Source organism: Streptomyces hyderabadensis, from assembly GCF_020404845.1.
GTDB lineage: Bacteria > Actinomycetota > Actinomycetes > Streptomycetales > Streptomycetaceae > Streptomyces > Streptomyces hyderabadensis.
Genome location: NZ_JAIOJZ010000001.1, coordinates 57,121 through 112,600 on the forward strand (window position 1 = coordinate 57,121; position 55,480 = coordinate 112,600).

General features: G+C 72.3%; 52 protein-coding genes, 1 tRNA gene and 1 pseudogene (2 of these 54 running past the window's edge). 22 read left to right on the forward strand and 32 right to left on the reverse strand.

Features of this window, described 5'->3' with window-relative positions; all coding sequences use genetic code 11:
• A protein-coding gene (locus tag K7854_RS00265) for an ABC transporter ATP-binding protein (protein WP_226024280.1) crosses the window boundary here: on the forward strand, positions 1-417 show its 3' portion. The gene continues 300 nt to the left of window position 1, outside the view; the window shows 417 of its 717 coding nt (coding positions 301-717); its start codon lies off the left edge, out of view; its stop codon occupies positions 415-417.
• A gap of 91 nt (positions 418-508) precedes the next feature.
• On the opposite strand, the gene K7854_RS00270 is transcribed toward K7854_RS00265, so the two are convergent.
• Positions 509-1,165 carry an ANTAR domain-containing response regulator gene (locus tag K7854_RS00270; protein ID WP_226024281.1) on the reverse strand — a complete coding sequence of 219 codons (657 nt, stop codon included), beginning with the start codon at positions 1,163-1,165 and terminating at the stop codon, positions 509-511.
• 106 nt (positions 1,166-1,271) lie between these two features.
• On the opposite strand from K7854_RS00270, the gene K7854_RS00275 reads away from it, so the two are divergent.
• A tRNA-Leu gene (locus tag K7854_RS00275) sits at positions 1,272-1,344 on the forward strand.
• Between the two features lie 106 nt (positions 1,345-1,450).
• Entirely contained in the window at positions 1,451-2,230 is a 780-nt protein-coding gene (locus K7854_RS00280; protein ID WP_226024282.1) for a helix-turn-helix domain-containing protein, read from the forward strand.
• Here the strand turns inward: K7854_RS00280 and pyk are convergent, their stop codons facing one another.
• The gene (gene pyk / locus K7854_RS00285) at positions 2,231-3,667 is read right to left on the reverse strand and encodes a pyruvate kinase (protein WP_226024283.1); all 1,437 of its coding nucleotides are present in this window, start codon (positions 3,665-3,667) and stop codon (positions 2,231-2,233) included.
• A gap of 229 nt (positions 3,668-3,896) precedes the next feature.
• Here pyk and K7854_RS00290 point away from each other — a divergent pair, with 229 nt between their 5' ends.
• Complete coding sequence (locus tag K7854_RS00290) at positions 3,897-5,705, forward strand: bifunctional metallophosphatase/5'-nucleotidase (RefSeq protein ID WP_226024284.1); 1,809 nt, start codon at positions 3,897-3,899, stop codon at positions 5,703-5,705.
• Positions 5,706-5,726: 21 nt separating this feature from the next.
• On the opposite strand, the gene K7854_RS00295 is transcribed toward K7854_RS00290, so the two are convergent.
• From K7854_RS00295 to K7854_RS00310, 4 genes are all read right to left on the reverse strand, one after another.
• Positions 5,727-7,139, reverse strand: a complete 1,413-nt coding sequence (locus K7854_RS00295) for a lysine N(6)-hydroxylase/L-ornithine N(5)-oxygenase family protein (protein WP_226024285.1) — start codon at positions 7,137-7,139, stop codon at positions 5,727-5,729.
• A complete protein-coding gene (locus K7854_RS00300) occupies positions 7,136-8,494 on the reverse strand; it encodes a pyridoxal phosphate-dependent decarboxylase family protein (RefSeq protein WP_226024286.1) in 1,359 nt (452 codons plus the stop codon). Before K7854_RS00300 ends, K7854_RS00295 begins: the two co-directional genes overlap by 4 nt.
• 167 nt (positions 8,495-8,661) lie before the next feature.
• A complete protein-coding gene (pepN, locus tag K7854_RS00305) occupies positions 8,662-11,160 on the reverse strand; it encodes an aminopeptidase N (RefSeq protein WP_226024287.1) in 2,499 nt (832 codons plus the stop codon).
• A gap of 129 nt (positions 11,161-11,289) precedes the next feature.
• A complete protein-coding gene (locus tag K7854_RS00310; protein ID WP_226024288.1) occupies positions 11,290-11,640 on the reverse strand; it encodes a chorismate mutase in 351 nt (116 codons plus the stop codon).
• Positions 11,641-11,793: 153 nt separating this feature from the next.
• Here K7854_RS00310 and K7854_RS00315 point away from each other — a divergent pair, with 153 nt between their 5' ends.
• Both K7854_RS00315 and K7854_RS00320 read left to right on the forward strand, forming a co-directional pair.
• Entirely contained in the window at positions 11,794-12,690 is an 897-nt protein-coding gene (locus K7854_RS00315) for a hypothetical protein (protein WP_226024289.1), read from the forward strand.
• Positions 12,691-12,730: 40 nt separating this feature from the next.
• Positions 12,731-13,360, forward strand: coding sequence for an SIMPL domain-containing protein (locus K7854_RS00320; protein WP_226024290.1), 630 nt, complete (start codon positions 12,731-12,733; stop codon positions 13,358-13,360).
• Between the two features lie 9 nt (positions 13,361-13,369).
• Here the strand turns inward: K7854_RS00320 and K7854_RS00325 are convergent, their stop codons facing one another.
• Complete coding sequence (locus K7854_RS00325; RefSeq protein ID WP_226024291.1) at positions 13,370-14,095, reverse strand: vWA domain-containing protein; 726 nt, start codon at positions 14,093-14,095, stop codon at positions 13,370-13,372.
• A gap of 155 nt (positions 14,096-14,250) precedes the next feature.
• On the opposite strand from K7854_RS00325, the gene K7854_RS00330 reads away from it, so the two are divergent.
• Complete coding sequence (locus K7854_RS00330) at positions 14,251-15,186, forward strand: rhomboid family intramembrane serine protease (RefSeq protein WP_226024292.1); 936 nt, start codon at positions 14,251-14,253, stop codon at positions 15,184-15,186.
• A 13-nt stretch (positions 15,187-15,199) separates the two neighbouring features.
• A complete protein-coding gene (locus K7854_RS00335) occupies positions 15,200-16,123 on the forward strand; it encodes a chitosanase (protein WP_226024293.1) in 924 nt (307 codons plus the stop codon).
• 141 nt (positions 16,124-16,264) lie between these two features.
• Here K7854_RS00335 and K7854_RS00340 read toward each other — a convergent pair whose 3' ends face one another.
• The 3 genes from K7854_RS00340 to K7854_RS00350 form a co-directional block, all read right to left on the reverse strand.
• On the reverse strand, positions 16,265-17,728 hold the full coding sequence (locus K7854_RS00340; protein WP_226024294.1) for a glutamate synthase subunit beta: 1,464 nt from the start codon (positions 17,726-17,728) through the stop codon (positions 16,265-16,267).
• Entirely contained in the window at positions 17,721-22,259 is a 4,539-nt protein-coding gene (gene gltB / locus K7854_RS00345; protein ID WP_226024625.1) for a glutamate synthase large subunit, read from the reverse strand. The genes K7854_RS00340 and gltB overlap by 8 nt, the downstream gene beginning before the upstream one ends.
• 428 nt (positions 22,260-22,687) lie before the next feature.
• Positions 22,688-23,419, reverse strand: coding sequence for a VIT1/CCC1 transporter family protein (locus tag K7854_RS00350; protein ID WP_226024295.1), 732 nt, complete (start codon positions 23,417-23,419; stop codon positions 22,688-22,690).
• Positions 23,420-23,654: 235 nt separating this feature from the next.
• On the opposite strand from K7854_RS00350, the gene K7854_RS00355 reads away from it, so the two are divergent.
• Genes K7854_RS00355 through K7854_RS00380 form a run of 6 tightly spaced genes read left to right on the forward strand, consistent with a single transcriptional unit; the run spans position 23,655 to position 30,627 of the window.
• The gene (locus K7854_RS00355; RefSeq protein ID WP_226024296.1) at positions 23,655-24,764 is read left to right on the forward strand and encodes an ADP-ribosylglycohydrolase family protein; all 1,110 of its coding nucleotides are present in this window, start codon (positions 23,655-23,657) and stop codon (positions 24,762-24,764) included.
• Positions 24,761-26,032 (forward strand): ADP-ribosylglycohydrolase family protein, encoded by a 1,272-nt coding sequence (locus tag K7854_RS00360; RefSeq protein ID WP_226024297.1) that lies wholly within the window; start codon positions 24,761-24,763, stop codon positions 26,030-26,032. The genes K7854_RS00355 and K7854_RS00360 overlap by 4 nt, the downstream gene beginning before the upstream one ends.
• Positions 26,029-27,222, forward strand: a complete 1,194-nt coding sequence (locus K7854_RS00365; RefSeq protein WP_226024298.1) for an ADP-ribosylglycohydrolase family protein — start codon at positions 26,029-26,031, stop codon at positions 27,220-27,222. Before K7854_RS00360 ends, K7854_RS00365 begins: the two co-directional genes overlap by 4 nt.
• Positions 27,210-28,610, forward strand: a complete 1,401-nt coding sequence (locus K7854_RS00370) for an ADP-ribosylglycohydrolase family protein (RefSeq protein ID WP_226024299.1) — start codon at positions 27,210-27,212, stop codon at positions 28,608-28,610. The genes K7854_RS00365 and K7854_RS00370 overlap by 13 nt, the downstream gene beginning before the upstream one ends.
• Complete coding sequence (locus tag K7854_RS00375; RefSeq protein ID WP_226024300.1) at positions 28,568-29,782, forward strand: CaiB/BaiF CoA transferase family protein; 1,215 nt, start codon at positions 28,568-28,570, stop codon at positions 29,780-29,782. Before K7854_RS00370 ends, K7854_RS00375 begins: the two co-directional genes overlap by 43 nt.
• 20 nt (positions 29,783-29,802) lie before the next feature.
• Positions 29,803-30,627, forward strand: a complete 825-nt coding sequence (locus K7854_RS00380; protein ID WP_226024626.1) for an HpcH/HpaI aldolase/citrate lyase family protein — start codon at positions 29,803-29,805, stop codon at positions 30,625-30,627.
• A gap of 85 nt (positions 30,628-30,712) precedes the next feature.
• Here the strand turns inward: K7854_RS00380 and lgt are convergent, their stop codons facing one another.
• The 11 genes from lgt to hisI all read right to left on the reverse strand — a co-directional run bounded on the left by lgt (position 30,713) and on the right by hisI (position 39,700).
• On the reverse strand, positions 30,713-31,765 hold the full coding sequence (gene lgt / locus K7854_RS00385) for a prolipoprotein diacylglyceryl transferase (protein WP_226024301.1): 1,053 nt from the start codon (positions 31,763-31,765) through the stop codon (positions 30,713-30,715).
• Positions 31,766-31,841: 76 nt separating this feature from the next.
• Positions 31,842-32,615, reverse strand: coding sequence for a DsbA family protein (locus tag K7854_RS00390; protein WP_226024302.1), 774 nt, complete (start codon positions 32,613-32,615; stop codon positions 31,842-31,844).
• 101 nt (positions 32,616-32,716) lie between these two features.
• Positions 32,717-33,532 carry a tryptophan synthase subunit alpha gene (trpA, locus tag K7854_RS00395; RefSeq protein WP_226024303.1) on the reverse strand — a complete coding sequence of 272 codons (816 nt, stop codon included), beginning with the start codon at positions 33,530-33,532 and terminating at the stop codon, positions 32,717-32,719.
• Entirely contained in the window at positions 33,529-34,812 is a 1,284-nt protein-coding gene (gene trpB, locus K7854_RS00400) for a tryptophan synthase subunit beta (protein ID WP_226024304.1), read from the reverse strand. Before trpB ends, trpA begins: the two co-directional genes overlap by 4 nt.
• Positions 34,813-34,943: 131 nt before the next feature.
• Positions 34,944-35,120, reverse strand: a complete 177-nt coding sequence (gene trpM, locus K7854_RS37760; RefSeq protein WP_372480974.1) for a tryptophan biosynthesis modulator TrpM — start codon at positions 35,118-35,120, stop codon at positions 34,944-34,946.
• A gap of 21 nt (positions 35,121-35,141) precedes the next feature.
• A complete protein-coding gene (gene trpC, locus K7854_RS00405) occupies positions 35,142-35,951 on the reverse strand; it encodes an indole-3-glycerol phosphate synthase TrpC (protein ID WP_226024305.1) in 810 nt (269 codons plus the stop codon).
• Between the two features lie 117 nt (positions 35,952-36,068).
• Positions 36,069-36,515: a DUF2752 domain-containing protein gene (locus K7854_RS00410; RefSeq protein ID WP_226024306.1), complete on the reverse strand. Its 447-nt coding sequence runs from the start codon at positions 36,513-36,515 to the stop codon at positions 36,069-36,071.
• A gap of 102 nt (positions 36,516-36,617) precedes the next feature.
• Positions 36,618-36,869, reverse strand: coding sequence for an HGxxPAAW family protein (locus K7854_RS00415; protein ID WP_226024627.1), 252 nt, complete (start codon positions 36,867-36,869; stop codon positions 36,618-36,620).
• Positions 36,870-37,013: 144 nt separating this feature from the next.
• On the reverse strand, positions 37,014-37,649 hold the full coding sequence (locus K7854_RS00420; protein WP_226024307.1) for a TIGR02234 family membrane protein: 636 nt from the start codon (positions 37,647-37,649) through the stop codon (positions 37,014-37,016).
• Between the two features lie 84 nt (positions 37,650-37,733).
• Positions 37,734-39,242 carry an anthranilate synthase component I gene (locus K7854_RS00425; protein ID WP_264086729.1) on the reverse strand — a complete coding sequence of 503 codons (1,509 nt, stop codon included), beginning with the start codon at positions 39,240-39,242 and terminating at the stop codon, positions 37,734-37,736.
• A gap of 11 nt (positions 39,243-39,253) precedes the next feature.
• Entirely contained in the window at positions 39,254-39,700 is a 447-nt protein-coding gene (gene hisI / locus K7854_RS00430) for a phosphoribosyl-AMP cyclohydrolase (protein WP_226024308.1), read from the reverse strand.
• Positions 39,701-39,781: 81 nt separating this feature from the next.
• On the opposite strand from hisI, the gene K7854_RS00435 reads away from it, so the two are divergent.
• Complete coding sequence (locus K7854_RS00435) at positions 39,782-40,417, forward strand: TIGR03085 family metal-binding protein (protein ID WP_226024309.1); 636 nt, start codon at positions 39,782-39,784, stop codon at positions 40,415-40,417.
• A 12-nt stretch (positions 40,418-40,429) separates the two neighbouring features.
• Here the strand turns inward: K7854_RS00435 and K7854_RS00440 are convergent, their stop codons facing one another.
• Together K7854_RS00440 and K7854_RS00445 are read right to left on the reverse strand one after the other, a co-directional pair.
• Positions 40,430-41,683 (reverse strand): MFS transporter, encoded by a 1,254-nt coding sequence (locus tag K7854_RS00440; RefSeq protein WP_226024310.1) that lies wholly within the window; start codon positions 41,681-41,683, stop codon positions 40,430-40,432.
• Between the two features lie 13 nt (positions 41,684-41,696).
• Entirely contained in the window at positions 41,697-42,284 is a 588-nt protein-coding gene (locus tag K7854_RS00445; RefSeq protein ID WP_226024311.1) for an ArsR/SmtB family transcription factor, read from the reverse strand.
• Positions 42,285-42,426: 142 nt separating this feature from the next.
• On the opposite strand from K7854_RS00445, the gene K7854_RS00450 reads away from it, so the two are divergent.
• The gene (locus tag K7854_RS00450; RefSeq protein ID WP_226024629.1) at positions 42,427-43,293 is read left to right on the forward strand and encodes a phenylalanine 4-monooxygenase; all 867 of its coding nucleotides are present in this window, start codon (positions 42,427-42,429) and stop codon (positions 43,291-43,293) included.
• Positions 43,294-43,380: 87 nt separating this feature from the next.
• Positions 43,381-43,758, forward strand: coding sequence for a nuclear transport factor 2 family protein (locus K7854_RS00455; protein ID WP_226024312.1), 378 nt, complete (start codon positions 43,381-43,383; stop codon positions 43,756-43,758).
• Positions 43,759-43,771: 13 nt separating this feature from the next.
• Here the strand turns inward: K7854_RS00455 and K7854_RS00460 are convergent, their stop codons facing one another.
• Positions 43,772-44,770, reverse strand: coding sequence for an aldo/keto reductase family protein (locus K7854_RS00460; protein WP_226024313.1), 999 nt, complete (start codon positions 44,768-44,770; stop codon positions 43,772-43,774).
• A 1,024-nt stretch (positions 44,771-45,794) separates the two neighbouring features.
• Between K7854_RS00460 and K7854_RS37400 the strand changes: the two genes are divergently transcribed.
• Positions 45,795-45,926: a hypothetical protein gene (locus K7854_RS37400; RefSeq protein ID WP_264086730.1), complete on the forward strand. Its 132-nt coding sequence runs from the start codon at positions 45,795-45,797 to the stop codon at positions 45,924-45,926.
• Complete coding sequence (locus K7854_RS00465) at positions 45,923-46,399, forward strand: GNAT family N-acetyltransferase (protein WP_226024314.1); 477 nt, start codon at positions 45,923-45,925, stop codon at positions 46,397-46,399. The genes K7854_RS37400 and K7854_RS00465 overlap by 4 nt, the downstream gene beginning before the upstream one ends.
• 89 nt (positions 46,400-46,488) lie before the next feature.
• Here K7854_RS00465 and K7854_RS00470 read toward each other — a convergent pair whose 3' ends face one another.
• Positions 46,489-47,277 carry an SDR family NAD(P)-dependent oxidoreductase gene (locus tag K7854_RS00470; RefSeq protein ID WP_226024315.1) on the reverse strand — a complete coding sequence of 263 codons (789 nt, stop codon included), beginning with the start codon at positions 47,275-47,277 and terminating at the stop codon, positions 46,489-46,491.
• 122 nt (positions 47,278-47,399) lie between these two features.
• Between K7854_RS00470 and K7854_RS00475 the strand changes: the two genes are divergently transcribed.
• Positions 47,400-48,056 carry a TetR/AcrR family transcriptional regulator gene (locus K7854_RS00475; RefSeq protein WP_226024316.1) on the forward strand — a complete coding sequence of 219 codons (657 nt, stop codon included), beginning with the start codon at positions 47,400-47,402 and terminating at the stop codon, positions 48,054-48,056.
• Positions 48,057-48,257: 201 nt separating this feature from the next.
• Here the strand turns inward: K7854_RS00475 and K7854_RS00480 are convergent, their stop codons facing one another.
• Positions 48,258-48,968, reverse strand: coding sequence for a DUF3710 domain-containing protein (locus K7854_RS00480; RefSeq protein WP_226024630.1), 711 nt, complete (start codon positions 48,966-48,968; stop codon positions 48,258-48,260).
• Between the two features lie 45 nt (positions 48,969-49,013).
• Positions 49,014-50,861 (reverse strand): annotated as a pseudogene (locus K7854_RS00485) (peptidoglycan DD-metalloendopeptidase family protein); the annotation flags it as partial.
• Between the two features lie 206 nt (positions 50,862-51,067).
• On the opposite strand from K7854_RS00485, the gene K7854_RS00490 reads away from it, so the two are divergent.
• A complete protein-coding gene (locus K7854_RS00490) occupies positions 51,068-51,340 on the forward strand; it encodes a hypothetical protein (protein ID WP_226024317.1) in 273 nt (90 codons plus the stop codon).
• A gap of 51 nt (positions 51,341-51,391) precedes the next feature.
• On the opposite strand, the gene K7854_RS00495 is transcribed toward K7854_RS00490, so the two are convergent.
• Complete coding sequence (locus tag K7854_RS00495; protein WP_226024318.1) at positions 51,392-52,210, reverse strand: APH(3'') family aminoglycoside O-phosphotransferase; 819 nt, start codon at positions 52,208-52,210, stop codon at positions 51,392-51,394.
• Positions 52,211-52,319: 109 nt separating this feature from the next.
• Positions 52,320-52,892 carry a TetR/AcrR family transcriptional regulator gene (locus K7854_RS00500; RefSeq protein ID WP_226024319.1) on the reverse strand — a complete coding sequence of 191 codons (573 nt, stop codon included), beginning with the start codon at positions 52,890-52,892 and terminating at the stop codon, positions 52,320-52,322.
• An 83-nt stretch (positions 52,893-52,975) separates the two neighbouring features.
• Here K7854_RS00500 and K7854_RS00505 point away from each other — a divergent pair, with 83 nt between their 5' ends.
• Complete coding sequence (locus tag K7854_RS00505) at positions 52,976-53,926, forward strand: NADP-dependent oxidoreductase (protein ID WP_226024320.1); 951 nt, start codon at positions 52,976-52,978, stop codon at positions 53,924-53,926.
• 239 nt (positions 53,927-54,165) lie between these two features.
• Here K7854_RS00505 and K7854_RS00510 read toward each other — a convergent pair whose 3' ends face one another.
• From K7854_RS00510 to K7854_RS00520, 3 genes are all read right to left on the reverse strand, one after another.
• Positions 54,166-54,420 carry a DUF6332 family protein gene (locus K7854_RS00510; protein ID WP_226024321.1) on the reverse strand — a complete coding sequence of 85 codons (255 nt, stop codon included), beginning with the start codon at positions 54,418-54,420 and terminating at the stop codon, positions 54,166-54,168.
• A gap of 130 nt (positions 54,421-54,550) precedes the next feature.
• Positions 54,551-55,306, reverse strand: a complete 756-nt coding sequence (gene hisF, locus K7854_RS00515) for an imidazole glycerol phosphate synthase subunit HisF (RefSeq protein ID WP_226024322.1) — start codon at positions 55,304-55,306, stop codon at positions 54,551-54,553.
• Positions 55,303-55,480: the 3' end of a RidA family protein gene (locus tag K7854_RS00520; protein ID WP_226024323.1), read on the reverse strand. Its footprint extends 227 nt past the window's final position; only the last 178 of its 405 coding nucleotides appear in the window; its start codon lies off the right edge, out of view; it ends in the stop codon at positions 55,303-55,305. The genes hisF and K7854_RS00520 overlap by 4 nt, the downstream gene beginning before the upstream one ends.

Genomic DNA, 55,480 nt, shown 5'->3' on the forward strand with positions numbered 1-55,480 from the left:
CGCCTCGGCGCCTTCCTGCGCAGCGACCGGCCCGGCATCGAGAAGGACATCCAGCGCGCCTACGACCTCTTCCCCATCCTCGGCGAGCGCCGCAAACAGGCCGCGGGCACCCTGTCCGGCGGCGAGCAGCAGATGCTCGCCATGGGCCGCGCCCTGATGTCCCAGCCCAAGCTGCTCATGCTCGACGAACCCTCCATGGGCCTCTCACCGATCATGATGCAGAAGATCATGGCGACGATCGCCGAACTGAAGTCCCAGGGCACCACCATCCTGCTCGTCGAGCAGAACGCCCAGGCCGCCCTGTCCCTGGCCGACCACGGCCACGTCATGGAGGTCGGCAACATCGTCCTGTCCGGCAGCGGCCAGGACCTCCTCCACGACGAATCGGTCCGCAAGGCCTACCTCGGCGAGGACTGACGCCCCCGGCCCGCCGTACGGCTGAGGCCCGCGCCCCACCCGGGGACGCGGGCCTCACTCGTACGCCGAGGACATCGAGGACATCGAGGGCTCAGCCCTTGGACGCCTTCTTCTCCTCGGCATCCTGGATGACCGCCTCGGCCACCTGCTGCATCGACATCCGCCGGTCCATCGAAGTCTTCTGGATCCACCGGAAGGCGGCCGGCTCGGTCAGCCCGTACTCCGTCTGAAGAACCGACTTGGCCCGGTCCACCAGCTTGCGGGTCTCCAGCCGCTGGCTGAGGTCCGCGACCTCCTTCTCCAGCGCCTTCAGCTCCGTGAACCGCGACACCGCCATCTCGATCGCCGGCACGACGTCGCTCTTGCTGAACGGCTTCACCAGGTACGCCATCGCCCCGGCGTCCCGGGCCCGCTCCACCAGATCCCGCTGCGAGAACGCGGTCAGCATCAGCACCGGCGCGATGGACTCCTCCGCGATCTTCTCGGCCGCGGAGATGCCGTCGAGCTTGGGCATCTTGACGTCCAGGATCACCAGGTCGGGCCGGTGCTCGCGGGCCAGCTCCACGGCCTGCTCGCCGTCACCGGCCTCACCGACGACGGAGTACCCCTCTTCCTCCAGCATCTCTTTGAGGTCCAGCCGGATGAGCGCCTCGTCCTCGGCGATGACGACACGGGTCGTCAGCGGAGGAACGTGCGACTGGTCGTCGTCGGTCACGTCAGCGGGCTGGGGCGACTCGGGGGCGGTCACGTGGGCGCTCCTTGTTCCGGGGCAGGCGGTACTGCTGACAAGAGCGTACCTAGCTGCGATATGGTGGGGGCACGGCGGGTGACCGTCAACCTCTGTTTTACAGGAAGCCCCGGTAGTCCAGCGGTAGAGACACGGTGCTCAAACCACCGACAGCGTGGGTTCGAATCCCACCCGGGGCACTTTTCCTTCACTTTGAAGGTAGGGCTATGTAAGTGGAGGATCACGTTCGCGTGGTCCCAGCACTTTCTTCGCGTGAAGCCGCGACGAACAAGCCACTGTGGCCACATGGAACAGCACAGTCTTTCGATCCGCGCACACGCTGTGGCACTCATGAACCAGGGAATTCCCAACCGCGTAGTTGCCACCCAGCTCAATGTCCCGCGCGGGACCGTGGGCTGGTGGCGCAGCGAGGACCGCAAAGCCCGCGGTGTCGCGTATGAACAACCGACCGACTGCCCCCGATGCACGAGCCGCCAGTTCGACGAGGTTGCGTACGCCTATCTGCTCGGTCTCTACCTCGGCGACGGACACATCGTCTCTAAGCCCGGCCAGCACCATCTGTCCATCTTCTGCAACGCCACACAGATCGGCCTGATCGCTGAGGCCGAAAGGGCCATGCGACGGGTTATGCCGTTGCCCAGTGTCAGCCGGCGGCACAAACTCGGATGCGTCGAGGTGAAGTCCTACACCAAGCACTGGTGCTGCATGTTTCCTCAACACGGGCCCGGCATGAAGCACCAGCGCAAGATCGCGTTGGAACCCTGGCAACAGACGATCACCGACGCTCACCCCTGGGAGTTCGTCCGGGGTCTTATCCACTCCGACGGCTGCCGGGTCACCAACTGGACCACGCGGCTCGTCGGCGGCGAACGCAAGCGCTACGAGTATCCCCGGTACTTCTTCACCAACGTCTCGGCCGACATCCGCCGCCTGTTCACGGACACCCTCGACAAGCTCGGCGTCGAGTGGACGCACTGCACGCGTCACGGAAACCCGTACAACATCTCCGTGGCCCGCAGAGCCTCCGTGGCCCTCATGGATGCCCACGTCGGGCCCAAGTACTGACTACCTGGGGCTGTCGTCCTCGCCGATGTGGTGGACGCGCACCAGGTTCGTCGTGCCGGAGACGCCCGGCGGGGAGCCGGCCGTGATGACCACGACGTCGCCCTTCTCGCAGCGCCCGTACCGGGTGAGCAGTTCGTCCACCTGGTCGACCATCGCGTCGGTGGAGTCCACGTGGGGGCCGAGGAAGGTCTCCACGCCCCAGGTCAGGCTGAGCTGGGAGCGGGTCGCCGGTTCCGGGGTGAAGGCGAGCAGCGGGATGGGCGAGCGGTAGCGGGACAGGCGGCGGACGGTGTCGCCGGACTGGGTGAAGGCGACGAGGAACTTGGCGCCGAGGAAGTCGCCGATCTCGGCGGCCGCGCGGGCGACTGCGCCGCCCTGGGTGCGGGGCTTGTTGCGTTCGGTCAGCGGGGGCAGGCCCTTGGCGAGGATGTCCTCTTCGGCGGCTTCGACGATCCGGGCCATGGTGCGGACCGTGTCGGTGGCGTGCTTGCCGACGCTGGTCTCGCCGGAGAGCATCACGGCGTCGGTGCCGTCGATGACCGCGTTGGCGACGTCGGAGGCCTCCGCGCGGGTGGGGCGGGCGTTGTCGATCATCGAGTCGAGCATCTGGGTGGCGACGATGACCGGTTTGGCGTTGCGCTTGGCCAGTTTGATGGCGCGCTTCTGGACGATCGGCACTTGTTCCAGGGGCATCTCGACGCCGAGGTCGCCGCGGGCGACCATGATGCCGTCGAAGGCGGCGACGATGTCTTCGATGTTCTCGACGGCCTGTGGTTTTTCGACCTTGGCGATGACGGGGAGGCGGCGGCCTTCCTCGTCCATGATGCGGTGGACGTCGAGGACGTCTCGTCCGCTGCGTACGAAGGAGAGTGCGACGACGTCGAAGCCGTTGCGCAGTGCCCAGCGCAGGTCGTCCTCGTCTTTTTTCGACAGGGCGGGCACGGAGACGGCGACGCCGGGGAGGTTGAGGCCCTTGTGGTCGGAGACCATGCCGCCTTCGATGACCCGGGTGTGCACGCGGGGTCCGTCGACGCCGGTGACTTCCAGGCAGACCTTGCCGTCGTCGACGAGGACGCGTTCGCCGGGGGTGACGTCCTCGGCGAGGCCGGCGTAGGTGGTGCCGCAGGTGTGGCGGTCGCCTTCGATGCCTTCTTCGACGGTGATGGTGAAGGTGTCGCCGCGTTCAAGGAGTACGGGGCCTTCGCCGAAGTGGCCGAGGCGGATCTTCGGGCCCTGAAGGTCGGCGAGGGTGCCGACGCTGCGGCCGGTCTCGTCGGACGCCTTGCGGACCCGCCGGTAGCGCTCTTCGTGTTCGGCGTGGGTGCCGTGGCTGAAGTTGAAGCGGGCGATGTCCATACCGGCGTCGACCAGCTCTTTGATCTGGTCGTACGAGTCGGTGGCGGGCCCAAGAGTACAGACGATCTTTGCTCGGCGCATGGGTCGAGCCTAGGGCTTACTGCCGGGTAGCGAATTGGCCACGCATGACCACTCAACAACCTTTGAGTAAAGGGATATTGACAAGTGTTGAATTGTGCGCGCCGCCGCTCCGATGAGCATTCGGTCGGTTCGCCACCCCTTGACAGAAGGCATGTTCAGGACAGAATCTACGCGCGTTGCCACTGTCTGCCCGCCTGCATATCTGCACGGTCACCGAGGAGAGTCAGTCATGCCGTTGAACCGCCGTACGTTTCTGAGCAGGTCCGCCGTGACGGGGGCGGGGGTCGCCCTGGCCGGTGCGGCGGCTGCTCCGGCGGCCGAGGCCGCGGCCCCCGCACACCGGGGCGGCCGCGGGTCCAAGCGGTACGCGCTGACCGTGCTCGGCACCACCGATCTGCACGGGCACGTCTTCAACTGGGACTACTTCAAGGACGCCGAGTACACCGACGCGGCGGGCAACGCCCAGGGTCTCGGCCGGATCTCCACCCTGGTGAACCAGGTGCGCGAGGAGAAGGGCCGCGGCAACACGCTGCTGCTGGACGCGGGCGACACCATCCAGGGCACGCCGCTGACGTACTACTACGCGAAGGTGGACCCGATCACCGCCGAGGGCGGTCCGGTGCACCCGATGGCGCAGGCGATGAACGCCATCGGCTACGACGCGGTGGCGCTCGGCAACCACGAGTTCAACTACGGCATCGAGACGCTGCGCCGGTTCGAGGAGCAGTGCGACTTCCCGCTGCTCGGGGCGAACGCGGTGGACGCGAAGACGCTGAAGCCGGCCTTTCCGCCGTATTTCATGAAGACCTTCCGGGTGAAGGGCGCGCCGCCGGTGAAGGTGGCGGTGCTGGGGCTGACCAATCCGGGCATCGCGATCTGGGACAAGGCGTACGTGCAGGGGAAGCTGGCTTTCCCGGGTCTTGAGGAGCAGGCGGCCAAGTGGGTGCCGAAGCTGCGTTCGATGGGCGCGGACGTGGTGGTGGTCTCGGCGCACTCGGGTTCGTCGGGCACGTCCTCGTACGGTGACCAGGTCCCCTACGTCGAGAACGCGGCGGCGAACGTGGCGCGGCAGGTGCCGGGCATCGACGCGATCCTGGTGGGGCACGCGCACGAGGAGATCGCGGAGCTGAAGGTCGTCAACGAGGAGACCGGGAAGACGGTCGTGCTGTCGGAGCCGCTGTGCTATGCCGAGCGGCTGACCCTGTTCGACTTCGAGCTGGTCTTCGAGCGGGGTCGCTGGCACGTCGAGTCGGTGAGGGCGTCGCTGCGCAACTCGAACGCGGTCGAGGACGACCCGCGGATCACGAAGCTGCTGGCGGACGAGCACGCGAAGGTGGTGGCGTATGTCAACCAGGTGGTCGGCACCGCCACCGAGACGCTGACGACGGTCGAGGCGCGGTACAAGGACGCGCCGATCATCGACCTGATCACCAAGGTGCAGGAGGACGTGGTCAAGGAGGCGCTGGCGGGCACGGAGTACGCCACGCTGCCGGTCCTGGCGCAGGCGTCGCCGTTCTCGCGGACTTCGGAGATCCCGGCCGGCGATGTGACGATCCGGGATCTGTCGAGCCTGTACGTGTACGACAACACGCTGGTGGCGAAGCTGCTGACGGGCGCGCAGGTGCGGGCGTACCTGGAGTACTCGGCGGAGTACTACGTGCGGACGGCGGCCGGTGCGCCGGTGGACGTGGAGAAGCTGACCAACGCGAACGGCCGTCCGGACTACAACTACGACTACGTGTCGGGGCTGACGTACGAGATCGACATCGCGCAGCCGGCCGGTTCGCGGATCAGGAACCTCGCCTTCGGCGGTGCCCCGCTGGACGACGCGCAGCAGTTCGTGCTGGCGGTGAACAACTACCGGGCCAACGGCGGCGGCGCGTTCCCGCACGTGGCGTCGGCCAGGGAGCTGTGGTCGGAGTCGACGGAGATCCGTACCCGGATCGCGGAGTGGGCGACGGCGAAGGGCGTGCTGGATCCGAAGGACTTCGCGTCCGTGGACTGGGCGCTGACCCGCGACGGCGAGCCGGTGTTCTGATCGGGGGCATCGGGGGCGGCCTCAGATTCCGTCCGCCAGGGGGGTGAGTTCCCGGTGGTGGCGCGCTGACGGGATCTGGGGCCGGCCGCCTTCCAGGCCGAAGGTGGTGAAGGCGGTGCGGGCGGGCAGCGGGTAGGGCTCGCGTCCGGTGAGGTCGTTGAGGATGGTGGCGCTGCGCCAGGCGGCGAGGCCGAGGTCGGGTGTGCCGACGCCGTGGGTGTGCGTCTCGGCGTTCTGGACGTAGACGGCGCCGGTGACGGACGGGTCGAGGACGAGGCGGTGGCGGTCGTCGACGCGGGGGCGTTCGCGGCTGTCGCGCCGCATGTAGGGGTCGAGACCGGCGAGGAGGCGGCCGAGGGGGCGTTCGCGGTGGCCGGTGGCGAGGACGACGGCGTCGGTGGTGAGGCGGGAGCGGGTCTTCTGCTGTTCGTGTTCCAGGTGGAGTTCGACCTGGGTGGCGGCGATGCGTCCGGCGGTGCGGACGTGGACGCCGGGGGTGAGGGTGGTGTCGGGCCAGCCGCCGTCGAGGGTGCGCCGGTACAGCTCGTCGTGGATGGCGGCGGTGGTGTCGGCGTCGATGCCTTTGTGGAGTTGCCACTGGGCGGCGACGAGGCGGTCGCGGACCGGTTCGGCCAGGCCGTGGAAGTAGCGGGTGTAGTCGGGGGTGAAGTGCTCCAGGCCGAGCTTGGAGTACTCCATGGGTGCGAGGGCTTGGGTGCGGCCGAGCCAGTGCAGCCGTTCGCGGCCTGCGGGGCGGTGGCGGAGCAGGTCCAGGAAGATTTCCGCGCCGGACTGTCCGGTGCCGATGACGGTGATGTGTCCGGCGGCCAGGAGTGTGTCGCGGTGGCGGAGGTAGTCGGCGGCGTGGACGACGGGGACGGTGGGGTCCTCGGCGAGGGGTCTGAGCGGGTCGGGGACGTGCGGTTGGGTGCCGATGCCGAGGACGACGTTCCTGGTGTAGGTCCGGCCGAGCGCTTCGGCCTCTCCGTCGGTGTCCAGCTGGGTGTAGTCGACCTCGAAGAGGTCGCGTTCGGGGTTCCAGCGCACGGCGTCGACCTGGTGGTGGAAGCGGAGCGCGGGCAGGTTCTCGGCGACCCAGCGGCAGTAGGCGTCGTATTCGGCGCGTTCGATGTGGAAGCGTTCGGCGAAGTAGAAGGGGAAGAGGCGTTCTCTGGCCCTGAGGTGGTTGAGGAAGGTCCAGGGGCTGGCGGGGTCGACGAGGGTGACGAGGTCGGCGAGGAAGGGCACCTGGACGCGTGCGCCGTCGATGAGCAGGCCGGGGTGCCAGCGGAAGTCGGGGCGCTGTTCGTAGAAGACGGCGTCGAGGCCGGTGAGGGGGTCGGCGAGGGCGGCCAGGGAGAGGTTGAAGGGGCCGATGCCGACGCCGACGAGGTCGCGGGGGGTGTCGGGGGTGTGGTGTGCCGGGGTGTTCATCGCGGGACGTGTCCTTCCACGAGGGTCAGGAGTGCGGCGAGGTCGTCGGGGCGGGTGTGGGGGTTGAGGAGGGTCGCCTTGAGCCAGAGCCGGCCGTCGGCGCGGGCCCGGCCGAGGACGGCGCGGCCGGTGCTGAGCAGCGTCCGGCGGGCGGCGGCGACGTGGTCGTCCGTCGCGCGCGCGGGCCGGAACAGGACCGTGCTGATGGTGGGCGGGGCGTGCAGTTCGAAGCCGGGGTGGGTCTCGACCAGGTCGGCGAACTCTGCGGCGAGGGTGCAGACGGCGTCGGCGAGGGCGCCCAGTCCGGTGCGGCCCAGGGTCTTGAGGGTGACGGCGGTCTTCAGGATGTCGGGGCGGCGGCTGGTGCGCGGGGAGCGTCCGAGGAGGTCGGGGAGTCCGGCGTCGGTGTCGTCGTCGGCGTTGAGGTAGTCGGCGCGGTGGTGCAGGGCGGTCAGGTCGTCGGTGTCGGTGACGGTGAGGAGCCCGGCGGGGATCGGCTGCCAGCCGAGCTTGTGCAGGTCCAGGGCGACGGTGTCGGCGGCTTCCAGTCCCGCCAGCCGGGCCCGGTGCCGTTCGCTGAACAGGAGGCCCGCTCCGTAGGCGGCGTCGATGTGGAGGCGGGCGCCGTGGGCGGCGCAGCGGTCGGCGATCTCGGGCAGCGGGTCGATGAGCCCGGCGTCGGTGGTGCCCGCGGTGGCGGCGACCAGGTGCGGTCCGGGGATCTGGGTGAGGGCTTCGTCGAGGGCGGCGGGGTCGAGGGTGCCGGCGGGGGCGGGGACGACGACGGGTTCGGGCAGGCCGAGCAGCCAGGCGGCGCGGGGCAGCGAGTGGTGGGCGCCCGCGCCGTGGACCAGTCTGAGGCCGGCGCCGTGTGTCTCGCGGGCGAGCAGGACGGCGAGCTGGTTGGATTCGGTGCCGCCGGTGGTGACGACGGCGTCGGTGGCGCCGGTCTCGCGGGCGAGGGTGCGGGTGACGAGGGCTTCCAGGGCGGAGGCGGCGGGTGCCTGGTCCCAGGAGTCGAGGGAGGGGTTGAGGACGCTCGCGGCGAGGTCGGCGGCGGCCGCGACGGCGAGCGGCGGGGTGTGCAGGTGGGCGGCGCACAGGGGGTGGGCGGGGTCGGCGGCGCCTTCGGCGAGCGCGGTGACCAGGACGCGCAGCGCCTCGGGGTCGCCGCGCTCGGGCAGGAGGTCGCCGGCCGCTTCGGCCATCCGGGCGGCGACGGCACCGGGGCCGCCGGCGGGCAGCGGGCCGCCGCGTCGGGCGGTGCCGGCGTGCAGGGCGTCGAGCACGGTGTCGAGCAGGGGCCGCAGGGCGTCGGTGCCGTGCGGGCCCGAGGCGAGGGGCGGCATGCCCATGAGCTGTCCTTGGGGCACGGGGGCTGGGGTTCCAGCTTCCACGCGCAGGGGCGGGTTCGCCCGGACAGCTCAGTGATCACAACCCGAAAGGGGGATCCCGGCGGCCGTCGGCCGGGGAACGCGGCCGGTCTTCCCGCCTCGGGGGCGGACCGGCCGCGTCGGGTGGGTCAGGCCGTGCCCGCCTCCCGTACCCGCAGGGCGCGTGCCAGGTCGTCGAGCTGGTCGGTGAGCTTGCGGCGCAGGGCGGGGATCGGGTCGGCGTCGGTGAGGCACTCCTGGCCGAGCCGGAGGGTGTCGGCGTCGACGGCGTGGGCGGGGAAGGCCCAGCGTCCGGCGGCGTCGGCGATGGCGGGGCCGCGGCGGGCGGCGAGCGCGACGGCCTCGGTGTAGTAGCGCGGGACGTACTCGCGTACGAGGTCGGCCTGTTCGGGCTGCCAGAAGCCCTGGGCGGTGGCGGTGAACAGGTAGTTGGAGAGGTCGTCGGTGGCGAACATGGTGTCCCAGGCGCGGGACTTGGCCGCGGCGTCGGGCAGTGCGGCGCGGCAGCGGGCGGCGCCCTCCTGGCCGGTGGCGCTGGGGTCGTTCGCCAGTTCGGCGGCGATGGCGTCCTCGTCGGTGGCGCCGAGCACGGCGAGCCGGTTGAGGATGCGCCAGCGCAGCTCGGGGTCGAGTTCGGGGCCGCCGGGCACGGTGCCGTCGGCGAGCCAGGCGGCGATGGTGTCGGGGTGGGCGGCCGTCGCGATGCGGTGGCGTACGGCGATCAGGCGCAGCCCGGGGTGGTCGCCGTCCTCGGTGCGGCGGATGAGGTCGCGGCACAGCTCGGCGAGGGTGCTCAGCGCGGCGGGCCGCTGCTGGGGGGTGACGTAGCGGTCGGCGACCTGTCCGGAGGCGAAGGCGAGGACGCCGTCGACGAGCGCGAGGTCGGTCTCGTGGGGGAGGTGGGCGCGGGCGATGTCGAGGTAGGTGGTGGCGGGGAGGTCGCCGTCGCGGACGGCGTCGCGCAGGGCGTTCCAGACGACGGCCCGGGTGAGCGGGTCGGGCAGGCCGGACAGGCTCGTGCGCAGGGTGCGGAAGGAGTCGTCGTCGAAGCGGATCTTGGCGTAGCTCAGGTCGCCGTCGTTGAGCACGACGAGGGCGGGGAGCTTGCCGATGGGCCGGGGTTCGGCCTGGGGGACGTCGATGTCGAGGCGTTCGCGGGGGGTGAGGCGGCCTTCCTCGCCCGGGTCCTGGTCGTAGAGGCCGACGGCGATGCGGTGGGGGCGCTCGCCGGTGCGGTGGACGGTGAGGGCGCGGCTGCCGTTGTCGCCGGTGACGCTCGCGGTGAGGGTGTCGACGCCGGTGGTGCGCAGCCAGGCGTCGGCCCAGGCGTGGACGTCGCGGTCGGTGGCGGCGGCCAGGGAGTCGATGAAGTCGGCGAGGGAGGCGTTGGCGAACTTGTGCCGCTCGAAGTGGATGTTGATGCCGGCCAGGAAGTCCTTCTCGCCGAGCCAGGCGACGAGCTGGCGCAGGGCGGAGGCGCCCTTGGCGTAGGAGATGCCGTCGAAGTTGAGGAGGGCGGAGGCGGTGTCGCGGACGTCCTCGGGGGCGACGGGGTGGGTGGAGGGGCGCTGGTCGGCGTCGTAGCCCCAGGCCTTGCGGGTGACGCCGAAGTCGGTCCAGGTGTCGGTGAAGCGGGTGGCTTCGGCGGTGGTCTGGTAGCCCATGTACTCGGCGAAGGACTCGTTCAGCCAGATGTCGTCCCACCAGCGCAGGGTGACGAGGTCGCCGAACCACATGTGGGCCATCTCGTGGGCGATGACCATGGCGCGGGTCTGCCGCTGGGTGTCGGTGACGGCGGACCGGAAGACGAATTCGTCGCGGAAGGTGACCAGGCCGGGGTTCTCCATGGCGCCGGCGTTGAACTCGGGGACGAAGGCCTGGTCGTAGGAGTCGAAGGGGTAGGGCTCGTCGAACTTCTCGTGGTAGCGGTCGAAGCAGGCGCGGGTGACCTCGAAGAGTTCGTCGGCGTCGGTGTCCAGGTGCGGGGCGAGCGAGCGGCGGCAGTGGATGCCGAAGGGCAGGCCGCGGTGTTCGGTGCGCACGGAGTGCCAGGGGCCGGCGGCGACGGCGACGAGGTAGGTGGAGATCCGCGGGGTGGTGGCGGCCTTCCAGCGGCCGTCGCCGGTGTCCTCGGTGACGCCGTTGGCGAGGACGGTCCAGCCCTCGGGGGCGGTCACGGTGAGGTCGAAGACGGCCTTGAGGTCGGGCTGGTCGAAGGCGGCGTAGACCCGCTGGACGTCGTCGAGGAAGAGCTGGGTGTAGACGTAGGTCTCGCCGTCGGCGGGGTCGGTGAAGCGGTGCATGCCCTCGCCGGTGCGGGAGTAGCGCATGGCGGCTTCGACGCGCAGTTCGTGCTCGCCGGGGGCGAGGTCCTTCAGCGCCAGCCGGTTCTCGTCGAGGGCGGTGGGGTCCAGGGGCTGTCCGTCCAGGGTGACGGAGCGCAGTTGTGCGGGCTTGACCTCGACGAAGGTGTCCGCGCTGCCCTGGTCGCCGCGGACGGTGAACCGGATGGCGGTGCGGGAGTCGAAGGTCTCGTCCCCACGGGTCAGATCGAGGTCGATCGCGTAGTGGTGGACGTCGAGGAGCCGGGCACGGGTCTGCGCTTCGTCGCGCGTCAGTACGGACATGCACGACATGCTGCCTGATGCGGTGGGCAGGGCACAGAGGCGGTTCGGTACGTGCGGTATGTCCGCTCCGTCGCGGCGGTCGCCGGGCTCCCCCGGCGTGCGCCCCCGTGGGCGGGGGCGCACGCGGTGTCAGTCGGCGGCCGGCGCCGCGCCGCCGCCGTTGCTCTCGGCGATGCGTTCGTGGTGGTGGATCACCTCGGCGACGATGAAGTTGAGGAACTTCTCGGCGAACGCCGGGTCCAGCTTGGCGCTTTCGGCGAGGGCGCGCAGCCGGGCGATCTGCCGGGCCTCGCGGTCGGGGTCGGCGGGCGGCAGCCGGTGGCGGGCCTTGAGGTGGCCGACCTGCTGGGTGCACTTGAAGCGCTCGGCGAGCATGTGGACGACGGCCGCGTCGATGTTGTCGATGCTGTCCCGCAGCCGGGCCAGCTCCTCGCGGGCGGCGGGTTCGACGGCACCGGTACCGGTGTTGCTGGTGGTCATGGGCGCACACCCTACGGGCGCCGGCCCGGCTGTCGCAGACCCGTCTCAGGCGCTGAACGCCGTACGGTCCCGTGCGGCTCCACCGTCCTGGTGCGGCTCCTACAGTGGAGAGCAGGACTCAGGGAGCAGGTTCAGGCGTCTTGGGGGTAGGGCGTGGCGAACGGCGGACCGGTCGAGCACGGGTTCCCGCATCTGGAGACGGTGCGGGAGGCGGTCACGGCGCTGTACCGGCGGCTGTCGTACGACACCGTCCGGACCTTCTCGGCGAGTGTGGCCCCGGTGGACGTGGCGTTCTGCGACACGGACGACCTGTACCTGGGCACGCAGCGGGTGGCGCACGAGCTGGTGCGGCACTACCGGCTGCCCGACGCCCGCATGATCGTCTCCTTCCGCGAGATGACCCATGCGGCGAACGTGGAACTCACGGCGGGCCCGGAGTACTTCATCGAGCTGAACGACCGCTTCCGCACGCATCGCCGGGACATCGGCGCGGCCCTCGCGCACGAGGTGATGCACGTGTACCTGCACCGCCTGGACCTGTCGTTCCCCTCCACCCGGGACAACGAGATCCTCACCGACACGGCGACGACGTACCTGGGGGCCGGCTGGCTGCTGCTCGACGCCTACCGGGAGGACGCGGCGTCCTCGCAGAAGCTGGGGTATCTGACGCCGGAGGAGTTCGGTTACGTGCTGGCCAAGCGGGCGCTGCTGTTCGGCGAGGACCCGTCGGTGTGGTTCACCAGTCCGCAGGCCTACACGGCGTACGGCAAGGGTCTGGCGCGGGCCCGCCGGGACGAGCAGCAGCCGCCGCTGACCGGGGCGGGCTGGGCGGGCCGCCGCCGCTACGCCCGGGACCGCCGCCATGCGCAGGACCCGCACGCCGTCGGGGCGGCGGGCGGCGACCGGTACTCGTTCTCCGCGCAGCCGCCGGGGCAGCTGCGGGTGTCGTTCCCCTGCCCGACCTGCCACCAGCGGATCAGGGTGCCGGTGCGCGGGCGGGTCCGGGCGCGGTGCGGGCTGTGCCGGACGGTGCTGGAGTGCGACACGTGAGCGGGCGCGCTGGGCGCGGGGGCGCTGCTTCAATTCCTCTATGACACAGGCCATCGAAGAACCCTGGGGCATCAGCGTGTTCGGCTCGGGCACGGTGCGGGCCGAGCCGTCACTGGCGCGGCTGCGGCCGGCGGTGGACGTGCTGGCAGCGTCGCCGGAGCAGGCCTTCCAGCAGGCCGGTGAGGCGGTGGCCCGGCTGCGGGAGGTGCTGCGGCGGCACGGCGTGCCGGACGCCGCCGTCTCCGGCTCCCGGCTGGGCCTCAGCTCGGAGTACGGCGGGCACGGCGGTGACCGGACGCTGCTCGGCTACCGCTGCCAGGCCTCGTACGCGGTGGAGACCGGGGCGCTGGACGGCCTGGAGCGGCTGGTCGCGGAGGTGGTCGACGCGGGGGCGCACCGGATCGACGGTGTGGAGTTCGACGTGCGCGACAAGGAGTCGCTGCTCGACGAGGCACGGCGCAGGGCGGTGGCCGCGGCCCGCCGCAAGGCGCAGGTGTACGCGGAGGCGGCGGACGCGCGGCTGGGTCCGGTGCTGCACATCCAGGACGTGGAGTCCGAGCCCGTCGCCGCGTTCCGTGCCGCCGCGGGCGGCGGCCCCTCCGGCGCGCTGGCTCCGGGGGCGGTGGAGGTGTCCGCACGGGTGGTGCTGGGCTTCTCCCTCAGGCACTGACCGCCGGGTTCAGGAGGGCCGCACGATCCCCTGGGCGCGTGCGGCCGCCAGCCACCGGGGGAACTCGCCCACGAGCCGGTCGTACAGTTCGGCGTCGGTCACCTTGCGCGGGTCGCGGCCCGCGTGGAAGAACCCGGCGTTGTCGACGACCCGCTTGCCGGGCACCGCGAGGTCGTCGAGCTTGCGCAGGTACTCGAACTGGCGGCTGCCGGGATCGCCGAAGCCGACGAACTGCCAGAACAGCGGCAGCGGTGCCGCCTTGCACAGATAGCGTTCGGCGGCGAGCCGGTTGATCGGGCCGCCGTCGGTCTGGAAGACGACCAGGGCGGGGTGGTGTGTGCCGCTGTCCAGGTAGTGGTCGATGACGGCGTCCATGGCCAGGTGGTAGCTGGTCTTGCCCATGTGTCCGAGGCCGGCCACGATCCGCTCGATACGGCCCTGGTGGTCGGCGAGCGCGATCTCGGTGACCGCGTCGACGTCGGTGGAGAAGAACACCACCGGCACGGTGCCGTCGTCGTCGAGGTGGGCGGACAGGCTCAGCACCCGGTCGGCGAGTGCCTGGACGCTGCCGTCCTTGTAGTACGGCTTCATGGAGCCGGAGTAGTCGACGACGAGGTAGACCGCGGCCCTGGTCCCGTCCATGCCGTGCTTGGTGAGCGACACACCGGCGGTCTTGTACAGATCGACCAGCGCCGGTGCGCTCTCCTGCACCTTGGTGAGACTGATCGCGGCCATGCGGACTCCCCCCGTCGCTGCTGCCTCGCGGCATCCGGGTGCCGAGGTTACGGCACGGCGCACCCCGCCGACCGGCCGGTCCACCGGCATTCGTTATTTTGTTCGCCGCCGTCCCCACCGGCTCACGTCCGTCCGTCCCCCGAGGAGCCGGCCTCGTGGATTCCGAGTCCACCGCCACCACTTGCTACCGCCATCCCGCGGTGGCGTGCCAGGTCCGCTGCACCCGCTGCGAGCGGTACGTCTGCCCGGACTGCATGCGTGCGGCGCCCGTCGGCCACCAGTGCCCGGAGTGCGCGGAGCAGGGGGCACGGCCGGTCCGGCGGGCCCGGACCCTGGCCGGGGGCCGGATGTCGACGACGCCGGTGGTGACGTACGTGCTGTTCGCGCTCACCGTGCTCGCGTACCTGGCGGAGGTGGTGCGGCCCGGGATCGTGGACCGGTTCGCCATGGTCGGTTCGCGGCTGGTCGGTCCCGACGGCACCGCGTACCCCGGGGACGGGGCGGTCTTCGTCCTCGGCCCGCTGCGGGTGGAGGGGGTCGCCGGGGGCGAGTGGGAACGGATGCTCACCAGTGCGTTCCTGCACCGGTCGCCCTTCGAGGGCGCTTTCGGGATCCTGCACATCACGGTGAACATGGTCGTGCTGTGGCAGTTGGGGCGGGTGGTGGAGCTGATGCTCGGCCGGGTCCGGTTCGCCCTGCTCTACCTGCTGTCGGCGCTCGGCGGTTCGGTCCTGGAGCTGGTCCTCGCCGACCCCGGGCAGGTCTCGGTCGGCGCGTCCGGCGCGGTCTTCGGGGTGGGGGCCGGGTACTACGTGCTGCACCGGCGGCTGGATGCCCGCATGGGGCGGGTCAACCGCGTCATGGCCGGGCTGCTGCTGTGGCTGGTGGTGTCCGCCTGGTTCACCTCGTGGCAGGGGCATGTCGGCGGCCTGCTGGCGGGCGGCGCGCTGGCCCTGGCGTTCGGGTACGCGCCCCGGGACGGGTGCCGGGTGGCGGTGCAGGCCGGTGCGGGGGCCGGGCTGCTGGTGCTGCTGGCGGTGGCGGCGGCGCTGAGGGTGTCGGAACTGACGGGCGGAAGTGTTCCCCTATGAGAGGTGTCTTCCTGTGAAACGTGCCGGAGTGCTGCTCCTCGGGGCCCTTCCCGTGATCGCCGCGGGCGTGTACCTCGCCGTGCCGGACGACTCCGCGGACGGCGCGGCCACCGCGTCCGCGTCGTCCTCCGCGTCGTCCTCGGCCGGTGCCCGGTCGGCCCGCGACGACGCCAAGGCCCGGGCCGAGCAGGAGCGGGAGGCGGACGACGCGCTCGTCGCCGACCTGCCGCCGGGCCTGGCCGCACCGGCGAAGAAGGAGCTGGCCCAGCAGCTGGTGTCCAGCGCCGAGAACTCGACCACGAAGTGGCGCACCGCCTACGGCAGTATCGAGGACGTCGGGGACGGCGACGGGTACACCGCGGGCATCGTCGGCTTCTGCACCGGCACCCACGACCTGCTCATGCTGGTCGAGCGCTACACCGAGGACCATCCGGACAACGGGCTGGCCCAGTACCTGCCCGCCCTGCGCGAGGTGGACGGCAGCGACTCCCACGAGGGCCTGGACCCGGGCTTCACGGCGGCCTGGCGGGCGGAGGCCGAGGTCCCGGCGTTCCGCGAGGCGCAGGAGGAGGAGCGCGACCGGGTCTACTTCGAACCGGCGGTGCGCCTGGCCAAGCTGGACGGCCTGGGCACGCTGGGCCAGTTCGTGTACTACGACGCGATGGTCTTCCACGGCCCCGACACGGACGCCGAGGGCTTCTACGGGCTGCGCGAGCGGGCCATGGCGAAGGCGAGGACGCCGGGGGAGGGCGGCTCCGAGAAGGCCTACCTGGAGACCTTCCTGGACGTCCGGAAGCAGGCCATGGAGGCCAAGCGCCCGGGCATCGACACCTCCCGCGTCGACACGGCCCAGCGCCGGTTCCTCGCGGCCGGGAACATGGAGCTGGCGACGCCGCTGGTGTGGGAGATGTACGGGGACACCTACCGGGTGTCCTGAGCATGCGACAGCGCCTGCCCTTGGTCCGGTCGGGGACGGGGCAGGCGCCATCAGTGTTCCGCACGCCTTTGTGCGGGACGTTCTTCGGTTGTTCCGTCCGTCAGGACGGTTGTCCGTCCCTGAGGACGGTTGTTCCGTCCGTCAGACCGCGAGGGCGCGGTCGGTCGGGCGGATCGGGGCCGGCAGGTCGCTGGCCCCGGTCAGGAAGCGGTCGGCGCCGCGCGCTGCCGAGCGGCCCTCGGCGATCGCCCAGACGATGAGCGACTGGCCGCGGCCGGCGTCACCGGCGACGAACACACCCGGCACGTTGGTCTGGAAGTCGGCGTCCCGGGCGATGTTACCCCGTTCGTCGAGCGCCAGGCCGAACTGGTCGACGAGGCCGTTCTCCTTGTCGGTGCCGGTGAAGCCCATGGCGAGGGTGACCAGCTGGGCCGGGATCTTGCGCTCGGTGCCCGGCTTCGGGGTGAGCTTGCCGTCGATGAACTCGACCTCGCTCATGTGCAGCCACTGGACGTTGCCGTCCTCGTCGCCCTCGAAGTGGGTGGTGGAGACGGCGTAGACCCGCTCGCCGCCCTCCTCGTGGGCGCTGGTGACCTTGTAGAGCATGGGGAAGGTCGGCCAGGGCTGGGTGACCGGGTTCCGCTCCTCGCCCGGCCGGGGCATGATCTCCAGCTGGGTGACGGAGGCGGCGCCCTGCCGGTGGGCGGTGCCCACGCAGTCGGCGCCGGTGTCGCCGCCGCCGATGACGACGACGTGCTTGCCCTCGGCGGTGATGGGGGCGGTGACGTAGTCGCCCTCCTGGACCTTGTTGGCCAGGGGCAGGTACTCCATCGCCTGGTGGATGCCCTTGAGTTCCCGGCCGGGGACCGGCAGGTCGCGGGCGGTGGTGGAGCCGGCGGCGATGACGACGGCGTCGTAGCGCTTCTTCAGGTCGGTCGCCTTGAGGTCGCGGCCGATCTCGACGCCGGTGCGGAAGCGGGTGCCCTCCGCGCGCATCTGCTCTATGCGGCGGTTGATGTGCCGCTTCTCCATCTTGAACTCGGGGATGCCGTAGCGCAGGAGGCCTCCGATGCGGTCCGCGCGCTCGTAGACGGCGACGGTGTGACCGGCCCGGGTGAGCTGCTGGGCGGCGGCGAGGCCCGCCGGGCCCGAGCCGATGACGGCGACGGTCTTGCCGGACAGGCGCTCGGGGATGCGCGGGGCGACGTCCCCGGTCTCCCACGCCTTGTCGATGATGGAGACCTCGACGTTCTTGATGGTGACCGGCGGCTGGTTGATGCCGAGCACGCACGCCGACTCGCACGGGGCCGGGCACAGGCGGCCGGTGAACTCCGGGAAGTTGTTGGTGGCGTGCAGGCGCTCGGACGCCGCCGACCAGTCCTCGCGGTAGGCGTAGTCGTTCCACTCGGGGATCAGGTTCCCGAGCGGGCAGCCGTTGTGGCAGAACGGGATGCCGCAGTCCATGCAGCGGCTGGCCTGCTTGCTGATGATCGGCAGCAGGGAGCCGGGGACGTAGACCTCGTTCCAGTCCTTGACGCGCTCCTCGACGGGGCGGGTCCTGGCGACCTCGCGTCCGTGGTTCAGAAAGCCCTTGGGATCAGCCATTGGTCGCCGCCTCCATCATCTTCTCGGTGGTCTCGGTCTCGGAGAGACCGGCTCGCTCGGCGGCGTCCTTGGCGGCGAGCACTGCCTGGTACGTACTGGGGATGATCTTGCTGAAGCGCTCCACGGCGGCGGGCCAGTCGGCGAGCAGCTTGCCCGCGACCGTGGACCCGGTCTCCTCGGCGTGGCGGCGCACCACGTCGTGCAGCCAGTCCTTGTCGGCGTCGTCCAGGGCCTGGATCGCTTCGACGTTGCCGACGTTGACGTTGTCGCGGTCGAGGTCGACGACGTAGGCGATGCCGCCGGACATGCCGGCCGCGAAGTTGCGTCCGGTCTCGCCGAGGACGACCGCGTGGCCGCCGGTCATGTACTCGCAGCCGTGGTCGCCGACGCCCTCGGAGACGACCAGCGCGCCGGAGTTGCGGACGCAGAAGCGCTCGCCGACCTTGCCGCGCAGGAACATCTCGCCGCCGGTGGCGCCGTAGCCGATGGTGTTGCCGGCGATGGTGGAGTACTCGGCGAGGTGGTCGGCGCCCCGGTCGGGGCGGACGACGATCCGGCCGCCGGACAGGCCCTTGCCGACGTAGTCGTTGGCGTCGCCCTCCAGGCGCAGCGTGATGCCGCGCGGGACGAAGGCGCCGAAGGACTGGCCGGCGGAACCGGTGAAGGTGATGTCGACGGTGTCGTCGGGCAGGCCCGCGCCGCCGAACTTCTTGGTCACCTCGTGGCCGAGCATGGTGCCGACCGTGCGGTTGATGTTGCGGATGGCGACCTGGGCGCGCACCGGGGCGGCCTGGCTGGCGTCCGGGGCGGCCAGCGCGTCGGCGGCCAGCTTGATGAGCTGGTTGTCGAGCGCCTTCTCCAGGCCGTGGTCCTGGCCGACGGCCTGGTGGCGCACCGCGCCCTCGGCCAGCGCCGGCACGTGGAACAGCGGCTCCAGGTTCAGGCCCTGCGCCTTCCAGTGGTCGACCGCGCGGGTCACGTCGAGGTTCTCGGCGTGGCCGACGGCCTCCTCGATGGAGCGGAAGCCCAGCTCGGCGAGGATCTCGCGGACCTCCTCGGCGATGAACTTGAAGAAGTTGACGACGTACTCGGCCTTGCCGGAGAACCGCTCGCGCAGCACCGGGTTCTGGGTGGCGATGCCGACCGGGCAGGTGTCCAGGTGGCAGACGCGCATCATGACGCAGCCGGACACGACGAGCGGCGCGGTGGCGAAGCCGAACTCCTCGGCGCCGAGCAGCGCGGCGACGACGACGTCGCGGCCGGTCTTGAGCTGGCCGTCGGTCTGCACGACGATCCGGTCGCGCAGGCCGTTGAGCAGCAGGGTCTGCTGCGTCTCGGCGAGGCCCAGCTCCCAGGGGCCGCCCGCGTGCTTGAGCGACGTGAGCGGGGAGGCTCCGGTGCCGCCGTCGTGGCCGGAGATGAGCACCACGTCCGCGTGCGCCTTGGACACGCCCGCCGCGACCGTGCCGACGCCGACCTCGGAGACCAGCTTGACGTGGATCCGCGCCTGCGGGTTCGCGTTCTTCAGGTCGTGGATCAGCTGGGCCAGGTCCTCGATGGAGTAGATGTCGTGGTGCGGCGGCGGGGAGATCAGACCGACACCGGGGGTGGAGTGCCGGGTCTTGGCGACCCAGGGGTACACCTTGTGGCCGGGCAGCTGGCCGCCCTCGCCGGGCTTGGCGCCCTGGGCCATCTTGATCTGGATGTCGTCGGCGTTGACCAGGTACTCGGAGGTGACGCCGAAGCGGCCGGAGGCGACCTGCTTGATGCTGGACCGGCGCGCCGGGTCGTACAGGCGCTCCGGGTCCTCGCCGCCCTCACCGGTGTTGGACTTGCCGCCCAGCTGGTTCATGGCGATCGCGAGGGTCTCGTGCGCCTCCCGGGAGATGGAGCCGTACGACATGGCGCCGGTGGAGAAGCGCTTGACGATCTCGGAGACCGGCTCGACCTCGTCGAGCGGGACCGGCTGCCGGTCCGACTTGAAGCCGAACAGGCCGCGCAGCGTCATCAGCCGCTCGGACTGCTCGTTGACGCGCTCGGTGTACTTCTTGAAGATCTCGTACGTGCCGGAGCGGGTGGAGTGCTGGAGGCGGAAGACCGTCTCCGGGTCGAACAGGTGCGGCTCGCCCTCGCGGCGCCACTGGTACTCGCCGCCGATCTCCAGCGCGCGGTGGGCCGGCGCGATGCCGCTGGCCGGGTACGCCTTGGCGTGGCGGGCGGCGACCTCCTTGGCGACGACGTCGATGCCGACGCCGCCGATCTTGGTGGCGGTGCCGTTGAAGTACTTGGCGACGAAGGCCTCGTCCAGACCGACGGCCTCGAAGACCTGGGCGCCGCGGTAGGAGGCGACGGTGGAGATGCCCATCTTGGACATGACCTTCAGGACGCCCTTGCCGAGGGCGTAGATCAGGTTGCGGATGGCCTGCTCGGCCTCCATGCCGGGCAGGAAGGTGCCCGCCCGGACCAGGTCCTCGACGGACTCCATCGCCAGGTACGGGTTGACCGCGGCGGCGCCGAAGCCGATGAGCAGGGCGACGTGGTGGACCTCGCGAACGTCGCCGGCCTCGACCAGCAGGCCCACCTCGGTGCGCTGCTTGGTGCGGATGAGGTGGTGGTGGACGGCGGCGGTGAGCAGCAGCGAGGGGATCGGCGCGTGCTCGGCGTCGGAGTGGCGGTCGGACAGGACGATGAGCCGGGCGCCGTTCTCGATGGCGGCGTCGGCCTCGGCGCAGATCTCCTCGATGCGCGCGGCCAGCGCGTCGCCGCCGCCGTGCACCCGGTAGAGACCGGAGAGGGTGGCGGCCTTGAAGCCGGGCATGTCGCCGTCGGCGTTGATGTGGATGAGCTTGGCCAGCTCGTCGTTGTCGATGACCGGGAAGGGCAGCAGGACGCTGCGGCAGGAGGCGGCCGTCGGGTCGAGCAGGTTGCCCTGGGGGCCCAGCGAGGAGCGCAGCGAGGTGACCAGTTCCTCGCGGATGGCGTCCAGCGGCGGGTTGGTGACCTGCGCGAAGAGCTGGGTGAAGTAGTCGAAGAGCAGCCGGGGGCGGTCGGAGAGCGCGGCGATGGGCGAGTCGGTGCCCATGGAGCCGATCGGCTCGGCGCCGGCCTTGGCCATCGGCGCGAGGATGACCCGCAGCTCCTCCTCGGTGTAGCCGAAGGTCTGCTGGCGGCGGGTGACCGAGGCGTGGGTGTGCACGATGTGCTCGCGCTCGGGCAGGTCGGACAGCTCGATCTCGCCGGCTTCCATCCACTCGCCGTACGGCTGCTCGGCGGCGAGCTGGGCCTTGATCTCGTCGTCCTCGATGATGCGGTGCTCGGCGGTGTCCACGAGGAACATGCGGCCGGGCTGGAGGCGGCCCTTGCGGACGACCTTGGCGGGGTCGATGTCGAGGACGCCGACCTCGGAGCCGAGCACGACCAGGCCGTCGTCGGTGACCCAGTAGCGGCCGGGGCGCAGACCGTTGCGGTCGAGCACGGCGCCGACCTGGGTGCCGTCGGTGAAGGTGACGCAGGCGGGGCCGTCCCAGGGCTCCATCATCGTGGAGTGGTACTGGTAGAAGGCGCGCCGGTCCGGCTGCATGGAGTCGTGGTTCTCCCACGCCTCCGGGATCATCATCAGCACGGAGTGCGGCAGCGAGCGCCCGCCGAGGTGGAGCAGCTCCAGGACCTCGTCGAAGGATGCGGAGTCGGAGGCGTCCGGGGTACAGATCGGGAAGATCCGCTCCAGGTCCGCGGAGGAGCCGAACAGGTCCGAGGCCAGCTGGGACTCGCGGGCGCGCATCCAGTTGCGGTTGCCCTTGACCGTGTTGATCTCGCCGTTGTGCGCGACGAAGCGGTACGGGTGGGCGAGCGGCCAGCTCGGGAAGGTGTTGGTGGAGAACCGGGAGTGCACCAGCGCGATCGCGGAGGCGAAGCGGCGGTCGGACAGGTCCGGGAAGAACGGCTCCAGCTGGCCGGTGGTCAGCATGCCCTTGTAGACGATGGTCCGCGCGGACAGCGACGGGAAGTAGACACCGGCCTCGCGCTCGGCGCGCTTGCGCAGCGCGAAGGCGTGCCGGTCCAGGGCGATGCCCCGCGAGGCGCCGTCGGTCACGAAGATCTGGCGGAAGACCGGCATCGTGGAGCGCGCGGTGGCACCCAGCATCTGCGGGGCGACCGGGACCTCGCGCCAGCCGAGGACGGTCAGGCCCTCCTCGTGGGCGATCGTCTCGATGCGCGAGACGGCGTCCTCGGTGCCGTCGACCGGCAGGAAGGCGATGCCGACGGCGTACGCCCCGGCCTCGGGCAGCTCGAATCCGGCCACCTCGCGGAAGAACGCGTCGGGCACCTGGGAGAGGAGTCCCGCGCCGTCGCCCGAGTCGGGCTCGGAGCCGGTGGCGCCGCGGTGTTCCAGGTTGCGCAGCACGGTGAGTGCCTGGTCGACCAGGGTGTGGGAGGCCTCGCCGGTGAGGGTGGCGACGAAACCGACGCCGCACGCGTCGTGTTCGTTGCGGGGGTCGTACATACCCTGGGCAGCAGGGCGAGCATCCATGAAGGACCAGTTCTGGCCACTCTCGGAGTGCTGGGACGGCTGGCGCGGCGTACGCATCGGCTCTCCCGTCGTCGTCATCTGGCATGTGCAGGTGCCGAGGGACGACGTTGGCCCTCTGCGGTGGGTGCAAAATTTGGTGCAGGTTACATGATGGATTGGTTCTCGGTAAACGGGACAATCCGTTCCAGCATGCGGACACCGACGGGGTGCGGCGGGGGTACCGCGCCCGCGGTGGAAGCTATGGAGACCGGGGCGGACAGATCGATGTCCGTCGGTCCGAGGGGGCGGAGGGGGCGTCGTCGCCCACTCCACGAGTGCACGGCAGGCTTCATTGCCCACAGCGCTTACGGCTCATGCCCGGAGATTACGCACTCGAAACCAGCGAGTAACGGCTACTTATGCGTCCCACCGCATAAGTTCGAGCCGGGCTATCCTACGGCCGTTCCGAACAGGCTGCCCAGGAGATACGTCACACCGGCCGCCGCGCCGCCGAGGGCGAGCTGCCGCAGCCCGCTGTACCACCAGCTGCGGGCCGTGACCTTGGCGACCACCGCGCCGCACAGGAACAGCCCGGCCAGCGCGAGCAGCACGGCGGGCCACAGCGCACTGGCGCCGAGCAGGAACGGCAGGACGGGGAGCAGCGCGCCCAGCGCGAACGACCCGAACGAGGACACGGCCGCGACCGTCGGGGAGGGCAGGTCGGAGGGGTCGATGCCCAGCTCCTCGCGCGCGTGTATCTCCAGCGCCTGCTCGGGGTCGCTGGACAGCTGGCGGGCCACCTCGCGGGCGAGGTCCGGCTCGACGCCGCGCGCCTCGTAGAGCGCGGCCAGCTCCGCCTCCTCGTCCGCCGGGTGCTTGCGCAGCTCGCGCCGCTCCACGTCCAGCTCGGCCTCGACCAGCTCACGCTGGGAGGCGACGGAGGTGTACTCGCCCGCGGCCATGGAGAAGGCACCGGCGGCCAGCCCGGCGAGCCCGCTGATCACCACGGTCTGCTGGCTCGCCGTACCGCCGGCCACACCGGTCATCAGGGCGAGGTTGGAGACCAGTCCGTCCATCGCGCCGAAGACCGCGGGGCGCAGCCAGCCGCCGTTCACGTCGCGGTGGGTGTGGTTGTCGCGGTGCGCCTCGTGCAGCGGCGCCTCGGTTTCGATGATGGCCATGAGGGTCCCCCCGGGGGAGCTAGTTTGGACTCAATCCACTTTTTAACAACACCCAATCTACGCCGATCATTTCCGTCCCGCCAGCAAGGAAAGGCTGGGCTTACCTGCGGTTTTACCTCTCCGCACTCATTCGTGATCATGCTCGCTCATATGTCGACCGGGTGACGCTGCCCCCGGTTCGGCTGCGGTGCACACCGCACCGGGGACACATGGGCGGAGGGAGAGGAGAGGCCGCATGGCATCCACCGCCTGCATTCCGCCGGTCCCCGCGCCGCAGGACGCCGTCGGGCTCCGCGACCGGGCCCGGGGCGCACTGCTCGGACTGGCCGTCGGGGACGCCCTCGGGGCCCCGGCCGAGAACATGAAGCCCTCGGAGATCCGCGCCCGCTGGGGCCGCATCACGGGGTACGTGGCGGACCGGCCCGCCGGTACGGACGACACGGAGTACGCGATCTTCTCGGGCCTGCTGCTGGCCCGCCACGGCGCCGGGCTCACCCAGGCCCATGTGGAGGCGGCCTGGCACGAGTGGATCGCGGACCGGGAGGAGGGCCCCTTCCGGGGCGCGGGCTTCAGCGAGCGCGGCACCCTGGAGAACCTGCGCCGGGGTCTGGCCGCCCCGATCTCCGCCCAGCACCGGCACGCCTGGAGCGACGGACTGGCGATGCGGGCCGCGCCGCACGGCGTGTTCGCGGCCGGCCGGCCCGCCGAGGCGGCCCGGCTGGCGGCGATCGACGGCTCGGTCAGCCACGAGGGCGAGGGCATCTACGGCGGCCAGGCGGTGGCGGCGGGCGTCGCGGCGGCGATGGCCGGGGCGTCGACCGTCGCGGTGGTGGCCTCCGCCCTGGCCGTCGTCCCGGACGACTCCTGGACGGCACGCTGTCTGCGCCGCGCGCTGACGGCGGCCCACCGGGGCGAACGCGCGGTGCGCTCCGCGGTGGTCATCGGCGGCTACCCGTGGACCGACCTGGCCCCCGAGGCCGTCGCCCTCGCCTTCGGCGCGTACGCGGCGGCCGACGGCGACTTCACCGACTCCGTGCTCACGGCCGTCAACATGGGCCGCGACGCCGACACCACGGCCGCGGTGGCCGGCGCCCTGGCGGGCGCGACCCGGGGCGTGCGGGCCATCCCGTCCGACTGGGCCGACGCCATCGGCCCGGCCCGCGGCAGCTGCCTCCCGTCGATGGCCGGCCACCACGTCCTGGAGGTGGCGGACCTGCTGACCCGCACGGCCCACGAGGCTCCGCCGGACCCGGGGCACACGCCGGTCCCGGAGGCAGGACCTCCCGCTCCCGGGGCCGGGCACCCCGCCCCCGGCACCCGCGCGGCAGCGGCGGTGGGGCCGTGAGCAGGGCCCGGGCCGGGGTCGGGGCGACCGGTGTCACTGCGTACGTCGAGGGGCCCGGGGGACCGGAGAGGCACTCACCCGGGGGCAGCGGACAGCGGCCGGGTGGCGAGCCGGGGACGGTGTCCCGAGCGGAGCCCCTGCTGGACCGCATCGAAGGGCTGCTGCTGGGGCTCGCCGCCGGGGACGCCGCCGGCTGGCCGGCCGCCCGGCACCGGGCCGCCCGGATGCCGGAGTGGACGCGCCGGCTCACCCGCGAGCTGGACACCTTCGCCGAGCAGAACGCCACCACCACCCTCCCCGTCCCCATCGCGCTGAACCAGCCCCCGGAGCCGCTGCGCCTCGGCCCCTCCGACGACGCCGAGTGGGCGGCGTTCGCGGCCGAGGCCGTGCTGCGGGCCGGGGACGACAGCGTGCTGGGGGACCTGAGCCGGGACCGCCGGATGCGGGCCGCGATCGACCTGACCTGGAACTCCGTCGCCAGCGAGGTCGCCGCGGCGGCCGACCGCGCCCCCGAGGTCGAGTCCGCGGTGCTGCCGCTGCGCGCCCGCGTCTCGGTGCGGGCCGGGCTCGGCAACCTCGCCGCCGGACTGCGCCCGCCCGCCACCGGCCACGACAACCCGCACTACTTCGACGACGCCGCCTGCGTACGCGCCTGCGTCCTCGCCGTCGTCCACCCGGGCGCCCCGCGCCCCGCCGCCGACCTCGCCGAGTTCGACGCCCGCTACACCCAGGACGGCGACGGCGTGCACGGCGCCCGGGCCATGGCGGCGGCACTGGCCAGCGCCCTCGACGGCGCCGACGTGGACGCCTGTGTGACGGCGGCGCTCGCCGAACTCCCCCCGGCGACGGAGATCGGCCGCAACGCCCGCCAGGCGCTGGCCCTCGCGGCGGACGCCGAGAGCACCTTCGCCCTGGTCCCGCTCCTGGAGCACCGGATCGTCGACCACGTCTACAGCTACGGCATCGCCGCCGCCGAGACCGTCCCGGTCGCCCTCGCCCTGGCCACCGCCGCCCGCGGCCGCCTCGCGGAGGCGGTACCGGCGGCGGCCTGTCTGTCCAGGGTCGCCGACTCCGCCCCCGCGCTGGCCGGCGCCCTCACCGGCGCGCTCGGCGGCGGCACGTCGGTCCCCGCGTCCTGGCGGGACGCCTGCCGCACCCTGCCCGGCTGCGTACTGCCCCGGCTCACCGGCACCGACCTGGTCGAACTCGCCGGTCTCCTGCACGCCACGCGACCCTCCCCACCGGAAGGACGAGGCACCACACCATGACGTCCCCGCACCGCACCCCGGCTCCCCCGCCCCGGACCACCACCGCATCCCTCGACGAACGCGTCACCGGCGCCCTGGTCGGCGCGGCGGTCGGCGACGCGCTCGGCGGCCCGGTCGAGGGGTACTCCCCCGAGCAGATCCTCGAACGCCACGGCGGCCGCGTGCACGGTGTCGTCGGCCCCTGGAACGGCGACGCCTGGCGCACCGCCCGTCCCCTCGCCCCGTACCACAAGGGCGACGGACACGTCACCGACGACACCCTGATGACCCATGCGCTGGTCCGGGTCTACGGCACGGTCCGCGACCACCTCGACGCCTACGCCGTCGCCGAGCACCTGGTCCCGGACCTGATCACGCACCCGCGCTGGATCCCGGAGCTGGAGGCCGAGGCGCTTCCCCTCCAGCGGGTCTTCCTCGCCGAGAAGTGGCTGGTCGCGCGGCTCCACTACGGCCATGTGGACCCGCGCGAGGCCGGCACCGGAAACATCGTCAACTGCGGTGCCGCGATGTACATGGCCCCGGTCGGCCTGGTCAACGCGGCGAACCCCGCGGCCGCCTACGCCGAGGCCCTGGACGTCGCGGGCGCGCACCAGTCCTCCTACGGCCGGGAGGCGGCCGGTGTCCTCGCGGCGGCGGTGGCCGCGGCCTGCGTGCCGGGCGCGACCCCCCAGTCGGTGGTGGCGGCCGCGCTGTCCCTGGCCAAGGACGGCACCCGGGACGCGATCGAGGCCGTCTGCGAAGTGGCCGCACGCCACTCGGAGTTCGAGTCGGCGCTGGCACCGCTGCGCGCGGCGGTGGCCCCGTACGACACGGTGGGCCCCGACTACCGCGCGCCCTCGCTCGGTGCCCGCCGCCCCTCGCGCCTGCACGCGATCGAGGAGCTGCCCGTCGCCCTCGGCATGCTGCTCGTCTCCGGCGGCGACTTCCGGCACGCGGTCCTCGGCGCGGTCAACTACGGCCGCGACTGCGACTCCATCGCCACGATGGCGGGCGCGTTGGCGGGGGCGCTGGGATCGCCGGTGCCGGAGGACTGGGCGAAGACCGTCGCGGAGGCGAGCCGCCTGGACCTGTGGGCACCGGCGGCGACGCTCACCGGGGTGGCGCGGGAGGTCTTCGCGCGTGACGTGCGGCGCCGTCGCGCCCACGAGGAGGCGTTCGCCGCGATCGGGGGCACGGGATGCTCCGCCTGACCTGGGTCCAGCCCGAGGACCTGGTCGGCCACGAGCTGCGCCAGGCACGGCTGGACGGCCGCGACGCAGCGGCGGTCGCGGCCCGCTGGCGGGCGGCGGGCGGCGACGAGGCCCCGTCCCGGGCGGGCGCCTCCGCACGGCCCGCATCCCCCCGCCTCCGCGCCCTGGCCGGGGATCTCCTGGACGAACTGGCCCGTCTGCCCAGCCCGTTGGCGGACGCCGAACCGACGGCACTCGACCGGATCAGGGCGCTGTGCCCCGACTGGCCGTCCCCGCGCCCCGCCGTCTCCGTGTCCCCCGCCCGGCTGGAGGCCGCCTGGCTCGGCCGCGCCGTCGGGTGCCTCCTGGGCAAGCCCGTCGAGAAGCTGCCCCTGACCGGCATCCGCCTCCTCGGCCGGGCGGCCGGCAACTGGCCTCCGACCAGGTACTTCACCGCCCGGGGTGTACCCGGCGAACTGCTCACCGCGTACCCCTGGAACCGTCGCTCCGCGCCCACCTCCCTGGCCGAGAACATCGACGGCATGCCGGAGGACGACGACCTCAACTACCCGCTCCTGGGCCTGAAGCTCCTCCAGCGCCACGGCAGGGGCTTCGGCACGGCCGACGTGGCGCGGGTCTGGCTCGACGAACTCCCGGCCGGCCGCACCTTCACCGCCGAACGCCTCGCCTACCGCAACCTCCTGACCGGCATGGAGCCCCCGGACACCGCCCGCCACCGCAACCCGTTCCGCGAGTGGATCGGCGCCCTGATCCGCGCCGACGTGCACGGCTGGACCAACCCGGGCGACCCGGGCGCCGCCGCCGGGCAGGCGCACCGCGACGCGGTCCTCACCCACACCGCGGTCGGCGTCCACGCGGCGATGTTCGCGGCGGCCGTCGTCGCCGACGCCGCGACCGGCGCCGCCGACGTGCACGCCTGTCTGCGCACCGGCCTCGCGGTCGTGCCGTCCGGCTCCCGCCTCGCCCGGGCCGTCCGTCACGCCGTGCGGCTCGCGGGCGCGCACGCCGACTTCGACACCGTCGTGGACGCGCTGCACGCCGTCCACTCCCCCGCCCACCACTGGGTGCACGCCGTTCCCAACACCGCCCTGATCGCCGCCGCGCTCACCCACGCGGACGGCGACTTCACGGGCTCCGTCTCGCGTGTCGTGTCGGGCGGCTGGGACACCGACTCCAACGGCGCCACCGTCGGCGGCGTCGCCGGACTGCTCGCCGGTTCCCCCGCCGCGCTGCCCGCGCACTGGACGGCCCCGCTGAAGAACCGCCTGGCCACCTCCGTCGGCGACTTCGACGGCACCGGCTTCGACACCCTCGCCCACCTCACCCACCGGGAGGCCACCCGCCCATGCCCGAGCCCGCCGCCCCGCCCTCCGTCTCCGCTCCCCTGACCGGCCTGCGCGTCCTCGACCTCGCCACGCTCTTCGCGGGACCGCTCGCCGCCACCATGCTCGGCGACTTCGGCGCCGAGGTGATCAAGGTCGAGCACCCCACCCGGCCCGACCCGTCCCGGGGGCACGGCCCCTCGAAGGACGGGGTGGGCCTGTGGTGGAAGCTGCTGGGCCGCAACAAGCGCACGATCACCCTGGACCTGTCGAAGCCCGCCGGGCGCACCACCCTGCTCAGGCTCGCCGCCACCGCCGACGTCGTCGTGGAGAACTTCCGGCCGGGCACCCTGGAGAAGTGGGACCTGGGCTGGGACGAGCTGTCCGCCGTCAACCCGCGCCTGGTGCTGACCCGGGTCACCGGCTTCGGCCAGTTCGGCCCCTACGCGCGCCGTCCCGGCTTCGGCACCCTCGCCGAGGCCATGAGCGGTTTCGCCGCGATGACCGGCGAGCCCGACGCGCCGCCGACGCTGCCGCCGTTCGGCCTCGCCGACTCGATCGCGGCACTGGCGACGGCGTACGCCGTGATGACCGCGCTGGCCGCCCGGGAGCGCACCGGTGAGGGCCAGGTCGTCGACATGGCGATCATCGAACCGATCCTGACCGTGCTCGGCCCGCAGCCCCTCTGGTACGACCAGCTCGGCCATGTCCAGCCGCGCACCGGCAACCGCTCGCAGAACAACGCCCCGCGCAACACCTACCGCACCGCCGACGGCACCTGGGTCGCCGTCTCCACCTCGGCGCAGTCGGTCGCCGAGCGGGTGATGCGGCTGGTGGGCCGCCCGGAGCTGATCGACGAGCCCTGGTTCGCGACGGGCGCCGACCGGGCCCGGCACGCCGACGTGCTGGACGCGGCGGTCGGCGACTGGATCGCCCGGCACACCCGCGCCGACGTGCTCGCCGCGTTCGAGAAGGCCGAGGCGGCCGTCGCGCCGGTCCAGGACGTGCGGGACGTGATGAGCGATCCGCAGTACCAGGCCCTCGACACCGTGACCACCGTCGACGATCCCGAGCTGGGCCCGCTGCGCATGCAGAACGTGCTCTTCCGGCTCTCCGCCACCCCGGGCGCGATCCGCTGGGCGGGCCGTCCGCACGGCGCCGACACCGAGGAGGTGCTGACCGGGCTGGGGCTCACCCCGGCGGACGTGAAGGAGCTGCGTGAGGAGGGCGTCGTATGACCGCACCCCTGGCCGTGTCGCTGACCGCACCCCCGCTGACCTGGTTGTACGCCCCCGGGGACCGGCCCCGGGTGGTGGCCAAGGCGCTGGCCGCCGGGGCCGACGTGGTGGTGGTCGACCTGGAGGACGCGGTCGCCGACGACCGCAAGGGGTACGCCCGCGACGCCACGGCCGAGCTGCTCACCGAGCCGCAGCCGGTGCCGGTGCACGTCCGGGTCAACGCCCTGGACGGTCCGCTCGCCGCCGCGGACCTGGCGGCGCTGGCCGCGCTGCCGGGGCTGTCCGGGCTGCGGCTGCCCAAGGTGACGGCTCCGGAGCAGGTCGCCGAGGTCGCCGAGAGCACCGGCGGGCCGCCGCTGTACGCGCTGCTGGAGACGGCCCTGGGGGTGGAGCGGGCGTACCGGATCGCCGCCGCCCACCCGGCGCTGCGCGGGATCGCCCTCGGCGAGGCGGACCTGCGGGCCGACCTGGGTGTGCGCGGGGACGCCGGACTGGACTGGTCGCGCTCGCGGGTGGTCGTGGCCGCCCGGGCGGCGGGGCTCGCGCCGCCGTCGCAGACGGTGCATCCGGACACCCGTGACCTGGAGGGTCTGGCGGCGTCCTGCGCGCACGGCCGCGCCCTGGGCTTCCTGGGCCGGGCCGCGATCCACCCCCGCCAGCTGCCGATCATCGAGCGGGCGTACCTGCCCACCGAGCGGGAGCTGGAGGAGGCGGAGACGATCGTCAAGGCGGCCACGGTCCAGCCGGGCGCGCAGGCGCTGCCGGACGGGCGGTTCATCGACGCGGCGGTGGTGGCGACGGCCCGGCGCACCCTGTCGCTGGCCCGGCGGCCGACCCTGTTCTGAGCCCCCCGGTTACGGCCCGGCATGCGCCGAAGGGCGCCCGGGGAGGTCCCGGGCGCCCTCGGCGGCGTACGTGCGGCCGGCGGCGTCAGCCCTTCTTCGCGGAGTCGGCGCCGTCCTTCACGGCCTCGGCGTCCTGCGCGTCCTCCGTGTCCGCCGAGTCCTCCGGCTCCTCCGGGGCGCGCGTGTTCTCGGCGGTCCCGGGGGCCTTGGTGAGGTCGGGGGAATCGGCCTTGCCCTCGGCGTCGGTCTGGTCCGCGTCGTCGGCTGCGGCGGCCTCCGCCTCCTTCTCCGCGTCGGACCCGGCGTCACCGGCTGCGGTCTCCGCGCCCGGCTCCACCACGGCCTCCCGGCCCGGCCGCATCCGTGCCGAGAGCACGATGTACAGCACGGCGAGCAGGAACACGAAGAGCGCGGTCCAGTTGTTCAGGCGCAGGCCCAGGATGTGGTGGGCGTCGTCGACGCGCATGTACTCGATCCAGAACCGGCCCGCGCAGTACGCCGCCACGTACAGCGCGAAGGCGCGTCCGTGGCCGAGCTTGAAGCGGCGGTCGGCCCAGATGACGAGGAAGGCGACACCGATGCACCACAGCGACTCGTACAGGAACGTCGGGTGGTACGTGCCCGGCACCCGTCCGTCCGCCGTCGAGGTGATCTCCACGGCCCACGGCAGGTCGGTCGCCTTGCCGTACAGCTCCTGGTTGAACCAGTTGCCCCAGCGGCCGATGGCCTGCGCGAGGGCGATGCCGGGGGCGACGGCGTCGGCGTACGCGGGCATCGGGACGCCCCGGCGGCGGGCGCCGATCCAGGCGCCCACCGCACCGAACGCGATCGCGCCCCAGATGCCGAGTCCGCCCTCCCAGATCTTGAAGGCGTCGACCCAGTCACGGCCCTCGCTGAAGTACAGCTGGTAGTCCGTGATCACGTGGTAGAGGCGCCCGCCGATCAGGCCGAAGGGAACGGCCCAGACCGCGATGTCGGCCACCGTGCCCGGCCGCCCGCCCCGGGCGATCCAGCGCCGGTTGCCGAGCCAGACGGCAACGAAGACGCCGATGATGATGCAGAACGCGTAGCCGCGCAGCGGGATGGGACCGAGGTGCAGCACCCCGCGCGACGGGCTGGGAATGAAGGCAAGTTCCATGGCAGGGTCGACGCTACCGTGTCGGACGGGACACGCGGCGGGCAGCCCGGCTACGGGTCCGTAACGAGCGGGCGCGCTACTTGTCGGCGTCCTCCACCATCTGCTTGAGCTTGGCCGGGGTCATGGAGCGGTCCTGGTAGATGTTCTTGCCGTCCAGGAGCACCGTCGGGGTGCCGCTGAAGCCGCCGCTCTGGAAGGCCTTGTTGGACTTCTCCACCCAGCTGTTGTGCTTGCCGTTCTTCACGCACTCCTGGAACAGGGTGGTGTCGAGGCCGTCGACCTTGCCCGCCAGGTCGAGGAGCTTGTCCTCGTCGGCGAAGGCGTCGTCGGTCTCCGGCGGCTGGTTGTCGTACAGCACGTCGTGGTACGCGGGGAACTTGCCGGCGTCCTGGGCGCAGGCCGCGGCGTTGGCCGACTTGCGCGAGCCGGTGCCGCCCATGTTGCCGTCGATGATCGTGGCCAGGTGGTACTCGACCTTGAGCTTCCCCGCGTCGGTCAGCTCGTGGATCGTGTCGCGGTACGCAAGCTCGAAGGCCTTGCAGGCCGGGCAGCGGAAGTCCTCCCAGATGGTGAGCGTGGACTTGGCGCTCTCCTCGCCGACGGGGATCGCGAGGCCGTCCTTGCCCTGCGCCCCCGAGGGCGCCACGACCGGACCGGTCGACTCGCTGCCGTCGTCCTTGCCCGCGTTCGCCGCGATCACGCCGATGACCGCCGCGAGTCCCAGCACGCAGACCACGCTCGCGCCGACGATCAGCGCCCGGCGGCGCTTGTCCCTGGACTTCTGCTTCGCGCGCTCGGCCGCCAGCTTCTCGCGGGCGCCGCGCTTTCCCTGTCGGTTCTTCTCGCTCACACCCCGCAGAACGAACCGGGGAGGCGCAGCGCGCCTCCCCGGTCCCGAGTCCACTCGTACGAGGGACCTCCGTCATGTGCCCGTCCGGTCCGGGCGGGCTCTCACGCCTGTCCGCGCACGCCCTTGGCCAGGTCGGCGGCGAGGGTGCGGACGCCCTCCAGGCCGGCCGCGTCGTCGGGCGCGTCCAGCATGCGCTTGACGAAGGCCGAGCCGACGATCACGCCGTCGGCGAACCGGGCGACCTCGGCGGCCTGGGCGGCGTTGGAGACGCCGAGGCCGACGCAGACCGGGGTCTCGGTGGTGCTGCGGGTGCGCCGCACCAGGTCCTCGGCCTGCGCTCCGACCGACTCGCGGGTGCCGGTGACGCCCATGAGGGAGGCGGCGTAGACGAAGCCGCTGCCGGCCGCGGTGATCTCGGCGAGCCGCTCGTCCTTGCTGCTGGGCGCGACCACGAAGACGGTGGCGAGCCCGTGCTTGTCCGCGTGCTCCCGCCACAGCGCCGACTCCTGGACCGGCAGGTCGGGCAGGATGCACCCGGCGCCGCCCGCCTCGGCCAGCTCGGCGGTGAAGCGCTCCACGCCGTAGCGGTCGATCGGGTTCCAGTACGTCATGACGAGGATCGGCTTGCCGGTGGCCTCGTGGGCCTCGCGGACCGTGCGCATCACGTCGGCGATCTTCACGCCGCCGCGCAGGGCGATGTCGTCGGCGGTCTGGATCACCGGGCCGTCGAGCACCGGGTCGCTGTGCGGCAGGCCCACCTCGACGACGTCGGCGCCGCCGTCGAGCGCGGCCTTGACCGCCGCGATGCCGCCCGTGACGGTCGGGAACCCGGCCGGGAGGTAGGCGATCAGGGCGGTGCGGCCCTCGGCCTTCGCGGCCGCGAGGGTGTCGTTCAGCAGCTGTACGTTCCCGCTCACTTGGCGTCCCCCTCGATCTCCGCGGCGCCGGTCTCGTCGGCGGCGACCTCGGCGTCGGTGTCGTACAGCCCGAAGTAGCGGGCGGCGGTGTCCATGTCCTTGTCGCCGCGGCCGGACAGGTTGACCACGATCAGCCCGTCCTTGCCCAGCTCCTTGCCGACCTCCAGGGCGCCGGCCAGCGCGTGGGCGCTCTCGATGGCCGGGATGATGCCCTCGGTGCGCGACAGCAGGCGCAGCGCCTGCATGGCGGCGTCGTCGGTGACCGCGCGGTACTCGCCGCGGCCGGAGTCCTTGAGGTAGGAGTGCTCGGGCCCGATGCCCGGGTAGTCCAGGCCGGCCGAGATCGAGTACGGCTCGGTGATCTGGCCCTCGTCGTCCTGGAGGACGTAGGACCGGGAGCCGTGCAGGATGCCGGGCTCGCCCGCGGTCAGGGTGGCCGCGTGCTCGCCGGTCTCGACGCCGTGCCCGGCGGGCTCGCAGCCGATGAGGCGGACGTCCGGGTCGGGGATGAAGGCGTGGAAGAGGCCGATGGCGTTGGAGCCGCCGCCGACGCAGGCGATCGCGGCGTCGGGCAGGCGCCCGGCCTGCTCCAGGAGCTGGCGGCGGGCCTCGACGCCGATGACGCGGTGGAAGTCGCGGACCATGGCCGGGAAGGGGTGGGGCCCGGCGACGGTGCCGAACAGGTAGTGGGTGCGGTCGACGTTGGCGACCCAGTCGCGGAACGCCTCGTTGATCGCGTCCTTGAGCGTGCGGCTGCCGGACTTCACGGCGATGACCTCGGCGCCGAGCATCCGCATCCGGGCCACGTTGAGGGCCTGGCGGCGGGTGTCGATCTCGCCCATGTAGATGGTGCAGTCGAGGCCGAACAGGGCGCAGGCCGTCGCCGTCGCCACGCCGTGCTGGCCGGCGCCGGTCTCGGCGATCACCCGGGTCTTGCCCATGCGCTTGGTGAGCAGGGCCTGGCCGAGCACGTTGTTGATCTTGTGCGAGCCGGTGTGGTTCAGGTCCTCGCGCTTGAGGAAGATCCTGGCTCCGCCCGCGTGCTCAGCGAAGCGGGGCACCTCGGTGAGGGAGGACGGGCGGCCCGTGTAGTGGACGAGCAGGTCGTCCAGTTCGCGGGCGAACTCCGGGTCGGACTTGGCCTTGTCGTACTCGACGGCGACCTCGTCGACCGCGGCGACGAGGGCCTCGGGGATGAACTTGCCGCCGTACGCCCCGAAGTAGCCTTCGGGGCTGGGGGTTTGACCCTCCGGGTCGGGGATGAAGAAGGTGCTGGGCATGCGTGAACCTCACGGTGAGTGTCTGATGTGACTAATCGCCGTGGGGGCGGGGATGTCTTGCCGGCTGCCTGCCGTCTGTGGCTGGTCGCGCCCACGCGACGGAGTCGCTCATTCAATACAGCCCCGCGCCCCTAAAGGACGGGGCGTTGCCATCGCCGTCCGTTTACCTGCCCAGGCTCGTCTCCGATGACGTACCGCACCCGGCGGCCGTGCACCCGGCGGGCGGGCGCGCGGCAGCCCCGGGGCCGGCAGCCGCGCGCGAGGCGGGCGTACGGGTCCCGGGGAGCCGGAGTGAGTACGGGGGTCATCGGGGTCAGCTTACCGGCGTGTCAGCCCCGGCCGTGGCGCAGTGCCGGGTGTTCGCCGGCCGCCACCAGGTCGGAGACCGCCGTCTTCGGGTCGCGGCCGGTGACCAGGGACTCGCCGACCAGGACGGCGTCGGCGCCCTCGTTGGCGTAGGCGATGAGGTCGTGCGGGCCGCGGACGCCGGACTCGGCGACCTTGACGATGTGCGCCGGGATCTCCGGGGCGACCCGCTCGAACGTGCCGCGGTCGACTTCGAGCGTCTTCAGGTTGCGCGCGTTGACGCCGATGACCTTGGCGCCCGCGTCCACCGCGCGCTCGACCTCGTCCTCGTCGTGCACCTCGACCAGCGGGGTGAGTCCGATCGACTCGGCGCGCTCGACCAGCGACTCCAGGGCCGACTGGTCGAGGGCCGCGACGATCAGCAGGACGAGATCGGCGCCGTGCGCGCGGGCCTCCCACAGCTGGTACGAGGTGACGACGAAGTCCTTGCGCAGCACGGGGATGTCCACGCGCGCGCGGACCGAGTCCAGGTCGGCCAGCGAACCGCCGAAGCGGCGCTCCTCGGTGAGCACGGAGATGACGGCGGCACCGCCCGCCTCGTAATCGGCGGCGAGCCCGGCCGGGTCGGCGATGGCCGCGAGCGCGCCCTTGGAGGGGCTGGAGCGCTTGACCTCGCAGATGACCTTGACGCCGTCGCCGCGCAGCGCGGAGACGCCGTCCTTGGCGGGGCGTGCCTTGGCCGCGCGCTGCTTGAGCTCGTCGAGGCTGACGCGCGCCTGCCGCTCCGCGAGGTCGGCACGGACTCCGTCGATGATCTCGTCGAGCACACTCACGCGAGCGGCCCCCTTTCAGACGGCAAAACCTGTGGTCACTGTGATGGTATCCGGAGCCGGGCACCGGTCCCGCATCCGGCCGAGCCCGGTCCCACTACCTGGACGTTCCATGGATGATCAAGGCAGCAGCCAGCCGCCGAACGGCAGGTTCCGGACAACGGTGAAGACCAGCAGCAACGTCCCCAGCGTCCACAGGTGGACCGGTCCGAGGTCGATGCGGACAGGGCGCCCCCGGGCCGCGCGGATCACCCAGACGGTCCACAGGACGGCGAAGCCCAGGTAGGCGAGGACGGCGGGCGCGTTGGCGTGCAGCGCGGCGGTCAGGTCGCCGTGGACGAAGGCGTGGGCGCTGCGCAGGCCGCCGCAGCCGGGGCAGTAGACGCCGGTGAAGCGCAGCAGCGGGCAGACGGGGTAGTGACCGGGCTCGTACGGGTCCACGCTCCCCACGTAGGCGAAGGCTCCGGCGACGGCCGCGAGCACCCCCGCCGGGACGGCCAGCCGGAGGACCGCGCCGCGGGGCTGGATGATGCCGGTCCGGCCGGGTTTCCCGCTCTCGACGTCCACGCCAGCATTCTGCCCCCGGCGTTCCCCGCGCGCACGTGAGGGGCGGTTCCCGGCACCCGTGTGCCGGTCCGCCCCTCAGGAGTCCGTGACCGCCGCGCCCGGTCAGCCCTTGGCGCCGGCCTCGGCGCGCTCGCCCGCGACCTGGTGCACGGGGTGGTTCTGCTTCGGCTGGCCGAGGCCCATCATCTTCATGATGTAGCCGACGACGCCACCGAGGAGCACGACCGCCAGGCCGGCCCAGAAGCCCCACGGCTGGGCGGCCACCATGAACATGCCCGCGATGCAGAAACCGATGAAGGAGATGATGACACCGGTCCAGGCGGCCGGGGTGTGACCGTGGCTGCTGCCCGCCATTGCTTGCTCCTCGTTGCTGTGTGCCATGTCTGAGCAGGACGCTCGCACCCATTGTCCCGCACGGGGACACGCGCCGTGAGCGGGGGTGCTCCGGCGGGTGAACGCGGGGCCGGACGCCGGCCCGTGCGTCCGTCCGTGCGCGGGTCAGGCGCTGGTGGGGTCCTCGCCGCGGTCGATGGCCTTCCACAGGTCCTCGGGGCGGTCCGGGTCCACGGTCTGCGGCCTGCGCCGCGGGGCGCCGCTGCGTTCGTAGCGGCCGGACATCGCGGGCCACTGGCGGCCGTAGCGCAGCGCGAGCAGCCCGGCGAGCAGGAGCAGCGCGCCGCCCACGGCCGCGACGTACGGCCAGGCGGTGTGGGAGAGCGCGTCGACGGTGGCCGAGGTGTCACCGGCCGCCTTCGCGGCCTGGTCGTCCAGCGCCGAGCTGTCGGAGGCGCCCACCAGCGCGGCCGCGACGGTGCCCGCGCCGCTCAGCGCGAGCACGGCGGCGACGGCGAAGCGGCCGGCGCGGCGGACCGCGAAGACGGCGACGAGCGCGGCGAGGCCCACTATGGCGAGCGCCGCGGGTACGCCCGTGACGTCGCTGCCCTTGGCGGTCAGCGAGAACGCGCCGCCGGCCACGGTCGCGGTGCCCTCCGCCCACTCCTGCCGGGTGGCGAGCAGGGCGACGGCGGCACCGAGCGCGCCGCACAGCAGGGCGACGGCGAGGCTCCGGCGGCCGGCCCGGGCGGGTCCTGCGGCGGGGGTGCGGGGGTGAGGAACGGCTGTCACGTACTCCACTATCACCCGAACCCCGGGCGAACCGTCACCCGGGGTTCGGATTGGGGGGCGTGAGAATCGCCCCACCGGTCCGACCGGTCGGCCCTATTGCGCCAGCCGGTTGGCCGTGTGGACGGCCCGCAGCACGGCCGCCGCCTTGTTGCGGCACTCGGTGTCCTCGGCGACCGGGTCGGAGTCGGCGACGACACCGGCGCCCGCCTGGACGTAGGCGGTGCCGTCGCGCAGCAGCGCCGTGCGGATGGCGATGGCGGTGTCGGAGTCGCCCGCGAAGTCGAGGTAGCCCACGCAGCCGCCGTACAGGCCGCGCCGGGAGGGTTCGAGTTCGTCGATGATCTGCAGGGCGCGCGGCTTGGGCGCGCCGGAGAGGGTGCCGGCCGGGAAGCAGGCGGTGAGGACGTCGAAGGCGGTGCGGCCCTGGGCGACCCGTCCGGTGACCGTCGAGACGATGTGCATGACGTGCGAGTACCGCTCGACGGACATGAAGTCGACGACCTCGACGGAGCCGGGCTCGCAGACGCGTCCCAGGTCGTTGCGGCCGAGGTCGACGAGCATCAGGTGCTCGGCGCGCTCCTTGGGGTCGGCGAGCAGCTCGTCGGCGAGGGCCTGGTCCTCCTGCGGGGTGGCGCCGCGGGGGCGGGTGCCGGCGATGGGGTGCACCAGGGCGCGCCCGTCCTCGACCTTGACCAGCGCCTCGGGGGACGAGCCGACGACGTCGAAGCCGTCCAGGCGGAGCAGGTACATGTACGGGGAGGGGTTGGTGGCCCGCAGCACCCGGTACACGTCGAGCGCGCTCGCCGTGCAGGGCGTCTCGAACCGCTGCGAGGGGACGACCTGGAAGGCCTCGCCCGCGCGGATGCGCTCCTTGATGTCCTCGACGGCGTCCTGGAAGTCGGGGCCGCCCCACAGCGCGGTGTACTCGGGCAGCTCGGAGGGCGGCAGCGCGGCCGGGGGCTGGGCGACGGCGCGGCTGAGGTCGGCCTCCATGGCGTCCAGGCGGGCGATCGCGTCGGCGTAGGCCTCGTCGACGCCGGTGGCCAGGTCGTTGTGGTTGATCGCGTTGGCGATCAGCAGGACCGAGCCCTCCCAGTGGTCCATGACGGCGAGGTCGCTGGTGAGCAGCATGGTCAGCTCGGGCAGCTTCAGGTCGTCGCGCTCACCGGGGCCGACCTTCTCCAGGCGGCGCACGATGTCGTAGCCGAGGTAGCCGACCAGGCCGCCGGTGAAGGGCGGCAGGCCGAGGTCGTGGGCGAGGTCGCGCGGGGTGTGCAGGGCCTCGACGGTGGCGCGCAGGGCGGCGAGCGGGTCGCCGTCGGTGGGGACGCCTACGGGCGGGGTGCCCTGCCAGTGCGCCTGCCCGTCCTTCTCGGTGAGGGTGGCGGCGCTGCGGACGCCGACGAAGGAGTACCGGGACCAGGAACGTCCGTTCTCGGCCGACTCCAGCAGGAAGGTGCCGGGGCGCTCGGCGGCCAGCTTGCGGTACAGCGCCACCGGGGTGTCGCCGTCGGCGAGGAGCTTGCGGCTGACCGGGATCACCCGGCGGTCGGCGGCGAGCTTGCGGAAGGTGTCGAGGTCCATGTCATGCGTGACGTCCATGGCGGCAGACCCTACTGATCCGCACCGGGCGCGTCGGCGCCTGCGGCGTCTTCGGCGGCCCCGGAACCCTCGGGCCCCTCGGCGAGGAGCACGTCGGTGTCGAAGCAGGTGCGGGTGCCGGTGTGGCAGGCGGCGCCCACCTGGTCGACCTTGACGAGCACGGTGTCGGCGTCGCAGTCCAGGGCGACGGACTTCACCCACTGGACGTGTCCGGAGGTGTCGCCCTTGACCCAGTACTCCCGGCGGCTGCGCGACCAGTAGGTGCAGCGGCCGGTGGTCAGCGTGCGGTGCAGCGCCTCGTCGTCCATCCAGCCGAGCATCAGCACCTCTCCGGTGTCGTACTGCTGAGCGATGGCGGGCAGGAGGCCGTCGGCGCTGCGCTTGAGCCGGTCGGCGATCTCGGGGGCGAGGGGGCTGGGCCGCCCGGGGCCGCCGCCGGTGGGGGAGCTGCTGGTCATGCGCCCATTGTGCCGCGCGGGGCGGACGCGTCCGCGGGATGTCCATTGGGCGGACCCGGCCGGCCGCCGTAGGCTGACTCCATGTCGACTTTCGCCAAGCGTGAACGACTTCTGCTCGCGGACCTGTTGGAGACGGCGGGTCCGGACGCCCCGACCCTGTGCGAGGGCTGGCGCACCCGTGACCTGGCCGCGCACGTGGTGGTGCGCGAGCGGCGTCCGGACGCGGCCGGGGGCACCCTGATCAAGCCGCTGGCGTCCCGCCTGGACCGGGTGATGGAGGAGTACGGCGCGAAGCCGTACGAGGAGCTGCTGCAGCTGATCCGGACGGGCCCGCCGCGCTTCTCCCCCTTCCAGCTCAAGCAGGTCGACGAGGCGGCGAACACGGTGGAGTTCTACGTCCACACCGAGGACGTCCGCCGTGCCCAGCCGGACTGGTCGCCGCGCGAGCTGGACCCGGTCTTCCAGGACGCCCTGTGGTCCCGTCTGGAGCGCGCCGCCCGCCTGATGGGCCGCGGCATCCCCACCGGCCTGGTACTGCGCCGGCCGAACGGTCAGACGACGGTCGCCCACCGGGGTACGCCGGTGGTGACGGCGACGGGCGAGCCGTCCGAGCTGCTGCTGTTCGCGTACGGCCGGCAGGGTGCCGCGAAGGTGGAGCTGGAGGGCGAGCAGGACGCGATCGCCAAGCTGCGGGAGACCAAGCAGCTCGGGATCTGACCCCCGGGCCGCTCACCTGGGCAGCTCGGCCCGCCGCACTCCGGGCGCGGCCAGGGCGACGACCCCGCCGAGGCCGCAGACCACGGCGCTGACGGCGAAGACGGGGCCGGTGCCCCAGGCGCCGATGGCGGCGGCGAACAGCGGCATGCTCAGGGGCGCGATCCCCAGGCTGACGATCCCGGCGACCGCCGTGACCCGTCCCAGGAGGGCGGGGGCGGACTGGGTCTGGAGCAGGGCCCCGCAGAGCGCGCCGCTGAGACCCGCGAGCAGCCCGATGAGCAGCGCCGTCCCGACGGCCACGGGCAGGACGGGGGCCTGGGCCAGTGCGCCGACCGCGGCCGCGCCGGGGACGAGGGCGCCGGCGACGACGTACCCGGCGTGCGGCACGCGGCCCCGGACGGTCAGCAGCAGGGCCGCCGTCCCGGCGCCGGCCCCGAAGCCGGCGAGTACCCAGCCCATCCCGGCGGCTCCCCAGCCGCGTTCGTCGGCGAGGAGGGTCAGGCCGATGTTGAGCGGGCCGACGAAGCCGAGGTCGCCGAGGGCGATGACCAGCATCAGCGGCCCGAGGACGCGGTGCCCGCGGATGTACGCGAGTCCGGCCCGCAGGTCCCGCCACGCGGTGCCGCCGTCCGGGGCCGCGGCCGCGTCGTCGGGGGGCAGCTCGCGCATCCGTACGGAGACCAGCAGCGGCACGGACCCGGCGATCAGCAGACCGGCGAGGGCGAAGGCCGCCGCCGGGCCGCCGAGCGCCACACCGAGACCACCGAGCGGGGCGCCCACGACGGAGGACAGGCGGACGGCGAGGCCGCGCATGCCCTGGACGCGGGCGAGCTGGTCCTTGCCGGTGATGCGCGCGGGGAGGGCTCCGACGGCGGGCAGGAAGAGGGCGTCCACCGCGCCGAAGACGAGGGCGAGCAGGGCGAGGAGCCACAGCCCGGGCTCGGCGGCGAAGAGCAGCGCGGCCACCGCGAGGACCGCCGCGCACCGCACGGCGTCGCTGCCGATGACGACCCGGCGCGGTCCGAGCCGGTCGACGACCACTCCCCCGCCGAGCATGAGCAGCGCGCGCGGCACCGCGCTCACCGCCGTGACGACCCCGGCCTCGGCGGGACTGCCCTGCCGCACGGCGGCCCAGGACAGCGCGAGGAAGAAGACGCTGTCGCCGAGCATGGACGCGGTGTAGGCCCCGACCCAGCGCAGCACGTTGGCGTCCCGGTGGGCGGGGCGCTCCGGGGCGGCGACCGGGGGTATGAGCGTGGCCGGCACGGGCGTCGTCCCCTCAGACACGGAACGGGAACCCGTAGACGTGGAGCGCGACGTTCTCGCGCGCCTCGGTGTCACCGGCGGCCTCGGCGGCCCGGCCCTTCTCCTCGTACTTCTTCGCCAGGGCGATCAGTTCCTCGCCCAGTTCGCCCAGCTCGGCGGGGGTCAGCCGGAGCAGTGACTCGTTGTCGGGGGCGGCGGAGTTCCACTCGGGGCCCCAGGTGGGGCGTTCGTCGAGGTAGCGGCGGTACATGTCGGCGCGCTGCTCGTGGAAGAGGCGGGTGGCCGCGAGGTGGGCGGCGGCGCGCTCGGGGGCGTCGCGGAAGTTCTCGTCGCGGATGCTCACCCCGTCCGAGGCGGGCTGCCACCACCGCTCCCGGCCGTCCGCGCTCTGCGGATCGGCCTGCTCGACGAGCCCGTGCTCGGCCAGCTTGCGCAGGTGGTAGCTGACCAGGGAGACGGCTTCGCCGACCTGCTCGGCAAGCTGCGAGGCGGTCGCGGTGCGGGCCACGCACAGTCCGCGGTAGAGCTGCATGCGCAGCGGGTGGGCGAGGGCTTTGAGGGTGCCCAGGTCGGTGATGGCGCGGCTCTGCTGGCTCGGCATGCGCCGAGGCTAGACTACGAAAGAAAGATTGCGCAATAGAAGTTGCGCAATTTCCGTTTCCAACCCCCGGCGACTCGCACTGGGCAGGCGTGTCCGGGCGCTGCGGCTGCGCGCCGACCGAAACAATCGGTCCGTGAGAGACATGCACGTGCGTACCCCGATCGCGAACGACGGCCGGCTCGACACGGCCGCCAAGCACCCCGGCCTCAGTGACCCCCGCTACCTGCTGCGGCGTCGGGCCTTCGCCTCGCTGGCCCGCGGACACCGGGTCGGCGACCCCTCACCACGCGTGGACTACACCAAGGCCGAGCAGCAGACCTGGCGGACCGTCCACCAGCAGCTCTGGGACACCCAGCGCGAGCATGCCTGCCGAGCCGTCCTCGACGCCCGTGAACAGGCGCCCGTACCGGCGGACCACATCCCGCAGCACGCCGAGGTCGGGCTGCACCTGCGGAGGCTGACGGGCTTCGACTTCACCCTCGCGGGCGGTGTGGTCGGCAACAAGAGGTTCCTGGGGTCGATGGCCGACGGCTACTTCCACGCCGTGCAGTTCGTCCGCCACCCGGCCGTACCGATGTTCACCCCCGAACCGGACATCGTCCACGACGTCTTCGGTCACGGGATCCACCTGGCCTCCCCGGCCTTCGCCGACATCTACCGGCTGATCGGGGATGCGGCGATGCGCGTCGAGAGCAAGGACGTCCTCCAGATGATCAGCGACGTGTACTGGTTCACCCTGGAGTACGGAGTCCTCGACGAGGCAGGCACACCCAAGGCGTACGGGGCGGCGCTGCTCTCCTCGTCCGGGGAGATCTGCCGCCTGCGGCGGGCTCGGATCCGTCCGCTGGACATCCGCGCGGTGCTGGCCACCGAGTACGACATCTCCGGGTACCAGCCGGTGCTCTTCAGCGCCCGCAGCCTGGACGAGGTCACCGACACCCTGGGCGGCTTCCTGTCGGCGCTCGACGACGGGAGCGCGCCGCGCTTCGGACGTGCCGCGGAGTCCTGAGAATTGTGCCGCACCGGAACCGCGCGACGGTTTCGCGGGACGTTCCGTCGGGACAAGCGCACGCGAAGCAACTGGTATTACTGAGGCATGCAGGAAGAGACCGCACGCTCCGCGATCGACACGTTCATCTCCGCGTTCAACGCCTCGGACGACAGCTATGTGACTTCCCTGCTCTCCCAGGCCCTGACCTCGGACGTGGTCTTCTGGGGGCCGTTGGGTCGCAGCGAGGGAATCACGGCGGTCGAGCGGTTCGTGCTGGACATCCGGCGCCACCCGGCAGGCACCGGAACGATGGTGCGCTGCTCGGCGGTGGACATGCCGGACGAGTGGGCCCGGTACCAGTGGGTCTTCACCACGCCGGACGGAGGCCCACGCCTGGCGGGAACGGACGTCGTCCATCTGCGACGGAGCCTCATCGACCAGGTCATCGTCTTTGCGGGGGAGATCGAACCGTCCGCCTCCTGACCCGTCCCTCTGGTCAGCGGTGCAGGATGCCGGGCTGGGCGCCGGGGGCGAGGGTGGGGGCGGTGACGGGGACGTCGCCGAGTGCCTGGCCGACGGCGGCCAGCAGGTCGTCGCTCAACTCGACGCCGGAGGCGGCGGCGTTGGCGTGGACCTGTTCGGGGCGTGAGGCGCCGGTGATGGCGGAGGCGACCTCGGTGCGGCGCAGGACCCAGGCGAGGGCCAGGGTGGGCATGCTCATCCCGGCCTGTTCGGCGATCGGGACGAGGCGCTGGACCGCTTCGAGGGCGGCGTCGCTGTAGACGAGGTCCTGGGAGACGGCCATGTCCGCGGAGGCGAAGCGGCTGCCCTCCGGGACGGGCTGCCCGGGCTTGTACTTGCCGGTCAGCACGCCCTGGGCGAGCGGGGACCAGACGATCTGGGAGATGCCGTTCGCCGCGCACAGGGGAAAGACCTCGGCCTCGGGGGCCTGCCACAGCATGGAGTACTGGGGCTGGGAGGAGACGAACAGGCCGGGTCCGGCGATGTCGATGCCGGCCTGGATCTGCTCGGGGGTCCACTCGCTGAAGCCGATGTAGCGGGCCTTGCCCTGCTCCACCACCCTCTGGAAGGCCTCGACGGTGTCCTCGACCGGTACCGACGGATCGAAGCGGTGTGCCTGGTAGAGGTCGACGTAGTCGGTCTTCAGCCGGGTGAGCGAGGCGTCGATCTGCTTGGCGATCTGCGCCGGGGACAGCCCCTGGTCGGCCGGGTCGTCGGACATCGGGCCCCATACCTTGGTGGCCAGGACGTAGGAGTCGCGCGGGTGGGCGGAGAGGATCTCGCCCCAGGCCGTCTCGGCGGCGCCCTGTCCGTAGACGTTGGCGGTGTCGAAGAAGGTGATGCCCGCGTCGAACGCCGCTTCGGTGCAGGCGCGGGTGCGGTCGGCCTCGATGCCGCCGGAGTAGGTCAGCCAGGAGCCGAGGGAGATCTCCGAGACCTCCAGGTCCGAGCGGCCGAGCTTGCGGTAGCGCATGGTGCTGCTCCTTCGGGATGGGGGTGTGGTCAGGGTCGGCGGGCCGATGGCTCAACGGCGGGATCGACGCGGCGGGCATCCGCCGGATGGCCGACGACGAGGTTCTGGGCTGCCTGTTTGCCCGCCCGGCCCGGTGCCGGTGCCGGTGCCGGTGCCGTGGCCGATGGCAGCCATCACAACGAAGGACGCACACGTGCCTGGTACCGGCTGCACGGCCGGGCCTGTCCCCGGCCGACGCTCCGCTGTTCGAACCCGGAGCGGGCCGAACACGTCAGCCTGCCTCCTGCCGGGTCCCTCCTTGCGGTGACCAGCCGCGTGATGCTGCCCGCCGACGTCCACGGTGATGCACGGTGGGCCGGTGCCACCTCGTCGCCCGCCGACTCTGCTGCTCTGCGTCCTCCTGGGCGTCACGGGCTGCGCCACGGTGACGCCCGACCCGCTCCCGGCCGACGGCCGCCCGCAGCACGAGCGTGGCCTCACCGTCCCGGACCGACCGGCCTCGCCGTCGCCCGCCGCGTCGGCGACCCCGCCGTCGGGGCGTTCCGCTCTGACACGGGTCGACCCCGACCGTCCGCAACGCACGCCCAAGAGCGGCCGTACGAGCGAGCGCCGCGCGCCGGGGCCCGTGGGGCGACCACACCCCACAGCGCCACCTGAACCCGCAGCCGCCCCTCGCGTCCGTCCGGCTGTTCCACCGCCGCCCGCGCAGCCCCGTCCGAAAGTGCAGCCTCCTGCCCCGCAGCCCCCGCAGCCACCTCCGCCCCGGCCCCGGCCACGACCCGGACCGGAGCAGATGCGGGACCTGTGCTCCCGGGCGGACGGGGTCGCGTCCTCGGAAACCGTGGACCTCTGCCGACGGACCTGGGGATAGCCCGGCCCGGCCGGCTCGTGGTGGCCCTTCATGGGCCGTGTTCGGACGCGGGCCAGGCCCGTACGGTACGAGATCACCCGGCCGACCGGGCCAGGATCACTCCGTGGGTTGACCTTCCCGAGTGATCGATCGATGGTCATCGAGTAGGCCGGTGTGCGCGGCACCGGTCGGGAAGGCACGCCCGTGCTCAGCGTGGTCAACGACGACGACACCACCGCCGACAGCCCCTCCTTGACTCCCAAGGCCGTAAAGAAGATCACCGACGACCGTGGGCGGGCGGCATGACGGCCATCCACCTGCGACCGGCCACCTCTGCGGACAGCGAGTACTGCTTCCAGCTGCACAAGGCCGCCATGGGCGCCTACGTCACGGCCGTCTGGGGCTGGGACGAGCAGGCCCAACGCGACTTCCACGCCCGTGTATTCACTCCGGACCGATGGCAGATCATCACCGTCGACGGCACGGAGGCCGGCATGCTCCACGTCGAGCACCGGCCCACCGAGACCTACCTGGCGCGGATCGAGCTCCACCCCGACCACCAGGGACGCGGCATCGGCGGTCGGCTCATCCGCGGCCTCCTGCACCAGGCCCGCCGGCAGGGCCGGGACCTCACCTTGGACGTCCTCGCGGTCAACCAGCGGGCCCAGGCCCTCTACCGGCGACTGGGCCTGCACGAAGTCAATCGTCACGGCGAGAACAACATCAAGATCAGGATGTCCACCAAGCCGCCTCGGCCCGGCCCGATCCACGGATCGTGACAAGGAAGGGACGGCAGCGGTCGAGTTCGCGCCCGAGAGCCAGACCGGGACGCCGCGGGCCGGGCCGTGTCCTGGACGCCGACGCCGTGTCAGGCGGTCTTGACGGCTCCGCCGTCGATCAGCAGGTCCGTGCCGGACATGCCGGCCGCCAGCGGTGAGGCGAGGTAGGTGACGGCCGCAGCGACCTCGGACGGTTCCAGCAGGCGGCCGGTGGTCATGCCCGTCGCGGCCGGGATCTGCGCCAGCAGCTGCTCCTGGGTGACCCCCATGGAGCGGGCCAGCTCCGCGCCGTAGCCGTCCGGGCTCTCCCACATCGCGGTACGCACCGCGCCCGGCGAGATGGTGTTGACGCGCACGCCCTGTGGTCCGAACTCCTCCGCCAGTGCCTTGCCGAAGGCGGTCAGCGCGGCCTTCGCGGTGGTGTAGGGAACGGGTCCGGCATGCGGCATCCGGGCGCTGTTGGAGGAGACGTTGACCAGCGCCCCGCGGCGGCGCAGCAGGCTGGGCAGCGCCGCCCGGCTGGTGCGCACGGCGGCCAGGAAGTTGAGGTCGAGGGACTGCTGCCACTGCTGGTCGGTGAAGGAGAGGAAGCCGCCGGTCTGGCCCTCTCCGCTGTCGCCGCCGCCGACGTTGTTGACCAGCAGGTCGAGGTCGCCCAGCTCGGCGATGGCGCGGTCGATCAGCTGGGCGGGGGCGTCGGGATCCAGCAGGTCCACCGGTATGGCCAGGGCGCCGGTCTCCTTCAGCTCCGGGGTGACGGTGCGGGCGGCGGCCGCGACGCGAACGCCTTCGGCCGTGAGCGCTTGGACGGTGGCCAGTCCGATGCCGCGGCTCGCGCCGGTGACCACGGCGGTGGTGTTCGTCAGCTGCAGATCCATGGATGCACTCCTGTCGTGGCAACGAAACGAGTCGCGACTTCAGCGATGCTTTGAAGGTAGTAGATGCAACATCGATGTTGCAAGTAATCCGTGATTGGCGTCCTCGATGTACTGTCTGGTCCATGGAGACGAGGGGACGCGCGCTGCGCGCCGATGCGGAGCGGACGGTACGGACGATCCTGGAGGCGGCCGAACGCGTGCTGGCGGCCGACCCGACGGCGACCATGGAGCAGATCGCGGCCGCGGCCGGGGTGGCCCGCACCACCGTGCACCGGCGCTTCGCCACCCGCGAGGCATTGGTCGAGGCGCTGGCGACCTGGGCGACCGAGCGGTTCCACCAGGCCGTGGAGGCCGCCCGCCCCCTCACCTCCCCGCCGCTGGTCGCCCTGCACCAGGTGACCGCCAACGTCCTCCAGGTGAAGATCGGCTGGAGCTTCGCGATGAGCCGCACCGCTCCGTCCGATCCCGAGGCGGCGCGCGTGCACGCCGACGTCCTGGCCCAGTGCGACCGGCTCTTCCGCCGGGCGCAGGAGGCCGGCCTCATGTCTGCGGACACCGACCTGGAGTGGGCCCGCCGGGTCTACTACGCCCTGATCCACGAGGCGGCCGAAGAAGGGCGGGAGATCGTCGACATCGGCGCCGTCGACCAGCTGGCCGCCCGTGTGGTGGACACCCTGCTGCACGGCGTCGGGGCACCGGTGCAGACCTTGCCGCGCAGGCCGGTCGGGGGTGCCGGATCGTCCGGACCCGACGCCGACGGGCACCCCGGTCCGCGCTGACGCGATCCGCCCGACGGTCCCCGGTCCTCACCAGCTCCACCGCCCTGTACGCCGTCAATGCCGACCGCTCCGGTGCCCACGAGTACTCCGCCACCCCGGGGACCTGGACCTCCATCGCAGGCCCCGGCACCGAACAGGTGAAGTGCAACTCCGTGCATCGGCCCGGGAGTACGCCTGGAGGATGGATCGGCCGGTGGGTGTTCAGCCGGCTGCTTGGGGGGTCTGGCCCCTCCCTTCAGTCCCGTTGGTCCGCTCGAAGGCCTCCGGCTCCCGCCGCGTGCCGGGCGGCAGCCTCAGGGCGATCGGATCCCTGGGGGCCATCGGGCCCTCGCCGCGGACCACGACCGTGTCCCGGAAGAACTGCTCCAGCAGACCGGCGGCCTGCGGCTGCACCGCGCCCCGGCCGGAGATCACCCCGCGCAGGAACCAGCGGGGCCCGTCGACGCCGACGAACCGCACCTCCTGGTAGCCGTCCCCGCCGTCCGGCAGCTGCACCGGGACCTGGGCCTGCAACTCCCGGCCCAGCGGACCCTGGACCTCGTCGACGATGCCGCCCTGCCGAGTGATACCGGACGCGATCTCCTCGCGCACCTCGCTCCAGATGCCCTCGCCCCTGGGCGCGGCGAAGGCCTGGAACTGGATGGCGCTGTCCCGCAGCACGACGGTCGCGGCGACGATCACGTCGCCCGCGACCTCCACCCGCAGTTCCATGCCGTCGGCCTCGGGCACGAACAGGCCGCCCATGTCGATCCGGCCCTCGCCGGGCGCCCGGACCTCGGAGACGTCCCAGGGGCCGTTTGCCCGTCGTGCGAAGGCGGCGGCCGGACTCTCCGGTTCGGCCGAAGCCCTCGGCGTGTGCTGCCGGCGTAGTGCGTCAAGCTCTGCGGGGAGGACGGTCTTGCCGTCGGTCAGTGCGGTGGTGAAGCCGGCAGGTCGAAGACCCGTCGCTCCGTGGAGGTCGGCACCGCGGAGGTCGGTGCGGCGCAGGTCCGTGTGCGTGAGGTCCGCGTACCTCAGATCGCATCCGGTCAGGGACGCGTTGACCAGAAGTGCGCCCTTCAGGTTGGCGCCGTGCAGGTCGGCTCCCGACAGGTCGGCGCGGGAGAGGTTGGCGCCTGCGAGATCAACGGCGAGAGCGGTCTCGGACGGCCGGTCGAGCACGGCTCGCAGGACGGCTTGGGCCACCGGGTCGTCGGCAGGGCAGGGAACACCACCGTCCGGTGCGCGCCGCAGATAGGAACAGAGGATGCCGACGATCTCCGGCACCGTGTGCGGAAGTCCGTGCATCAGGTTGCTCAGCTCGGTGACGGCGGCCTGTCGCTCCGCAGCCTCGTGAGAGCGCAGCCGGCGGGCCTGCGCCGCCACGGCAAGCTCCGTCGGCGCCTGTCGGCCCGGTGTTGCGCCGGAGGCAACGCGCACGCCCTTCGACTCCAGGTAGGGCACTGGGGCGATGTCGGATCCAGCATCGGGCGCCGTACGAATCTCGAAGTGCAGGTGCGGGGAGGAGGCGTTTCCGGTGGAGCCGGAGCGTGCGATGCGCTGCCCCGGCTGCACCTCCTCGCCCGCCCGGACGGACAGCGCCGCCAACTGCGCGTACTGGCTGTACCTGCCGTCGTGGTGCAGGATGACGACCTCGTAGCCGTAGGCTCCGCCCCACCGTGCGGTGACGACACGTCCCACAGTGATCGCCTTGACCTCCGTCCGGTCCGGGACGGCGAAGTCGATGCCGGTGTTGGGCTCGCCCCCGGGGCCGCGGGGCTCGTGGTAGCCGACCGACACCGGGGCGTCCACCGGAGCCGCGTACGCGCGCAGGTGGTGAGCGTGCTGCCGTTCCTGCTCCTCGGCGGCCATCGGTACGTCCTTCGGCCGCCCCGAAGCGCTTGCCGCCTCTCCCGTCGTCCGGACCGGCGCGGAACGAGCACCCTCGTCGGAGGGGGTCCGGGTGCTGCTGCGGGACTTCCAGTCCTGGAGTGCTTCCTCGGCCTGGGCCAGAGCCTGTTCCAGAGCGGCAGCGCGCTGTTGTGCCGCTCGCAGCTCCTGGTCGCGTTCCGCACGCAGGCGCTGCTGTTCGTCCAGATGCCGTTGCCGCTCGTCCTCGGCCTGCGCCTTGGCCCGGCGCAGGCCGTGGTTGAGCCGCTCGCACTGGTCGCGTGCCCGATCGCGGTCTTCTCTCGCTTCCCGCAACGCCTCGTTGAGTTCCTGGATCTGTTCGTTCAGAGCGCTTCGGGCGGCCAGGTAGTCGTTGCGTTCGTTCTCCAGCCTCAGCTGCAGCTCGCCGCGGCGGACCGCGTCGCGAGCAGCCGCCTGCTCGAGGGCACGCCGCCGGCGGTCGAGGTCGTCCCGTTCGCCGCGGACCTCCTGCAGGTCGCTGGCCAGGCCGTCGACCATGCGCTGCGCGGCCCGGTACTCCCAGACAGAGGCTCTGAGTTCCTCTTCGAGTTCGAACGCCCGGTATTCGTACGGCCGCTTGTCGCGGATGCAGACGAAGTACAGGCGGCGAGTGCTGCTGCGGGTCTCCTCGGTGACCGGGCTGCCCGACTTCATTTCGAGCGCCTGGAACAGCTTGTCCAGGAAGTCGGCTCTGGGCCGCCGGTCCCCGGACAGGAACCGGGAGATCGTGCCCGTGCTGTACCCCACCGCCTGCGCGAAGTCGCCCAGACTGCTCCACCCGCTGTGCTGGTACAACTCCCGCAGGCGCGCCACGAAGGCCAGTTCCGGCTCGACCACGTTCTCCTGGACCGGCCCGAGCTCCGGCTGCTCTCGTCGTTCGCTCCCCATGACCCCCCGATCGCGCGGTCGCCGCATTGCGCAGAGAGCAATGCTCCCATTTCCCAACTGATGGGACGGTGCGTATTCCGGCAACGGTTCTGCGTATCCGACTCTGACCGTGCCGCCAGGAACACCGCACCCGGCCGATCCGGGGACCCCGGTATGCGCGGCACGACCGGAGCCCGCCCGCTCCAGACCTCCACGCCATGACGGGCGGGCTCCTCTAGCCGAAGGACACAGCAGTGACCATCGACCTGGACACCATCGTGGTGCTGGCACTGGCCGCAGGGGCTGTCTGCCTCGCCCACAAGAAGCCCGACCTCGGCGGAGCCCTCCTCGTCGGCATCGCCGTCGTCACCCTGCTGGTCCTCCTCCTTGGCGACGGCCAGGAGCAGAACGGCGGGTACGAAGCGTGCACACCCAACGCCGGCCAGTCCCTCCCGCCGGGCTGCCCTTCCCCCGCCGGGGACCACCCCTCAGACCACACCACGCCGCCACCCACCCCTCCCGCCTGAACGGACGGCGCGCCGCCGAACGCGGCCGGCCGCCCATGCGCTTCGGGGCCCTCAGCCCCAGGTGAGCGGGTCGAGATGGAGGTAGAAGCGCAGGCGGTCGCGGTCGAGGGAGATGTCGTACCTCTTGGCGAACGCCACGTCCGCGGTCCGCGCCCGCTCCTCGTCGGCCCACGTCTCGCGCGCGTTGGTGAGCAGCAGCGCCAGGTCGGCGTGGCGGTCGGCCGGACCGAGGCGGCCCAGGTCGATGAAGCCCGACACGTCCAGGGTCTGCGGGTCGAGGATGATGTTGGGCAGGCACAGGTCCCCGTGGCAGACGACCGTGTCGGCGACCTCCTGGTCCCGTCGCCGGGGGATCTCCCGGGAGACGCGGGCCAGCAGCTCGGCGGCGGGCGTGTGCTGCTGTTCGACGGGAAGGAACTCCGGGTTCACGGCGTCACGGGCCACGACGTCACGCGCCACGGCGACCATGGCGTCCAGGCCCCAGCGGAAGGGGCACTCCGTCACGGGCAGCTCGTGCAGCCGGCGGACCGCATCCGCGATGCGCTCCCAGGAGGCCCACAGTTCATCTGCCTGCACCTGATCGGCAGGTACGCCGGTGACGGCACTCGTGACCAAGCAGGCGCCCGCATCACCGGAGTACCAGTCGAGAACCTGCGGCCCCGGTACGCCCTGACCGCTCAGCCACGCGGTCCGGTCGCGCTCTGCCCTCAGGTCGGCCGCGTCCGCGGCGGGCACGCACTTGGCGTACCGGGCGGCATCCGCACTGCGGAAGACGCAGGCCCCCGACTCACCCGCGGTGACGGGAAGCCAGTCGCCACCCGCGCCGAACAGCGTGGGTGACACGGGCCGAGGGCCGGAGTGCTCGCTCATGGGCGCCACTGTAACCAGCCCGGAAGACACAAGGACGCGCCGCAGCCGACAGGCCCGCGCGCTACTGCCGGCGAAGCCAATGTGCCGGGTTACGGCTTCTGCGCCCGCCTCAGCGCACTGTTGGCGCCGGCGGCGTGACCACTTCGCGCAGCTCGGCGGCGGCCTGGGCCATGAGCTGAGCGAGGGTGGTGTCAGGCTCGGCCAGCCAGCGGGGCACGGCGCGCCGGTGGATCGCCAGCGCCACGTCGATGACGAAGCGTGCTCTTCCGGGCTCGACGCCGCGGCGCTCGAGCGCCGGTACCAGCGCGTCGGCGATGGCGGCGAGCTTGATCAGATCGCGCTCGGCCAGTGCCGGGTTGGCGGCGATGACCTTTCCACGGCGCAGCAGGAACTCGCGTGGGCGGAAGATCTCCTCTGCTGTTCCCAGCGCGGTCAGCAGCGTCTCGATCGGGGTGAGTTCCGGGTCGGCCGCCTCGACCTGGGCGACGAGGTGGGCCTCGAGTTCGTTGCCGGCGAAGAGGACTTCCCGTTTGTCGGGGAAGTAGCGGTAGAAGGAGCGCTCCTTCAGACCGGCGGCGTCTGCGATCTGCGCGACCGAGGTGCGCTCGAACCCCTGCGTCTCGAACAGCGTGAGTGCCGCGCGTTCGAGCCGGCCCTGTGCGTCGGATTCCCATCGCGGCATGTCCACCAGTGTACGACAACAGAAGCTGTCATCAGCTGGTACTGTCGATGACAACAGATGCTGTCATCAGCTGGGAGATCGTCATGAAGGCTCTGCAATTCGACCGGTTCGGTTCCCCGGACGTGATCGTGCTCCGCGACGTCCCACAGCCGGAGCCGGGACCCGGCCAGATCCGGATCGCCGTGCGGGCGTGCGGCCTGACACCGGCCGACTGGCACCTCGTCGACGGTCTCTTCGCCGACCGTCTGCCGCCGCTGCCGCGCGGGCTCGGCCTCGAGGTAGCGGGCACCGTCGACGCGCTCGGCGAGGGCGTCACCGGTGTCCAGATCGGCGACCGCGTGTTCGGCCCGGCCACGTTCGACGGCCCGACGGCCGGCGCCGCCGAGTACGCGCTGATGCCGGCCTGGGCCCGCATTCCCGAGGGCGTAACCGCCGAGCAGGCCGCCGCGCTGCCGATGGCGGCCGAGACGGCGTGGCGCGCGCTCGACGACCTCGGCGTCCAGCCGGGTGAGCTACTGCTCGTCCACGGCGCGGGCAGCACCGTGGGTGAGGCGGCGGTGCGCTTCGCACTGCACCGGGGTGTTCGGGTGATCGCCACCGCCGGGCCGACCCGGGCCGCCGCCCTGGAAGAGATCGGCGCCCAGGTGACCGCCTACGGCGAGGGCATGGCCGAACGCGTCGGTGCGCTGGCCCAGGGCCCCGTGGACCGCGCCCTGGACACCGCGCCGACCGGGGGCCGGGTCGACCGCGCCGACCAGCCCAGTCCGGCCGGCGGCCCGCTACCGACCCTGATCGAGCTGACCGGGGATCCCGACCGTGTCCTCACCGTCGCGGACTTCGCCGCCGCAGCCGAACTGGGCGTCCGGATCACCACCGAGATCCGCTACGACCGGATGGACGAGTTCGCCAGGCTCGCCGGCGAAGGCGTCCTGGTCGTACCGGTCGCCCGCACCTACACCCTCGACCAGATCCAGGAAGCCGCCGAACTCAGCCAGTCCCGCCGCCCCGGCGGCAAGCTCATACTCATCCTGTGACCGCCTCGCCGACCCGGTCGGACGACCCGGTCAGACGAAGGGAGTCCACACGCCCCCGATGACCACGCGGTGACCGTACCCATTCCCGTCCAGGATTCCCTACAAGGCCACGAAGGCACCCTGGAGTACTAGGGTTCCGTTGTGAAAGTGCTGGTCACCGCCACTCATTGAGGACTGCGACCAGCACGGTCGCCTCGTAGGGCGCCACCCGCTGGAACAACTGCCGCAGCCCGTCCGGGTCAGCGGCCCCTTCGACGCTGGTCGTCGAATCGAAGCAGCACCCGCACCAGACGACACACCCCGGCCACCGCACCGAGCAGTGCGCCCCCTACCAACAGGCCCTTCTCTGCCGAACCAGAGAGGCCGAGGACCACGGCGAGCGCCCATGCGCCGGCAACGATCACCCCAGCCAGCACGGCTGCGGTCACCAGGGCGAAAACGATCTCCACCGTCATCGCGTCCTTTTCCCACCGCGACTCACGCCCCATGTCCATGCTGGGAGTCTCCCATCACGGTCACGTCACCGCGCCTGCACAGCAGGCCGACGGTCTCGCGATCAGCAGCCGTGTCAGACCGGTGGAACAGCTCCAGCGGTTCTGTGCGTGTTTCCGCCCCCTGTTCGCCCTACCGGACCGGGTGGCCCGCCTCGCGCAGTGCGGTTTTCACCTCGCCGATCCGCAGGTCGCCGAAGTGGAAGACGGATGCCGCCAGGACGGCGTCCGCGCCCGCATCGACCGCGGGGGCGAAGTGGGCGAGGCTGCCCGCGCCGCCCGAGGCGATCACGGGGACGGTCACGTGCTTGCGGACCGCGGCCAGCATCTCCAGGTCGTAGCCGTCCTTCGTGCCGTCCGCGTCCATCGAGTTGAGCAGGATCTCCCCCGCGCCCAGCTCCGCGGCCCGGTGCGCCCACTCGACAGCGTCGATGCCGGTGCCGCGGCGGCCGCCGTGGGTGGTGACCTCGAAGGTGCCGGCCTCGGTGCGGCGGGCGTCGACCGACAGCACGAGGACCTGGCGGCCGAAGCGCTCGGCGATCTCGCGGATCAGGTCGGGACGGGCGATGGCGGCGGTGTTGACGCCCACCTTGTCCGCGCCGGCCCGCAGCAGCTTGTCGACGTCCTCGGCGGTGCGCACCCCGCCGCCGACGGTCAGCGGGATGAACACCTGCTCGGCGGTGCGCCGCACCACGTCGTAGGTCGTCTCGCGGTCGCCCGACGAGGCGGTGATGTCCAGGAACGTCAGCTCGTCGGCGCCCTCGGCGTCGTACACCTTGGCCATCTCGACGGGGTCGCCCGCGTCGCGCAGGTTCTGGAAGTTGACGCCCTTGACGACCCGGCCGCCGTCCACGTCCAGGCAGGGGATGACTCGGACCGCCAGGGTCATGAATCCACGGCTCCTCTATACGCTTCCACTTCGACCGACACCAGGACCCGCGAGTCGATGAAGCCCTCCACGACCAGCAGGGTCGTGGCCGGGCGTACGGAGCCGAACAGCTCCTTGTGGGCGCGGCCCACCTCATCGACGTCGCGGGAATGTGCCAGGTACACACGGGTCCGG

Coding starts and splice junctions, on each gene's coding strand:
- K7854_RS00280 (WP_226024282.1), top strand. CDS start 1,451: ATGGAACAGCACAGTCTTTCGATCCGCGCACACGCTGTGGCACTCATG.
- pyk (WP_226024283.1), bottom strand. CDS start 3,667: ATGCGCCGAGCAAAGATCGTCTGTACTCTTGGGCCCGCCACCGACTCG.
- K7854_RS00290 (WP_226024284.1), top strand. CDS start 3,897: ATGCCGTTGAACCGCCGTACGTTTCTGAGCAGGTCCGCCGTGACGGGG.
- K7854_RS00295 (WP_226024285.1), bottom strand. CDS start 7,139: ATGAACACCCCGGCACACCACACCCCCGACACCCCCCGCGACCTCGTC.
- K7854_RS00300 (WP_226024286.1), bottom strand. CDS start 8,494: ATGGGCATGCCGCCCCTCGCCTCGGGCCCGCACGGCACCGACGCCCTG.
- pepN (WP_226024287.1), bottom strand. CDS start 11,160: ATGTCCGTACTGACGCGCGACGAAGCGCAGACCCGTGCCCGGCTCCTC.
- K7854_RS00310 (WP_226024288.1), bottom strand. CDS start 11,640: ATGACCACCAGCAACACCGGTACCGGTGCCGTCGAACCCGCCGCCCGC.
- K7854_RS00320 (WP_226024290.1), top strand. CDS start 12,731: ATGACACAGGCCATCGAAGAACCCTGGGGCATCAGCGTGTTCGGCTCG.
- K7854_RS00325 (WP_226024291.1), bottom strand. CDS start 14,095: ATGGCCGCGATCAGTCTCACCAAGGTGCAGGAGAGCGCACCGGCGCTG.
- K7854_RS00340 (WP_226024294.1), bottom strand. CDS start 17,728: ATGGCTGATCCCAAGGGCTTTCTGAACCACGGACGCGAGGTCGCCAGG.
- gltB (WP_226024625.1), bottom strand. CDS start 22,259: ATGGATGCTCGCCCTGCTGCCCAGGGTATGTACGACCCCCGCAACGAA.
- K7854_RS00350 (WP_226024295.1), bottom strand. CDS start 23,419: ATGGCCATCATCGAAACCGAGGCGCCGCTGCACGAGGCGCACCGCGAC.
- K7854_RS00355 (WP_226024296.1), top strand. CDS start 23,655: ATGGCATCCACCGCCTGCATTCCGCCGGTCCCCGCGCCGCAGGACGCC.
- K7854_RS00365 (WP_226024298.1), top strand. CDS start 26,029: ATGACGTCCCCGCACCGCACCCCGGCTCCCCCGCCCCGGACCACCACC.
- K7854_RS00370 (WP_226024299.1), top strand. CDS start 27,210: ATGCTCCGCCTGACCTGGGTCCAGCCCGAGGACCTGGTCGGCCACGAG.
- K7854_RS00375 (WP_226024300.1), top strand. CDS start 28,568: ATGCCCGAGCCCGCCGCCCCGCCCTCCGTCTCCGCTCCCCTGACCGGC.
- lgt (WP_226024301.1), bottom strand. CDS start 31,765: ATGGAACTTGCCTTCATTCCCAGCCCGTCGCGCGGGGTGCTGCACCTC.
- trpB (WP_226024304.1), bottom strand. CDS start 34,812: ATGCCCAGCACCTTCTTCATCCCCGACCCGGAGGGTCAAACCCCCAGC.
- trpM (WP_372480974.1), bottom strand. CDS start 35,120: ATGACCCCCGTACTCACTCCGGCTCCCCGGGACCCGTACGCCCGCCTC.
- K7854_RS00415 (WP_226024627.1), bottom strand. CDS start 36,869: ATGGCGGGCAGCAGCCACGGTCACACCCCGGCCGCCTGGACCGGTGTC.
- K7854_RS00425 (WP_264086729.1), bottom strand. CDS start 39,242: ATGGACGTCACGCATGACATGGACCTCGACACCTTCCGCAAGCTCGCC.
- hisI (WP_226024308.1), bottom strand. CDS start 39,700: ATGACCAGCAGCTCCCCCACCGGCGGCGGCCCCGGGCGGCCCAGCCCC.
- K7854_RS00435 (WP_226024309.1), top strand. CDS start 39,782: ATGTCGACTTTCGCCAAGCGTGAACGACTTCTGCTCGCGGACCTGTTG.
- K7854_RS00445 (WP_226024311.1), bottom strand. CDS start 42,284: ATGCCGAGCCAGCAGAGCCGCGCCATCACCGACCTGGGCACCCTCAAA.
- K7854_RS00450 (WP_226024629.1), top strand. CDS start 42,427: ATGCACGTGCGTACCCCGATCGCGAACGACGGCCGGCTCGACACGGCC.
- K7854_RS00455 (WP_226024312.1), top strand. CDS start 43,381: ATGCAGGAAGAGACCGCACGCTCCGCGATCGACACGTTCATCTCCGCG.
- K7854_RS00460 (WP_226024313.1), bottom strand. CDS start 44,770: ATGCGCTACCGCAAGCTCGGCCGCTCGGACCTGGAGGTCTCGGAGATC.
- K7854_RS00465 (WP_226024314.1), top strand. CDS start 45,923: ATGACGGCCATCCACCTGCGACCGGCCACCTCTGCGGACAGCGAGTAC.
- K7854_RS00470 (WP_226024315.1), bottom strand. CDS start 47,277: ATGGATCTGCAGCTGACGAACACCACCGCCGTGGTCACCGGCGCGAGC.
- K7854_RS00475 (WP_226024316.1), top strand. CDS start 47,400: ATGGAGACGAGGGGACGCGCGCTGCGCGCCGATGCGGAGCGGACGGTA.
- K7854_RS00495 (WP_226024318.1), bottom strand. CDS start 52,210: ATGAGCGAGCACTCCGGCCCTCGGCCCGTGTCACCCACGCTGTTCGGC.
- K7854_RS00500 (WP_226024319.1), bottom strand. CDS start 52,892: ATGCCGCGATGGGAATCCGACGCACAGGGCCGGCTCGAACGCGCGGCA.
- K7854_RS00505 (WP_226024320.1), top strand. CDS start 52,976: ATGAAGGCTCTGCAATTCGACCGGTTCGGTTCCCCGGACGTGATCGTG.
- K7854_RS00510 (WP_226024321.1), bottom strand. CDS start 54,420: ATGGACATGGGGCGTGAGTCGCGGTGGGAAAAGGACGCGATGACGGTG.
- hisF (WP_226024322.1), bottom strand. CDS start 55,306: ATGACCCTGGCGGTCCGAGTCATCCCCTGCCTGGACGTGGACGGCGGC.